This is a genomic window from Kibdelosporangium aridum (assembly GCF_900176515.1).
Classification (GTDB): domain Bacteria; phylum Actinomycetota; class Actinomycetes; order Mycobacteriales; family Pseudonocardiaceae; genus Kibdelosporangium; species Kibdelosporangium aridum.
This window is the reverse complement of sequence record NZ_FWXV01000002.1, coordinates 1,948,571-1,992,540: the sequence shown is the minus strand read 5'-3', so window position 1 is coordinate 1,992,540 and position 43,970 is coordinate 1,948,571. Positions and strand designations below refer to the sequence as shown.

The following is a 43,970-nucleotide window of genomic DNA, read 5'->3' as shown; positions in this document are numbered from 1 at the left end:
GGCCAGCTTGGCCAGGCGCTCCTGCAGCTTCTCGCGGTCGTAGTCCGAGTCGCTCTTCTCGATCTCAGCGCGGATCTGGTTGACCCGGCCCTGGATCTGCTCGGCGTCACCGGCACCCTCGACGATCGTGGTCTCGTCCTTGGTCACGACGACCTTGCGGGCCTTGCCCAGCAGCGAGATGTCGGCGTTGTCCAGCTTGAGGCCCACGTCCTCGCTGATGACCTGGCCGCCGGTCAGGGTGGCCATGTCCTGCAGCATCGCCTTGCGGCGGTCACCGAAGCCAGGAGCCTTGACCGCGACGGACTTGAAGGTGCCACGGATCTTGTTCACGACCAGGGTCGCCAGGGCCTCGCCCTCGACGTCCTCGGCGATGATCAGCAGCGGCTTACCGGCCTGCATGACCTTCTCCAGCAGCGGGAGCAGGTCCTTGACCGACGAGATCTTGGAGCCGAACAGCAGGATGTACGGGTCCTCAAGGACCGCTTCCTGACGCTCGGGGTCGGTCACGAAGTAACCGGAGATGAAGCCCTTGTCGAAGCGCATACCCTCGGTGAGCTCGAGCTCGAGGCCCAGGGTGTTGCTCTCCTCGACGGTGATGACGCCTTCCTTGCCGACCTTGTCCAGCGCCTCGGCGATCAGCTCGCCGATCGTGGTGTCAGCGGCGGAGATGGAGGCCGTGGCAGCGATCTGCTCCTTGGTCTCGATCTCCTTGGCGACCTTGTGCAGCTGCTCGGTCACGGCCTCGACAGCCTGCTCGATGCCGCGCTTGAGCGACAGCGGGTCGGCGCCGGCCGCGACGTTGCGCAGGCCCTCGCGAACGAGCGCCTGTGCCAGCACGGTGGCGGTGGTGGTTCCGTCGCCAGCGACGTCATCCGTCTTCTTGGCGACCTCTTTGACCAGCTCGGCCCCGATCTTCTCCCACGGGTCCTCGAGCTCGATCTCCTTGGCGATGGAGACGCCATCGTTGGTGATCGTCGGCGCGCCCCACTTCTTCTCGAGCACGACGTTACGGCCCCTCGGGCCGAGCGTCACCTTGACGGCGTCGGCGAGGGTGTTCAGGCCGCGCTCGAGTCCGCGGCGCGCGTCCTCGTCAAACGCGATCAGTTTGGCCATTGCGGTGTGTCCTCCGCCTGCTTGCTTACGTTGGGGGTCGTGAGGCAGTGCCCCACGACGAACACTGTGCTCAGCCAGGTGTGGCGCCCGCGACGGACGACCGAGGGTGACCCGGTCTCACCATCCCGACTAGCACTCAACTCTACCGAGTGCTAACACGTGTTTAGCACTCGACAGGGGAGAGTGCAAGAAACGCAGGTCAACCGGCAGATGGAATGACGGTGAGGTTGGACGGCAGCGTCCGGCGCGTCGACGGCGTGGTCGCCCGCGGCTTCGTCTGCGTGCCTGAGCCCTCGCCGACCGGGATCTGCGGAACGGTCGTGTTCTGCTGCGGGCCGCTGTTGCTGCCGTTGCTTGAGACCAACACGATGACCAGCACGACGGCCGCGATCGCGATCAGTCCGACCAGGACAGGAACCAGCCATCGCTTGCTGCCCTTGTCGGACGTGAACGCTGACGAGCCGACCGGTGTCGGCGGCCGCAACCGGACGAAGTCCCCTGGTCCCTGCTGCTGCGGTTGCTGCGGCGGCTGCTGGGGCTGTTGCTGCGGCGGCCGGTACTGCTGCGGCTGCGGAGGGGGTGGAGGCGCCGTGGCCGGGCGTGGGACCTCACGGCGAGGCGCGTGCTGGAGGGCCTGGCGGGCCGCGCCGATCAGCGCCTTGCAGTCGAGGTAGCGGACCTTCGGGTCCTTGGCCATGCCACGGCGGATCACCTCGTCGATCGCACCCGGCAACGCCACCAGGCCGGTCACCGCAGGCGGGTCGAGGTTCAGGTGGCCCTGGATGACCTCGGGCACCTTGCCCTGGAACGGCGGCCGCCCGGTCAGGCAGGCGAACAGCACGCAGGCCAGCGAGTACGCGTCCGTCCGCGCGTCAACGGGCTCACCGCGCAGGTGCTCAGGAGCGGCGTACGTCGGCGAGCCGAGGAAGTCGCCGCTGCGGGTGCGGTGACCCGTGGCGCCGCGCCTGGTCAGGCCGAAGTCGGCGAGATAGACGTGCTCGGTCGACGTCTCCCTGCTGGTCACCAGCACGTTGGCCGGTTTGACGTCGAGATGTACCAGGCCGCGGTCGTGCAGCGTGTCGAGTGCCTCGGCGACCTGGCCGAGCAACGAGAGCGTGCGCTCCGGCGAGATCGGGCCGTTCTTGATGATGCTGGCCAGGTCGGAGCCGTCGACCAGGCGCATGGCGATGTAGAGCAGCCCGTCGACCTCACCGAAGTCGTAGAGCGGCACGACGTTCGCGTGATCGATGGCGGAGGTGTTTCTGGCCTCGTCCACGAAGCGCTCACGGAACTCCGCGTCCTCACCCAGGTGCTCACCGATGACCTTGAGGGCCACCTTGCGGCCGAGGCGGACGTCGGTGGCCTTGTACATCACGCTCATGCCGCCACGGCCGAGCACACCGTCGATCCGGTAATGCCCTAGGCGACGCCCGGTGAGGTCCTCCGACACGCAGCGCAGCCTAACGCCCGCCTACGACGCCACGTGGACGTATCCGCCAATTGGCCAGCCCGGCGGTCAGGACAGCGCCGCGATCATCGCCTGTGGTTTCCGGGTCTGGGTCAGTACCTGACCCGGACCGGCGAAGTCCAGCAGCAACCCTTCACCGGTCCGCATCGACTGCGGCAGGCTCTGGCTGATCGCACGCAGGCGCGTCTGGGTGCCTTCGGTGTAAGCGACCACACACGCCGGGGTGACTGTGATCGCCGCGCCCGGCTCCAGATTGACCACGTCCAGCGCGCCGCACGAGCTGAGCACCACGGATCCCTGGCCGGACACGTGGTCGAGGAAGCCTTGCTCGGCGCCGAACATCGGCCGGAACGGCGCCCAGTTGGCGTCGAACTGGATCGTGCTCGACGCGGCCAGCGTGCTGCCCCGCGTCACGCACCAGCCGGTGATGCCCTCCAGCTCGAGCGTGTAGACCTCGCCGGGCAGTGAGGGCGCCACGTCAACCCAGCCGCCCTCGGGCGGCGCGGTGAACAGCGTCGGCTGGACCCGCTTGCTTCGTCCGCCGCCTCTCGGCCGCACATCGATCGCCACGCCGTAGCTCGCCGAGAGCAGTGCGTCGTAGTCGGCCTGGATCGCCTCGCCGGGCGCCAGCAACAGCCTGGCCACGCCGTACGCAGGGGTGTGTCGGGTCCGGACCTGCAACGTTCCCCTCCGTGTTCACGCGTACCGTCGCACCACAAGTCTTTCACGCCACGATGCCGTTGCTGTGCGCAACGAGGCAGGATGCACTCGTGCCGAACACAGCGACCAGACCTCGCAGCGTCGATTCCTACCGGGCGACCATCGCGGCGCTGGTGACCGACCTGCCGATCGAGCGACTTCCGGTGGCGGACTGCCTCGGACTGGTACTCGCCGAAGATGTGACGGCGCCCATCGCGTTGCCGCCGTTCGACAACTCCGCCATGGACGGATACGCCGTGCGGTCCGTCGACGTGGTTGGCGCGAGCGAGGACAACCCCGTTGAGCTGCCGGTGTCCGAGGACATCCCGGCTGGCCGGACCGACGTGGTCCCGCTGCTGCCCGGCACGGCGCACCGGATCATGACAGGCGCGCCCGTACCGCCCGGCGCGGACACGGTTGTCCAGGTTGAGCTGACGGACTCGGGCGTGGACAAGGTGCGCATCTTCACGCCCGTGGCCCTCGGCACGCACCTACGGCGCACGGGCGAGGACGTCCGTGAAGGCTCGACGGTCATGACGGCAGGGACCGTGCTGCGCCCGGCCCAACTCGGGTTCCTGGCCGCGCTCGGGTTGCCCGACCTGCCTGTCCGTAGGCGCCCGCGCGTGCTGATCCTGTCCACCGGCACCGAGCTGGTCGAGCCAGGAAGGCCGCTCGCAGCTGGGCAGATCTACGAGTCCAACAGCGTGCACATCGCCGCGGCCGTCGAGGAGATCGGCGGCGTCGCGCACGTCCTGCGGTCAGTGCCGGACGACGTCGAGGCGCTGTACAAGACGCTCGAGCCGCATCTGCACGACCATGACCTGCTGATCACCACCGGCGGCGTGAGCGCGGGTGCGTACGAGGTGGTCAAGGACGCTCTCGCGGGTGAGGGCGTGGAGTTCCTCAAGGTCGCCGTGCAGCCGGGCGGTCCGCAGGGATTCGGCTCATACATGGGTTTGCCCGTTGTCACATTGCCTGGCAACCCAGTGAGCGCGGCCCTGTCGTTCGAGCTGTTCGTACGGCCCGCGTTGCTGCGTGCGATGGGACGCCCGGACGTCGACCGCAAGCGGGTGACGGCGAAGGCCAGTGCGGCGATGACCTCGCCAGCCGGAAAGAAGCAGTACAGGCGGGGTTATCACGAGGCCGGGTCGGTCCAGGCCGTGCCGGTCGGCGGGCCGGGGTCGCACCTGCTGATGGCGTTCGCGCAGGCCAACTGCCTGATCGAGATCCCGGAGGACGTCACCGAGGTGCCCGAGGGCGGCGACGTACAACTCGTCATGCTCGTTCCGTGACGGATGCACACATAGAGCCATTGATCCCACCTTTACATCGGCCTAAACTGGGGAAATCGGGTAAACCACGTGGATGAACCCACCGGTGCCGGTGCATCGTCGGGGGGATGCATCGGCACCTGGTCCAACCAAGTCGGGCAGACTTGAGGCCACATATCACCCGTCGTGATCAAGAAAAGGCCGCAGTGACTTCTTCCCCGAACCGTCCCGTCGCCCACTTCGTCGAGCTTGCGCGCGGGATCGTGCCACCCATGAACCCGGCAGGCCGCCCATTCGTGCTGGCAGCCGCCGCGCTCACACTCGTGCTGCGCAAGGTCTGGCGGCCGCTCGGGGTCGTCGGCGCACTGCTGACCGGCTGGACGGCCTGGTTCTTCCGCGAGCCCAAGCGGGTCACGCCGACCCGGTCCGGCCTCGCCGTCGCCCCGGCTGACGGTACGGTCTCGCAAGTCTCCGAGGTCGTCGCGCCGCCGGAGCTCGGCCTCGGCGACACCCCGATGCTGCGGGTCAGCGTGTTCCTCTCGGTGTTCGACGTGCATGTCCAGCGCGTGCCCGCGGCAGGCGAGGTGGTCCGCAAGATCTACCACCCGGGTAAGTTCCTGTCCGCTGACCTGGACAAGGCCAGCGAGGAGAACGAGCGCAACACGGTGCAGCTGCGCACCGAGGACGGCCACACCCTGGTCGTCGTGCAGATCGCCGGTCTCGTGGCACGGCGGATCGTCTGCCACATCGACGAAGGCGACAAGGTCACGGCCGGAGCCACGTACGGCCTGATCCGGTTCGGCTCCCGAGTGGACACCTACGTGCCGCTCGGCAGCCGCGTGCTGGTCGAGCCTGGCCAGCGGACGATCGGTGGGGAGACCGTCCTCGCCGAACTGGGAGGCTGAGCCAGATGGCGGCACGGACCGCCCCCGGAGTGCGGCTACTGCCCAACGCCATCACGGTCCTCGCGATGTGCGCGGGCCTGTCGGCCGTGCAGTTCGCCTTGCACGGCAACTACGAAGCCGTGCTGGCGTCGATCTTCGCCGCGGCGATCCTCGACAGCCTGGACGGCCGGATCGCCCGGTTGCTCGACGCGACCAGCAAGATGGGTGCGGAGCTGGACTCGTTGTCGGACGCGATAGCGTTCGGCGTCGCGCCCGCACTTGTGTTGTACCAATGGAAACTCGGTGAGGCATCGACCCGCGTGGGGTGGATCTTCGCGTTGGTGTTCGCGGTGTGCATGATCCTTCGGCTGGCACGCTTCAACACCCTGTTGGACGACACGAACCAGCCGCCGTACGCCAAGGAGTTCTTCGTCGGCGTGCCCGCTCCCGCGGGTGGCATGCTCGCGCTGCTGCCGATGATCGTGTGGCTGGAGTTCGACCGCGCCGAAGGCTGGTGGACCAACCAGGGCGTCGTGATGATCTGGACCGTTGCCGTGGCTGCGTTGCTGATCAGCCGGATTCCCACGCTCTCGGTCAAGACGACGCGCGTTCCGCCGCGCATGGTCGTGCCGGTTCTCGTTGGCGTGACGATGCTCGCGGCCGCGGTGGTGACCTTCCCGATCGCGGCGCTCGGCATTTTCCTGATCGTCTACTTGCTGCACATCCCATACGCGGTGCACAGGAAGCACTGGCTGGCGAATCACCCTGAGGCTTGGGACGTTCCGCCGCAGGAGCGCCGGGCCATCCGGAGGAGCCAGGCTCGCCGGTTGGGGTTGCGTCCGCCGCTGCGTCGCCGCGTCGCCGGGATGGCGCGGCGGGTGCGCATCGTTGGCCGTCGGAGTGACGACGGCGACCAGTTACACGCCGGGTGGCAGTCGTACTTGCCGCCGGAGCAGCATCCGCACGTGATCGGCCCGCTGCCCAAGCGCCGGAGCTGGCGACGGATCGGACTGCGACGTCAGCAGCGTCCACCCCGCGAACGCGGTTAATTCAGTTGGCGGATTCGGCACCATCGAGACATGCGGTCATTTGAGGAGCTCGTAGCCGAGGCGGACGCCGAGCCGACTGAGGGCTGGGATTTCTCGTGGTTCGAAGGCCGGGCGACCGAAGCCCGGCCTTCGTGGCGATACCAGCAGTCCATGGGCGGGCGCATGGCCGAGGCGAGCGCGGCGCTGGACATTCAGACCGGTGGCGGCGAGGTTCTCGCGGGAATACCCAAACGCCCACCCCTTTGTGTCGCAACGGAAGCGTGGCCGCCGAACGTGGCCAAGGCGACGGCGTTGCTGCATCCGTTGGGCACGGTTGTTGTCGCTTCGCCCAATGAGGAGCCGTTGCCCTTTGCGGATGGCGCCTTTGATCTCGTGGTGAGCAGGCACCCGGTCAAGCCGCGCTTCGACGAGATCGCGCGGGTCCTCCAGCCTGGTGGCACGTACTTCGCCCAGCACGTGGGCCCAGCCAGCGTGTTCGAACTGGTCGAGTTCTTCCTCGGGCCACAGCCGAGGGACGACCGGCAGCCCGGCCGGGAGCGCGCCGAGGCTGAGGCGGCCGGGCTGGAGATCGTCGACCTGCGCACCGAGCGGCTGCGGATGGAGTTCTTCGACATCGGCGCGGTGGTGTACTTCCTGCGCAAGGTGATCTGGATGGTACCGGGCTTCACCTCCGCGCAGTACATGCCCAAGCTCAGGGAACTGCACGAGCGGCTGCCCTTCGTCGCGCACAGCAGCCGCACGCTGTTCGTCGCCCGTAAACCCTGAGAAATCCAGTGGTCGAGGCCACTGTCCCGCAGGGTTGTAAATACATAAGTGCGTGATACAACTATCTGTGTGGATCTGCGTACGACTGCCCCGGCTGCCGAACTGGCGGTGGCGATGGAGAGCGTGGTCCGGCTGGTGCGCACGCTCAGCCCGGCGACTGGCCTGTCGTTCACCGCCGCGGGAGTCCTGGCGGCGCTCGAGCGGTCGGGACCGCGTCGACTGACTGAGCTGGCCACCGCGGAAGGCGTGTCGCAGCCCGCGATGACCCAGTTGATCTCGCGCTTGCAGGACAGCGGGCTCGTCGAACGGGTCACCGATGAGCACGACCGACGGGTTGTCCAGGTCCACATCACCAAGACCGGGCGTGACCAGGTCGCGTACCGCAGGCAGATCCGGGCCGAGCGGCTGGCTGAGCTGCTCGACGAGCTCGATCCGGCACACTACGAGGCGTTGACCGCCGCGATTCCCGCGATCAACGCACTGAGGGAACTCGCGGGGATGCAGAAATGACCAGTGATACCAACCTTTTCCGGCAACCGAAGGCCGTGTTCGCTGTCGCTTTCGCGTGCGTGGTCTCGTTCATGGGCATCGGGTTGGTCGACCCGATCCTGCCCGCGATCTCGCAAGACCTGAACGCCACGCCGAGCCAGGTGACCCTGCTGTTCACCAGCTACCTGGTGATCACCGCGATCGCCATGCTGATCACCGGGTGGGTGTCCAGCCGGATCGGCGCGAAGAAGACGCTGATCACCGGGCTGGCGATCATCGTGGTGTTCAGCGCGCTGGCCGGGGCGTCCGACAGCATCGGTGGGATCGTCGGCTTCCGCGCCGGCTGGGGCGTGGGCAACGCCCTGTTCATCGCGACTTCGCTGGCCGTGATCGTGGCGTCGGCGACCGGCGGCTTCGTCGGCGCGATCATCCTGTACGAGACCGCGCTCGGTCTCGGCATCGCCGTGGGCCCGTTGGTCGGCGGATTGCTCGGTGAGGTCAGCTGGCGTGGGCCGTTCTTCGGCGTCGCGGTGTTGATGGCGATCGCGCTGCTGGCCACGATCGTCTTGCTCGACCCCACACCGAAGCCGGAACGGAGAACATCTCTGGTCGAGCCGCTGAAAGCGTTGCGGCACCGGGGTTTGCTGATCCTGTCGTTGACCGCGCTCTGCTACAACTGGACGTTCTTCACGATGCTGGGGTACGCGCCGTTCCCGATGAAACTCGGCGCGATCCAACTCGGGTTCGTGTTCTTCGGCTGGGGTCTGCTGGTCGCGATCTTCTCGGTGTTCGCGGCGCCCCGGTTGCAGCGGCGGTTCGGCATCGCCCGCACGCTCAGCATCAACCTCGCCCTGTTCGCGGTGGTGATGCTGGGTATCGCGATCTGGACCGACTCGACGACCGCGCTTGTCGTGCTGGTGATCGTGGCCGGTGTGTTCATCGGCATCAACAACACCGTGACCACGCAAGCCGTGATGAGCGTGTCACCGATCGAGCGACCGATCGCGTCGGCGGCGTACGGCTTCGTGCGGTTCATCGGCGGCGGCCTGGCCCCGTTCGTGGCGGGCAAGCTGGTCGAGGCCACGAACGTGCACGTGCCGTTCTACATCGGAGCGGCGGTGCTGGTGCTCGGTATCGGGATACTTTCGTTGGCACGTAAGGAACTCGCGCAGGCCGAGCAAGTGCAGGAGGCTGCTCCGGCCGCGCCGGTTCAGGGCAATGTCATCGTGGCCGCCATCAACGACTCGCCCACGGCCGACGCAGTCGTGGACGCCGCCGTCAACCTGGCCAAGGTGCACAACCGGACTGTCCACGTGGTGCACGTCCAAGAACAGGCCGTGACCGTCAGCGAGGACCCGCACGCCGCCGAGGCGGTGGTCCAGCGTCAAATCAGCCGGGTCAAGGGCGTGACCGGCGAAGTACTCCACGGCGCCTCGCGTCACGGCGACATCGGCCGGCTCGTCGCCGAGTACGCCGACCAGCACGGCGCCCGAGCGATCGTGGTCGGCGTGCCGACCCACGGCGGGCTGTCGGCGTTGGTCGAGGCCAGCGCCAGCCAGGAGCTCTGGCAACACGCCAAGGCCCACATCCTGATCGTGAACCCTGCCCTCAAGCAGGCGCCACAACCCGTAGGCTCGCATGCGTGACATCGCCCCAGATCACGCTGACCGCCAGGTTGACCCCGTCGGCCATCGACACCCGGCGGGGTGTCGTCCGGCTGCACCCGGAAGTCCTTGACGCCCTTGGCCTGCGGCAGTGGGACTCGGTCAAGCTGATCGGCGCGCGATCCAGCGTCGCCTTGGCCGCGGCGAGCGAAAACCTTCCCGGCGTTGCCCTGCTCGACGACATCACGCTGACGAACCTGGGCATCGTCGAAGGCTCTGAGGTCGTGGTCTCACCCGTGGCTGTGGCCGCCGCGCGGTCGATCACGGTGGCCGGTTCGCGGCTCGCCACGACCGCGGTCACCCCGCAGACCCTGCGTCTGGCCCTGATGGGCAAGGTGTTCACAGTCGGTGACGCCGTGTCGTTGCTGCCGCAGGACCTCGCCCCTCCGCCCGAGGCGGACGTGACCGCGGCACGTCAGCGGCTCTCCCAAGCCATTGGGATGACCTGGACCAACGAGCTGATCACCATCACCGCGTCGGATCCGGCTGGAGCCGTCGCGGTCGCGCCGTCCACAGTGGTCAGCTGGCGGGACGGCGCGCGGACCGCGGAGATCACTTCCGGCTCCACCCAAGGCACCGCGCAGAGCCAGATCATCGAGGACGCCGTGATTGTCGCCAAGGGAATCGACACAGCGGAGATCGACACTTCACCCGCCGAAGCCCCGCTGCCCGTCGCCGATCTGGTGGGCGCCGTCGATGCGGCTCGTAAGCTGACCGAATGGCTGGAGCTGGCCTTCCAGCGGCCGGAACTGCTCAAGAAGCTCGGTGCCGCACCACGCCTCGGCGCTTTGGTCAGCGGTCCGGAAGGCGTCGGCAAGGCGAGCGTCGTCCGGTCGGTCGCCAACGCGGTGGACGCTCGCATTGTCGAAGTCGCGGCGCCCTCGATCGCCGTTCTGGAAGCGAATGCCGCGGCTGCCAAGGTTCGCGCGGCGGTTGCCGAGGCCAAGAAGAGCACTCCGGCCGTGCTGTTGCTGACCGATGTGGACGCTCTGCTGCCCGCCAGCAATCCCCCGCCGGTCGCGACGATCGTGCTGGACTCGTTGCGTGCCGCGGTGAACACGCCGCGTCTGGCGATCGTCGCGACGACTGCGCACCCCGAGGCCATCGATCCACGGTTGCGGACGGTCGAGCTGCTCGACCGTGAACTCGCACTTCCCTTGCCGACCAGCAAAACGCGGGCCGACTTGCTGCGCGTGCTGATGCGGGACGCACCCATGGAGTCCGATGTGGACTTCGGTGTGATCGCGGATCGCACGCCCGGCTTCGTTGTCGCGGACTTGGTCGCGCTGCGGCGTGAGGCATCGGTCCGCGCGGCGCTCCGCCAGAAAGACGCCCCCGAGCCGAAGATCTCCGCCGAGGACATGGTCGGCGCGCTGGAGACGGTCCGGCCGACTTCGATGTCCTCTTCGGACAACCTGCAGACCGGCGGGTTGACGCTCGACGCCGTAGGCGACATGAGCGAGGTCAAGCAGTCGCTGACAGAAGCTGTGCTGTGGCCGCTGCAGTACCCTGATTCCTTTGCCCGCCTTGGCGTTCAGGCTCCGCGCGGCGTCCTGCTGTACGGCCCGCCAGGTTGCGGCAAGACGTTCCTGATCCGCGCGCTGGCCGGAACGGGTCGGCTGAACGTGATGTCCGTCAAGGGCGCCGAGCTGATGGACAAGTGGGTCGGCGAGTCCGAGCGAGCCGTGCGGGAGTTGTTCCGCCGCGCCGCGGAAGCCGCGCCAGCCATGATCTTCCTCGACGAGGTCGACGCATTGGCCCCGCGCCGTGGCCAGTCCAGCGACTCAGGCGTCGCCGACCGCGTAGTCGCCGCGCTGCTCACCGAACTGGACGGTGTGGAGCCGTTGCGGGACGTGATCGTTGTCGGCGCGACCAACCGCCCCGAGCTGATCGACCCAGCATTGCTGCGGCCAGGCCGATTGGAGCGGATCATCTACGTCCCGCCGCCCGACGGCGAAGCCCGGGCGGCGATCCTGCGCTCGTCGGCCCGCAACACGCCGCTGGCTGACGACGTTGATCTGGACGCACTGGGCGAGACGTTGGATCGCTACTCGGCAGCGGACTGCGCGGCCTTGATCCGCGAGGCCGCGTTGACCGCGATGCGGGAATCCCTTGAGGCCACAGTGGTCACGGCGGCGCACCTGGCCAAGGCGAGGGAGGCCGTCCGGCCTTCCCTCGACCCAGCCCAGTTGGCCTCGCTGGAGGCCTACGCGAAGTCGCGTTAGCGGACGGAGAGCTCGGTCGGCGTCGCGAAGACGTCGACCATGGCTCCGCCACGCAACACCGTCACGGGCAGCTCCGTGCCGATCGCGTCGGCGAAGAGCTGCTTCTGGATTCCTTGTGCGTCACTGACTTGCTTACGCCCCACGGTCAGCACGAGGTCGCCCGAGTGCAGTCCTGCCCTGTGCGCGGGGCTGCCCGTGACGACCTCGACGACCCGGAGGCCGGCCTTCTGCCCGGTCCGTGCGGCCACGTCGTCAGGCAGAGGCGCGGGCATGCTGACCAGACCGAGGTAGGCCCGGCGGACTCGGCCGTCGGAGATCAACGTTTGCACGATCCGCATGGTCGTCACGTTCACCGGCACCGCGAGACCGAGCCCGAACCCGGCGACCGCGGTGTTGATCCCGACGACCCGGCCGTCGGAGTCGGCGAGGGCGCCGCCCGAGTTGCCAGGGTTCAATGCCGCGTCGGTCTGGATCACGTCCTCGATCACCCGGCCCGCCTTGCCTTGCCGAACCGGAAGGGCCCGGCCGAGAGCGCTGACCACTCCCGCGGTCACCGAACCGTTGAGGCCGAGCGGGTTGCCGACCGCGACCACGAGCTGGCCGACCTCAAGCTCGTCGGCGTTGCCCAAAGTCGCCGGTGGCGGAATCTCGCCCCGCGCGCTCAACACCGCCAGGTCCGACAGCGGGTCGACCCCGACGACTTCGAAAGTCGCGTCACTACCGTCGGCGAACGTGGCCGTACCACGCCTCGCGGTCCCGACGACGTGTGCGTTTGTCAGCAGACGGCCGTTTTCGAACACGACGGCCGAGCCGCTGCCGTTGTCCAGCCGCACGCTTGCCACGTGCGGAGTCACCGATTTGGCAACGGAGCTAACCGTCTTGGAGTACTCGTCCACCGCCACCACCGCCCATTGCCGTGATTACACCGTTGCACCCTTAACAACGTTACCTGGGCGTGCGTGTTCCACGGACCTGCTGAGCAGGGGATTCTTACTTCGACTTCTCGTCGTACTCGCGCGTGACGATCACGATGATGCCGGGCGAGGCGTCCTTGATGCCGTCGAACCGGGGCTCGACACGCAGCCCGAACTGCTGCGCCAGCTCCTTGGCTTGAGCCTCCTCAGCCGTGCCCGGCCGGTAGTAGACCGTCGTGACGGGAACCTTGCCCTGGTGGGGTCCCGTGTCGACCACGTTCCAGCCACTGGCGCGGAAGTCACTCGCGGCACGCTCGGCCAAGCCCTCGATGAAGCTGTTGTTGTAGACCCGGACCGGCTCCGAGCGGTTCGGCGGCTGTGGCGGAGGTGCCGGAGGCGATACCGAACTGGTCGTGGTCGGCGGCGCGGGCGGCGGCACCGTGCTCGTGGCGCTCGTCGTCGGCGGGGCCGGCGGCGCGCTCGTCGGCGTCTCCGACGGCGGAGGCGGCGGTGGCTGCGATTCGGAGGACGGAGGCGGCGGGGCCGCTTGCTCCGAATCACCACCCCCGAGCAGTTGGATGAGTCCGATCACCAGTGCGATCAGGGCGAGCGCGAGCAGGCCCAGTCCGGCCAGGCGAGCCGGCCGGGTGGGTCCTGCCTGCTCGGGTGAGGTCATGTCTGTTCGACACCCAGCCTTCGTGCTCCACGGACCCGGACGCGACCGCTGCGGAGCCGCCGGAGGCGTTTCACCAGCAACGGATCGGCCATCAAGGCCTCGTGCTTCTCGATCAAGTCGTTGACCAACTGGTAGTAACGGGTGGGTGAGATCCCGAAGATCTCCCTGATCGCCTGGTCCTTCGCGCCGGCGTACTTCCACCACTGGCGCTCGAAGGCGAGGATCACCCGTTCCCGCTCGGTCAAGCCGTCGTGCGGCCCGCCCTCGGGGACCAGTGCCTCTGCGGCGTCCATCCGGCTCCTCGGTTCGCGGTCAGGATTCCCGTACCCGTCTGGGAAGAATCACACGCATGTGATTTCCGCCCCGTCATTACATCACGCCCCCGCTCTCGACTGTCGGTCATGTCACCCGGCGCGTCCGGATCGAGCAGTCGCCGCTGGATAGAGTGCCTGCCATGGCTGTACACCCGATCCGTGTCGTCGGTGACCCTGTTCTACACAACCCCACCGACAAAGTTGCCACATTCGACGCCGAACTTCAGCAGCTCGTCGAAGACATGTTCGAGACGATGGCGGCCGCGAACGGGGTGGGCCTCGCGGCCAACCAGATCGGCATCCCGCTGCGCCTGTTCGTCTACGACTGCCCGGACGACGAAGGCGTGCGGCACCGCGGTCTGGTGATCAACCCGGTACTGGAGACATCCGAACGTCCGGAGACCATGCCCGACCCGGACCATGACTTCGAGGGCTGCCTGTCCGTGCCGGGCGAGACGTACCCGACCGGCCGGGCGTCGTGGGCCCGCGTCACCGGCCAGGACGTCGACGGATCGGAGCTCACGGTCGAGGGCACGGGTTTCTTCGCCCGTTGCCTGCAGCATGAGACCGACCACTTGGACGGCCTGCTGTACCTGGACCGGTTGGTCGGCCGGTATGCCAAGCAGTCGAAGAAGATGCTCAAGCGCAACGGGTGGGGTGTGCCCGGCCTGTCATGGGACCCGGCTACCGAGCCTGACCCTTTCCAGGACTAGGCGTTACTGAACTCGAACCGCCGCAAAGATGGCTGGCTTTAGCGCTGTGCCTCGATCAGGTCGAGGTCGCGGACGCAGAAGCGGTGGTGCTCGAAGGTCTCGTTGAGCACGGTGCGGAGGCACTGCCGCACCGAGCGGCCCCGGGCGTATGGCGGCCAGACATCGTCGTCGGGCACCGGCGCTGGCGCTGCGAGCTGCACGGCGGTGACCTCGTCGAGCCAGGCCTCGAGCTCGGCGGCCTGTGCGTCACGCACGCTCACGATCTCGTCGAGGGCCGGATCGAGCGAGAGGTCAAGCCCGTGCGCTTCACGGTAGGGCTCGACGGTCGGCCCGATGCCCATCGGCGTGAACAGCTCCGTCGAGCCCAGGCAGCAGCGGCGGAACCACGAGTCGTGGACGAAGACCAGGTGGCGCATCGTCTGCACCGCCGACCACTCGTCGTTCACGCTGCGGCGCTCGATGCCGGGCGTACGGCGGATTCGCTCGATCGTGGCGGCCCAGCCGGCATGGAGCTGACGCGATGCCTCGCGCAGATCGGCAGGGTCCTCGGAACGGAGCAGCACCCGCACCGGATGACGCCGGTCGAGCTCTGCCTCCACGTACTCGCTGACCTCGACACCGTTCACCACGAGGTTGGTGACGAGCCCGTCGATCACGGCATCCTGCATGACCACGCCGATCAGGCGTGCCCCGGTCAGATCGCACTCGCGGAACTCCGCACCGTGCAGGTCTTCGTCGACATACCGCGTCATGGTCCGCATAGTAGGTCCGAGCACCGACAAACCAGCCTCCTCGGCTTGATTTGGCCTCTTCCAGGTCCTGACCGAGCGCGAAGAACGCGCCACCCAGTCCAAACAGCCCTCAAGGTTTGAGGGCTTCGAGGAGTTCCTGTGCGCCCTCGGTCGCGCTGTCCGCGGAGACGTCCGGGTTGCCGATCCGGGGATCCCAGTTGAGGTCGTAGAACAACTCTGTGACGCCCTGCTCGCCGAGCCACTCGGCGTCGGCACGGATCTGCGAGTACGACCCGGAAAGCCTGCCCACGCGCTCGCCAGGGCGCACTACGCCCCGAACGACGACACGTACCCCGGCCGGGTCCTTGCCTGCCTCGACGGCGGCCGCACGGACGATGTCGATCTGCGCCGAGATCTCGTCCAAATTGGTGGCGCTGCGGGACATCCAGCCGTCGGCGATGCGTCCGGCGCGGCGGAGGGCCGCGGGCACGGCACCGCCGAGGAGCACCGGTGGCCCGGGCTTCTGCACGGGCTTGGGGTCCATCCGTGACGGCGGCACGGTGTAGAACTCGCCGTCGAAGCTGCTCACCTCGTCCGCCCACAGGGTGCGTAGGACCTGCAGGTACTCCACGGTCCGAGCGCCTCGCCGCTCCATCGACGAGTCGGAGGCGGTGAACTCCTCCTGCAGCCAGCCCGCGCCAAGACCCAGGTCCACGCGCCCACCTGACAGCAAGTCCAGCGTCGAGAACTGCTTGGCCACGTACGCGGGCGACACGAACGGGAAGTTGATCAGTGCGACCCCGAGCCGGATGGTCGTGGTGCGAGCGGCCATGAACGCCATGGCCACCGTGGGGTCGAGGACGCTGCGGTAGACCGCGTCGAGTCCGTGTTCGGCCGGAACGAGCAGCCGGTGGAACGTCCACAACGACGAATAGCCCAGCTCCTGCGCTGACACGGCGAACCGGGCGAGGTTGTCAGGGGTGGCCCAGGCACCCGCCACCGGGGCGCCGAATCCGATCTTCATACAACGACCGTATTCTGCCGCCACGGCAGGTCGGGCAGGGAGGCCAACTCCTCATACGAAGTGCTCACGGCCAGCTCCTCGTATCGGCCGGCGATCAGGAACGACCGCAGCCGCTGGGCTTGCCGCGCGGTGAAGCAGTGGCCGGTCAGCAGGAACGGCAGCACCAGGCGCCAGTACGCGACCTGTGAGGCCCGGTGCCGGTGCGGCGCCCGCAGGACCACCCGGGCCTGACGTAACAAGTGCTCGTTCGGGGTCATATCGCCGCCGGCCAGCCAGCGCTTCTCCTCGGCGATCGCGCAGTACGCGCATTCGATTTCCCCGGTGGTGGCCTCACGCCCGCAGCCGGCGCAGTTCGACAGCCGCAACGCCCAGTCCAGACAGGTCCACGGATACGTGTGGCCGTCATCGGTCAGCACCGCCGATATCAGGTCCGACGGCGTCCCTGCCAGCGCGTTGAGCCAGTCAGCCGCCCAGTACCGGTCCACGAAGTCCTCGCACGCCGAACACTGTGGGTAACTACGGCCAGCGAATTCACCGCAGTCAGCGCATGGCTCGACCGCGTCGGGTCTGGCCAGCTGACGCAAGCCCGGTGCGGACGTCACAGCGAAACGGTACGCCAGTTGTCTTGGCAACGCGCGGTCATCGTGGTTATCGTCGAGAAGATTCACCAAACGTCGCGGGAGCTCGCGCCTAGGCGGGCTGAGAGGGCGGCTTGGTGTCCATTGAGGACCAGGCGCCGCCGACCGCATGAACCTGACCGGGTAATGCCGGCGTAGGGAAGGAAGGCGTTAATGACGGCGCTCGAAGACCGCACTGTCCAGCCGACCATCACAACCGGGCCGATCTCCGGCTCGCACAAGGAATACCGCGATATCGGCGACGGTATCAAGGTGCCCTTCCGCAGGGTGGAACTCACCAACGGCGAACACGTCGACCTCTACGACACCTCTGGCCCGTACACCGACGGCTCAGCGACCATCGACGTCCACAGTGGACTTCCCAGGATCCGGGAGAGCTGGGCACTCGAGCCGATCAACGGCGCGGTGACCCAATTGGCGTACGCCAAGGCCGGGATCATCACCAACGAGATGCGGTTCGTTGCCGCACGGGAAAAGATGGACCCGGAATTCGTCCGTTCGGAGGTTGCCATCGGCCGGGCGGTCATCCCGGTGAACCGCAACCACCCCGAGTCCGAGCCCGCGATCATCGGCAAACGGTTCCTCGTCAAGGTGAACGCCAACATCGGCAACTCCGCGGTGTCCTCGTCCATCGAGGACGAGGTGGACAAGATGGTCTGGGCCGCCCGGTGGGGTGCCGACACCATCATGGACCTGTCCACCGGCAAGCGGATCCACGAGACCCGCGAGTGGATCATGCGCAACTCCCCCGTGCCGATCGGCACAGTGCCCATCTACCAAGCGCTTGAGAAGGTCAACGGCGATCCGGCGAAGCTGAACTGGAGCGTCTACAAGGACACCGTCATCGAACAGTGCGAGCAGGGCGTGGACTACATGACTGTCCACGCTGGCGTGCTGCTGCGGTACGTCCCGCTGACCGCCAAACGTGTCACCGGCATCGTGTCGCGTGGCGGCTCGATCATGGCGGCGTGGTGCCTGGCGCACCACAAGGAAAGCTTCCTGTACACCAACTTCGAAGAGCTGTGCGACATCCTGCGTGCCTATGACGTGACTTTCTCACTGGGCGACGGGTTGCGACCCGGCTCGATCGCGGATGCCAATGACGAGGCGCAGTTCGCCGAACTGCGTACGCTCGGCGAGCTGACGCACATCGCGCGCGCCAAGGACGTCCAGGTGATGATCGAGGGCCCAGGGCACGTCCCGATGCACAAGATCATCGAGAACGTCAAGCTCGAAGAGGAATGGTGCGGCGAGGCGCCGTTCTACACCCTCGGTCCGCTCGCGACGGACATCGCGCCGGCGTACGACCACATCACCTCGGCCATCGGCGCGGCGCAGATCGGCTGGGCCGGGACCGCGATGCTCTGTTACGTCACCCCGAAGGAGCACCTCGGACTGCCCAACCGGGACGACGTGAAGGTCGGCGTGATCACGTACAAGATCGCGGCGCACTCGGCGGACCTCGCCAAGGGCCATCCGGGCGCTCAGGAGTGGGACGACGCGTTGTCCAAGGCCCGCTTCGAGTTCCGCTGGCACGACCAGTTCAACCTGTCCCTCGACCCGGACACGGCACGGTCCTACCACGACGAGACCCTGCCCGCGGAACCCGCGAAGACGGCGCACTTCTGCTCGATGTGCGGGCCGAAGTTCTGCTCGATGAAGATCACCCAGGACGTGCGCAAGTACGCCGAGGAACACAACCTGTCCACAGTGGACGCCATTGAGGCGGGGATGGACGAGATGTCGGAGGAGTTCCACAAGCATGGCGACAAGGTCTACCTCCCAGTGGTCGACTGACTCATGACGCCACCCACTGTCCTCACCATCGCCGGAAGCGATTCCGGCGGTGGTGCGGGCATTCAAGCCGATCTGCGGACCCTCTTCGCCTGTGGCGTGCACGGATTGACCGCGGTCACCGCGGTGACCGTGCAGAACTCCATAGGTGTCACCGGAATCGTGGAGATCCCGCCCGACGTGGTCGCCGCCCAGATCGAGGCGGTGGCCGTGGACATCGGGATCGGCGCGGCGAAGACCGGGATGCTGGCGAACGCCGAGATCATCCTGGCCATCGCGGGCGCCGCCGACCGGGTCGGGATCGGCCGTGGCGGCAGCACGCCGTTCGTGGTCGACCCGGTCTCCGCGTCGATGGGCGGTGACCAGTTGCTGCAGGACAACGCGCTGGACGCGTTGCGGGCCGAGTTGTTCCCGCGCGCCACCGTGATCACGCCGAACCTTGACGAAGTCCGCCTGCTGACAGGGATCGACGTGACCGACATAGCAACCCAGCGCGACGCCGCCAAGGCGTTGTTCGATTACGGCCCGGAATGGGTCGTAGTCAAAGCGGGCCACATGAAGAACGTCGACGACTGCGTCGATCTGCTCTACGACGGTTCGACGTTCCACGAGCTACCCGGGCCACGCTTCGACACCGGCAACACCCATGGCAGCGGCGACACGCTCGCCTCGGCCATTTCGTCGCAGCTGGCCAGAGGATCATCCGTGCCCGAAGCCGTCGCTTTCGGCAAGCGGTTCATCGTCCGGTCCGTACGGGACTCGTACCCGCTCGGCCAAGGCCACGGCCCGGTGTCACCTTTCTGGCGGTTGTCGCAGGAGGAGGTCTAGGCGCCGGGCCTGCACAGCACAGGGTTCTGCAGTTCGTCGCATGGCCGGTTGCCGTGCGAGCGAATGATGTCCTTGCCGACCTGGTTGGTCAGGTAGCGCAGGAAACTCGCGGCCAGCGAGTCCGCTTTGGGCTCCTGGTAGGTGTACGCGAACTCGGTCTCCCAGAACGGGTACGCGCCGTGCGTGGCCGCCTCCAGCGTTGCCTTCTGGCCGTCCATGCGCACCACCACCAGGTCGGTTCGCTTTGTGGCCGCGCCGAGTTCGGCGTACCCCAACGCTCCGCGGACCGAGGCCACACCGTTGAGCAGATCGTCGGTCCGGTCGCGTTCGCAGCGGATGATGCCCGGATCGCCGCCGCTGTCGCGGGTCCGGCAGTTGTCGGAGTTGGTCGCGGCTTCCCGTTTGCCCTGCAGGATCTGGTGCTGGAACGTCGTTCTGGTACCGGATCCGGGTTTGCGGCTGATCAACGTGACCGGCACGTCGTTGCCGCCGATCTCCCGCCAGTTCTGGACCTGCCCGTCGTACAACCGCCGGACTTGGTCGATGCTCAGGTCGCCGATGCCCGCGTCCTTGTTGACCACCAGGGTGAACAGCATGAACGCGACCGGCCTGGGTAACAGCTGCGGCTGCAGGTCCGCCTTGGCACCATCGGAGAACGCGAGCACCGGCGGCGACGCCTCGAGCTGGTCACCGGCTTCCTGCAGCGCAGAGAGACCGCCTGAACTGCCCTGGAAGTCGTAGGTGAAACTCGCGCCGGAGCACGTGTTCGCGTACATGTCACCGGCTTCCCGCATGACGGCTTCGATCGCGGTCGACCCGGTCAGCTTGACCGTCCCGGTGGCACAATCCAGCGGCACGTCCTCGTTGAACACTGTGACCAGGCCAAGCCCGAGGATCACCACAGTCATGAAGACCAGCAACGCCGTGGTCTGACGGGACATCCCGGTACCGGACGCCGTCATCTTGACGCGTCCGCCCTTGATCCCCGCCTCGATCCTGGGCTTGGGCGGCGGGCCGTCCTTGTCTCCCTTGACACGCTCAAGGACAGCCAAGACCTTGTAGTGGTCCGGGCGGTTCAGCGGCACTCGCGGCAGGGTGATGTACCCGATCGGCTCATCGGCCCCGTCGATCACGCCCCTCGCCAGCGCGTTGTTCTCGCCAGTGAAGTTGGTGTGCAGACTGCGCGGGTTGAGGTCGGTCACGACCATCCCGGCGACCGTCCGGCCGGGGAACAGGATCCGGACACCGACCTTGACGTCCGAGATGACCTGGTAGTCGTGCTCGTCGATGGTGGTCGCACCGGCGTTCTCGATCCGCACGAGCACGAACGACGGGTTCACCAAGGCGGCGGCGCCGCTTTCCGGCTTCATCCCGGCGAGTACCCCGGCGTACTTGGACCCGGCCTCCTCCATCGCCGTGGTGTCCATCTGCACGCGGTAGCCGAGCCGCTTGCGGCCGACGAAGAAGAATTCCCACAGAAATGCGAAACCCGGGACCGCGATACCGACAACCGACAGGACAAGTGCCCACAGGTCCAGATCCATCCGACGGCTCCCCCGCGTCCGGTACAGGAACGGTCAATCTAGATCGGCCGTACCGCTGGCCGGGGCACACTTCAGCAGGTGTTCACGCTCCCATCGCCAAGGAGTTATCCACCACCTGGCGCAACGGGGACTGCCCCGTTGACGCGTGTCCTTTACGCTTCAGCCCCGTGATCTCCCGGGAACAAGTGCGCACTCTGGTGACGCGCAAGGCCTTCCAGCGCTTCATCATCGGCGTGATCGTCTTCAACGCGATCACGCTCGGCTTCGAGACCTCGCCCGGCATCGTCGCCGAGTTCGGCAGCATCCTGCACTTCGCCGACCGGGCCGCGCTGGCGATCTTCGTCGTGGAGATCCTGCTGCGGATCTACGCGTTCGGCTGGGCGTTTTTCAAGGACTCGTGGAACATCTTCGACCTGGTCATCATCGGCATCGCGGTGGTGCCCGCGACCGGCGAGTTCTCCGTGCTGCGAGCGCTGCGGATTCTGCGAGTGCTGAGACTGATCTCGGTGGTGCCGTCGATGCGGCGCGTGGTGAGCGGCCTGCTGCTCGCGGTTCCGGGCATGGCGTCGATCGCGGCTTTGCTGGCGCTCGTGCTCTACGTCGCCGGGGTGATGGCCACGAAGCTGTTCCAGCACCTGCAGCCGCAGCACTTCGCTGACCTCGGTACGACGCTGTTCACGTTGTTCCAGATCATGACCGGCGAGGGCTGGCCGGACATCGCCAGGGAACTGATGCAGAAGGCACCGCTGGCGTGGATCTTCTTCGTCACGTACATCATCGTGTCCAGCTTCGCGGTGCTGAACATGTTCATCGCGGTGGTGGTCAACGGGATGGACCGCGGGATGACCGAGGAACTGGTCGAGGCCGAGGAGAAGCACGCGGCCGAACAGAAAGCCTCGGACGAGCTGCTGCTCACCGAGATCAGGGCGTTGCGCGCGGAGATCGCCGAGCTGCGGGCCGCACGTGACTGAATCGTTGCAACTCGATCTTGTCTGACAGCACCGAAGCGCTGCCCACCAGCGTCTACTCCTCGCTGAGCAGTTCTTCCAGCACAGGGATGGCGCTGATCAGCTGGGCCTGTTTGGCCTCCGGCAAGCGCTCGATCCGCCTGCGCAGTTCCTGCACGCGGGTCGAGCGCAGTCCGGAGACCATCCGCTCACCGTCCGGTGTGGCCTTGACCAGCCAGGCCCGCCGGTCAACCGGATCCGGTTCGCGCTGGACGTACTTGGCCTCGACGAGCGCGGCGACGATCCGCGACATGGTCGGCGCGGCAACGCCTTCCTTGTTCGCCAGATCGCCGAGCCGCATCTCACCGCAGCCGACCAATGTCGACAACGCGGAAATGGAGCCGTGTCCGAGCCCTGGAGCGCCACTGCGTCGCAGTGACCGAGACAGCCGTCCGATGGCGAGATACAGCCGAGCCGGCACGTCCTCAGCAGCCGAAGGCGTCACAGTGCCCTCCCTCGGTGAAAGGTGCATCGGACAATAATGACTGTTTGCCCTCTCGTCACCGAGGAGGGCTGGATGCCTGTGCCCAGAATCGTTGCGGTATACGCCCTGCCGACCGTGCCAATCTACCTGCGATAACACCGCTGCGCATGGCCGCGGCCATTTTTTCGGGATCGCTCGCACGGGTGACGGCGGTGGCGAGCATCACCGCGTCACAGCCCAGTTCCATGGCCAGCGCGGCATCCGACGCGGTGCCGATGCCCGCGTCAAGCACGACCGGAACCGACGCCCTGGCAACGATCAGTTCGATGTTGTGCGGATTTCTGATGCCCAGTCCCGTTCCGATCGGCGAGCCGAGCGGCATCACCGCTGCCGCACCGGCTTCCTCGAGCCGCAACGCGAGCACCGGATCGTCGTTGGTGTACGCCAGCGCCACGAAGCCATCCGCGACGAGTTGCCGCACGGCGTCAAGCAGCTCAACGGGATCCGGTAGTAACGTCCGATCATCGGCTACCACTTCGACCTTGACCCAGTTGGTGTCCAAGGCTTCCCGCGCGAGCCGTGCGGTCAGCACGGCTTCCGCGGCGGTCCGGCAGCCCGCGGTGTTCGGCAGCGGGTCGATTCCCAGTCGCCGCAAGGTCTCCAGTACGCCCGTACCGCCGCCGGCGTCGACGCGTCGCATGGCGACTGTCGTCAGCTCGGTGCCGGAGGCGACGAGAGCTCGTTCGAGGATGGCGAGGTTGGCCACGCCACCGGTTCCCATGATCAGCCGGGAGGAGTATTCCCGGCCGGCGAGGACAAACGGATCGTCCATGTCAGCCTCCTTGCACAGCGGTCAGCACTTCAATGTCCGCGCCTTCGCCGACCACGGTGTGCCGGTGGCGGGCGCGGGGCACGACTTCGCCGTTCACCGCGACGGCGATGCCGTTTTCTCCGATCTCCAGCAGCCGCAGGACATCCGCGACCGTCGCGCCGTCGGCCAGCTCACGTTCGACACCATTGACGCGCGCCTTCATCCTCGTGACTCCAATCTGGCCGCAAGAGCCGCTTCGGGGATCGGTTCACCGTTCAGCAAAGCCACCACCGTGTCCGCGGTGATCGGGGCGAGCAGTAGGCCATTGCGGTGATGCCCGCTGGCCACCAGCACGCCGGGCTCCAGCCAGTCGATCACCGGCAGGTTGTCCAGACTCGACGCTCGTACGCCAGCGGCACTTTCCACGAGGATGTACTCGGAGATACCGGGGACCACGCGTTCCGCGTCCAGCAACAGGTCGCGGACACCCTTCACGGCCACTTCCGTGTCGTACCCGGCTTCGTACTGCGTCGCGCCGAGCACGACTTCGCCCGTGTCGCGGGGAACGAGATACACCGGCCTCGATTCCACCAAGGCCCGGATCGTCCGGCCGAGCGGCAGCGCGCCGCGACCCGGCTTCAGCCGCAGGATCTCGCCCTTTACCGGCCGTATCAACGAGTTCAGCCGTGGGTGCAGATTCCTGCTCCACGCCCCGGCCGCGACGACGACCGCGTCGCAGTCCACAGTGGAGTCTTCGAGCTCGACGGCTCCCCGCCGGACGGCTTTCACTTCCGCATGGAGGAATTCCGCCTTGGACCTGAGCACCTCGAGCAGCTTGCGGTTGTCCACGGCCAGATCGCCGGGCACGGACAGTCCACTGCGGACCGAGGTGGACAGGGTCGGTTCCATTCTGCGGAGTTCCGGCCCGGTCAGCCGATCGACTTTGCGCCCGATGGAAGCCAGGTGCTCGGCCAGAATGACGAGTTGGTCGGCGTCGGCGGAGTCGAAGGCCGCGACCACCGTGCCTTCCCTCCGCAGGCCGACATCACCGAGTTCGGCCGCGAACTCCGGCCAGGCGCGTAGCGACGCCTCACCCAGCTCCAGCAACGGTTCTTCGCCCGGCCACGCCTCGGTTGTCGGCGCGAGCATGCCGCCCGCGACCCAGGACGCGCCCGAACACGGTTGCGGGTCAACCACAAGAGTCCGCCATCCGGAATTCATGGCACGCCACGCGACCGACAGGCCGATCACGCCTGCCCCGACGACTACGATCTTTCCTTTGACCACAACACGCTCCCTGCGCCGGCATGACCCGGATCAGGTTCGACGGTCGGAACTCCTCAAGTTCCCTCTCAGCCCGGTTTCGCCAGGCTCCCGTGCGGACCGGTCATCAGAATAGCGTAGAAATCAAGGTATGCCCGGACTCAGTGGGACAGACCTCAGGCGCAAGCTGGCTGAAGCACGGCTCTACCTGTGCACCGACATGCGCCACGACCTGGCGGACTTCGTGGACGCGGCGCTCGCGGGCGGCGTGGACATCGTGCAGCTGCGGGCGAAAACGCTCGAAGCACGGCAGGAGATCAAGGCTCTCGAACAGATCGCCGGTGTGTGCGCCAAGCACGGCGCGCTGCTGTCGGTCAACGACCGGGCGGACATCGCGGCCACGGTCGGCGCCGACGTGCTGCACCTCGGCCAGGACGACCTGCCGGTGAAGTACGCGCGCCGGATCGTCGGCGAGGAAATGATCATCGGCCGCTCGACGCATGACGTCGACCAGGCTCGCGCGGCCGCCATCGAGCAGGGCGTCGACTACTTCTGCACCGGCCCGTGCTGGCCGACCCCGACCAAGCCGGGCCGTCCCGCGCCCGGGCTGGACCTGGTACGACGAACCGCCGAGGAGAACCCGGCAAGGCCGTGGTTCGCCATCGGCGGTATCGACGCCGGCAGGATGCCGGAAGTGCTGGCGGCAGGCGCGTCCCGTGCGGTGGTCGTGCGCGCGATCACCGAGGCGGAAGACCCGCGCGCTGCCGCCAGCTTGTTGAAGTCACAGCTCAGCCAGTGAGCAGGCTCAGGCCGTACCTCGAGAGGATCTCGCCAAGCGGCTGGAAGTAGCACGTCGCGGTGTTGCCACCGGACACGACACCCTGGCCCTGTCCTGCGGGAGTGATGAAGCCGCCGCCGGAGTCGCCACCGGCGCAACGCACGTTCGTGGCGGTCAGACCGGTAACAGTGCCCTGCGAGTAGCGGACGGTCTGGTTCTTGGCGCCGACGGTGCCGCAGGTGTACCCGGTGGTCGAACCTGCCTTGCAGACCTGCGCGCCGGTCGCGGCCGAGGACGAACCCCGGACCGTCACGTTGCCGACCCGCGGCTCGAGCGTCACACCAGAGGTGCGCACCCACGCGTAGTCGTTGCCCGGGAAGGACGAACCGGCCCACGTGCCGTTGTTGGGCTGGGCGCTGCCTGTCTCCGTTTCACAGTGCCCGGCCGTGACGTAGCCGCCGCGCACAGTGAAACCGACCGAGCACCGGGAGCCGCCGATGTAGTAGGCGTCGCCGCCCTTGAGGAACATTTGCGGCGCCGCTTCTTCTTTCACCCGAACGTTGTAGCCCGCGAAGGCTTTCGCGGCTTCAGCGGTGCCTGGGAGGGCCGTTACGACTATCTCGTTCGTCACAGTGTCGGCGTACCAACCGGTCACCGTGGACGGTGCGCTGGCCTCGCGGGCGTTCAACTGTGCGACCGTTGAGTCCAACTGGGCCGCACTGTGCGCAACGATTTTGGCCGTCGCGCCCGTGGCCGTCACGGTCGCCAGTTTGCTCGCGTCGGTCACACCGACGACCAATTTCCTTGTGGCAGCGTCGAAGTAGGCGCCGCCGAAGCTCTCGCCCAACGCCGCACGCAGCGAATTCTCCGTCGCGGTCGCGGCGGACTGAGTAGCCATGAGCTCACTGGCGGCAGTCGCATCCAGTCCCAGATCGCGCTTCATGGCGGCGAGCAGACCGGGATTTTCGGCCTCGATCTGAAGAACTGACAAATCTGTTGCAGAAGTGCCACCCGAAGATGCCGCGGACGCGGGTAGACTGTGCATCACAGCCATGGCGGCGGCAATGAGGACGGCACCGGTTAACCGGGCCGTTTTCCTTGGGTTCATGTCGTCTCCTTGGGTGCAGGGACCCGTGAGCTGGATGCAGGGCCGGCTCACGGGCTTTCAAGGAATAGGTGACGGGGTGGTCGACTCACCCCGTCACCTGTTCGAGTGTTCATTCATCACTCTTCCGGGTCACCCTCCGCAAGCGAGCGTATGAATCGCGCTCGCGTTACACAATGGCCCGAACAGGGCGAAATTGTGTTCCAAATCACACCAAAGATGTACGCGCTGTAATCATGCCTGAACAGAGCGCTTTAGCGCGTGGCCGGTGGGGCACTCGGCGTATCGGTCTGAACCGGATCAGTAGTCGTAGTCGACGTTGAAGACGAGCTCGACGGGCTCGATCCCGACGCGGGCGGTGGCGTCGTCGTGGTCGTCGTCGGCGGTTGTGACGGCGTTTCGGTAACAGTGACCGTTGGTGGCGGCGGTACCTTTTGTGGTGAAGTTGATTTTTGCTGACCGTGATCTGGCCGCTGCAGAACGCCACCAATCGTGGTCTTAGCGTCACCGGAAAGAGGTTCACCACGTACCCATTCGATACCGGTGATCACAACCATGCCGAGTACGAATGCGGCGAGAGTGCCACCAGCGAGTAATTGCCAGCGCACGCGCCGTGTTTTCTTGTCCGGTGAGCCGTCCGAGTCGACTGGGGACTTAACAACTCGGCTACGAACTCGGTCAATCGATCTGGCGTACAGCTCGGTTGCGACGGTCGTCACGATCGCACCAATTGCGGCACCCAGTACCGTTCCGGCGACACCGAGTGTCGAGCCCAAGAGCGCAGCCGTGACAGCCGAGAGCGCCGCGACGGCGATCTGACTCGGGTGGAATCCGGTTTTCTTCTCCTCACTCATCGCAGGAAACCGCTTCTCTTGCTCCTCACTCATCACTCATCACTGTGTGGACGTACCCCAGGCGGAAAGGGTTGGCCCAACGTGAGCTCCGCCACCCCTTGAGTCCACATTGGACAACTACCGCCACCCGCCGGGACAAGGCAAGATTCGACCTGTGGAACTGGTGACTATCGACGACGTCAAAGCCGCTGCCGACCGGGTGCGGGAGTGGGTGGTGCGGACCCCGCTGCTGCCCGCGGCGTGGGCGGACCCGGAACGTCCACTGTGGATCAAGCCGGAGAACCTCCAGCCGGTCGGCGCGTTCAAGATCCGGGGTGCCTTCAACACGTTGGCACGTCTCGACGATCCCGTGCGGGCGCGCGGTGTCGTCGCGTATTCGAGCGGCAACCACGCGCAAGCTGTTGCGTATGCCGCGAGGGCCTACGGTGTTCCCGCGCACATCGTGATGCCCGAGGACACACCCACGGTGAAGGTCGAGAAGACCCGCTCGTACGGCGCCGAGGTGGTGCTCTGCCCGATCGGCAAACGCGAGGAATACGCGGATGCCCTGGTGGAGAAGACCGGCGCGGTGCTGGTGCCGCCGTTCGACCACCCCCACGTGATCGCCGGACAGGGCACGACAGGCCTGGAGATCGCGCACGATCTGCCGGACGTCGAGGTCGTGTTGATCCCGATCAGCGGGGGCGGCCTGGCATCCGGCATCGGTACGGCGATCCGGGCGATGTGCCCGAACGCACGTATCTATGGTGTCGAGCCCGAGTTGGCGGCGGACACGACCGAGGGCCTGGCCGCGGGACATCGCGTGAATTGGTCGGTCGAGGACCGTAACCGCACGATCGCCGACGGCCTGCGCTCACAGCCGTCCGAGCTGACGTTCGCGCACCTGCAGAAGGTCATCGACGGCATGATCACCGTGACCGAGGACGAGATGCGCGAGGCCATCCGCGTGCTCGCGCACAAGTCGCACCTGGTCGCCGAGCCCAGCGGCGCCACGACAGTCGCTGCCTACTTGAAGGGTGCGGCAGTGCCTGGCCGGACCGTGGCTGTGGTGTCCGGCGGCAACATCAATCCACAGATGCTTGCGGAGATCCTGACGGCTTGATGTGCGTCGGCGGGCCTTCGACGCCACAGTGCAGGCATTCACCCGGTGCCGGGGCCTCGTGCTCCGGCTCCGGCGGTCCGCTGAGCACGTCGTTGCGCACGCCCAGTGCCACCAAGCCGCCCGCGGCGGCGAGCACGGCACAGATCATCAGAGACGTCTGCCATGCGCTCGTGAGAGCCGCAGGGTCGGCATACGCCTCACCGTTCAGCCCTGCCACCGCAGGCAGCACGGCGACCGCCAGCAGACCGCCTGTTCGCGCGATCGCGTTGTTCACGCCTGACGCGACGCCTGCGTGCCGATCCTCAGCGGCCGCGAGCACGGTTGCCGTAACGGGCGCGACGACGGTCGTCAACCCAAGGCCGAAGATCACGACCGCCGGCAGCACCTCGGTCAGGTACGAGGCACCCGGCTCGATCCGCATCATCAGCAGCATTCCCGCCGCGATGACCAACGGCCCGACCACGAGCTGCAACCGTGGCCCGATCTTCTGCGCGATCCGGCCGGACAGCGACGACGTCAGCAACATGATGATCGTGATGGGCAGCCCGGCGATGCCCGCGGCGGTCGGCGAGTAGCCAAGCGACACCTGAAGCTGCAGGACCAGCAGCATCATCACGCCGCCGAGCGCGGTGTAGACGACGAATGTCAGCGCGTTCGAGAGTGTGAACGTGCGGTCACGGAACATGTCCGGCGGCACGAGCGGGTCCCGCGACTTCAGCTGGAGAACGACGAACGCGGTCAACCCGGCGACACCAAGGACCGCGGCGATCAGCACAACCGGATCGGGCCCGCGAACCGGTGCCTCGACCAGAGCGGCCGTGAGCCCGGCGAGCCCGACAGCACCGAGTACGGAGCTGATGATGTCCGGATGTCCCTGCATTTGCTCGTCCCGCGATTCGGGAACGTACTTTCGAGCCATCCAGACGCAGACAACGGCGATCGGCAGGTTGATCAGGAACGCGAGCCGCCACGACCACGCCTGCACGAGCAGACCACCCACAAGCGGCCCGATGGCGGCAGCGATTCCTCCCAAACCGGACCAAGCGCCGATCGCGCGGGCCCGGTCCGCACGGTCGAAAGAGGACTGAAGGATCGCGAGCGAGCCGGGAGTGAGCAGAGCGCCACCGATGCCCTGCAGAATCCGCGCGACCACAAGGAGCTCGGTGTTCGGCGCGATCCCGCAGAGCAGAGAGGCGACGCCGAACCACACGATGCCGAGGACGTAGACCTTGCGACGGCCATAGCGATCGCCGAACGACCCCGCGACGAGGATCAGGGAAGCGAGAGAGAGGAGGTAGCCGTCGAGAATCCACTGCAGACCCGCGACGGAAGCGTCGAGTTCCTTGCCGATCGTCGGCAACGCGACGTTGACGACGGTCCCATCGAGCATCGCCATGCCCGACGCCATGATCGTGGTGGCCAGAACCCCACGAGCGACTGGCGTCCCCCAGCGGATACTCACTGCGCGCCCGATTCGATCAATGCCTATACCTTTCGACCGTCAGAGCCTAGCCCCGAGTCGCCCTGACCCTAGTGGCGTGAGCTCGCCGCCGCCGGGTGTCACAAATCGCGCAGGAAAACTGTCAAGGCCGCACCAAGCACCATCATCAACCGCAACGCCCGCAGCACTATTCCGGGCTGGGTTCGTTCCGTGCTCCGAATCCACGCCCGGCGTCGCATGTGGATCATCGACGCCGGGACCGCCTGAACCAGCGAGTCACCCGTTTGGACGGTTGAGAGTCGCGACGAACTTGTACCGGTCACCGCGATACACCGACCGCACCCACTCGACCGGACGGCCATCCGTGCCGAAGGAGTGCCGCGACAGCAACAACATCGGCATACCGACGTCCGCCCCCAGCAGTTCCGCTTCCTGCGGACCGGCGAGACCGGTTTCAATGGTCTCCTCGGCGTGCCCCAACTCCACTCCGAAGCGTTCCCGCAACACTTGGTAAAGGGAGCCGCCGCTGGTGATGTAACGCCGCAGGCCGCGGAAGCGCCCCAACGGCAAGTGCGTGGTCTCCAGCGCCATCGGCTCGCCGTCGGCGAACCGCAGCCGGTGCAGTCGCAGGATTTTCGCGCCGGCACGGATTCCCAGTAGCCGGGCCAGTTCCGCTTCCACGGGGAGCTCGGAAACTTCAAGCAAACGTGAAGATGGTTCACGTCCCTGCGCCCGCATGTCTTCCGTATAGGACGAAAGGTGCAGTCGCTGCGCCACTTTGGGCTCAGCGGCAAAGGTCCCCTTGCCCTGTACCCGCAGCAGCCTGCCTTCCACCGTCAGCTCGGCCAGCGCCTGGCGCACAGTGGTGCGCGAGACGTCGAACTCCGCTGCGAGCGAGCGCTCGGTCGGGATCGGCGAGCCTGGCGGCAACGCGCTCAACAGATCCAGCAGATGCCGCTTCAAACCCCAGTACTTCGGCTCGCGCTGCAGGCGCGCAGCGGCCGCGGCGTCCGGCGTAGCGGCGGACGATGTCTCCAGCATGGCCTCCTCCTCAAGGCGTACCCCCACAGCATGCCCTGCCACCGGCTCAGATGCGATCAAACCCCACTGAGTTGCCCATTGGAGTGACAAACTGGCATCACATCGTCTCACGTGGCGGGCACAGTTGCCCGCCCATTACGATTGGTCTAGACCTACTACGGGAGGGACGATGACCGACGAAACGCCCGGCAGGCACATGAGTGCCGAGATCGCTCAGCAGCCGGAGGTGTTCGCAGCGGTCACCGGAAGCCGGCCGTTGATCGCCTCCGTCGGTGGAGCGATCGCCGAACGCAGGCCGCGCTTCGCGCTGCTCGCAGCCCGTGGTTCTTCCGACCACGCGGCGTTGTATGCGAAGTATTTGATAGAAGTCCTGCTCGAACTGCCCGCGGGACTGGTTTCGGCATCGACGACGACGTTGTACAACGCCAAGCCGGACCTGCACGACGTCCTGTACATATCGGTGAGCCAGAGCGGCGGCTCACCCGACTTGATCGAAGCCACGGCAGCCGCGCGTGACCGCGGCGCACTCACCGTGGCCGTCACGAACAACCCGGACTCCGAACTCGCTCGCGCGGCCGAGCTGTCCGTGGACGTTAACGCCGGCGTAGAAAAAGCGGTCGCGGCGACGAAGACATACACCGCGACCCTGCTGGCGCTGTACCTCTTGATCGACTCTGTCCAGGGTGGACAAGGCGAGAAAGCCGCTGCACTACCGGAACTCGCCGCACAAGCGCTGTCCACGATCGACTCTTCGGTAGAAGAAGCGGTCGCCCGATACCGCTTCGTGGAACGAATGGTGACAACCGGCCGAGGCTACTCATCGGCAACGGCAGCCGAAGGTGCCCTGAAACTAGCCGAAACCAGCTACCTCGCAGCCCGGGCATACAGCGGTGCGGACCTCTTGCACGGTCCAGTCGCCGCGATCGACTCCGACACCGGCGTCGTCGCGGTCACCAGCACAGGCAAGGGCGGCGAAGCAATGCGTGATGTCGTGGACACCGTGCGCCAACGCGGTGCCGACGTCCTCGCGGTCGGTTCGGCCGCGGCGGACGTCCCCGCCAGCTCACGGATCGTACTGCCGGAGACGGCAGAGGAAGTCGCACCAATCCTGGAAGTCCTTCCACTGCAACGACTCGCACTCGGCTTGTCGCTCGCACGCGGCGGCGACCCAGACAGCCCACGCGGCCTGTCCAAGGTCACCAAAACCCGCTAGCGAAAGTATCGGGGCGCGCCCAACCCAAACGAAGGCGCGCCCCGGTCCCAGCGAAGGCGCGCCAGAAGCACGGCGGAGGCGCCCTCAGCCGAAGCGAGGGGACCTGAAGAACAACGGAGGCGCACCCCTAACCAAAAGCGAAGGCGCGCCCCGGCCCAGATGGAGGCGCGCCCAAGCAACACTGGAAGCACGCCCCGGCCCAAGTGGAGGCGCGCCCGGAGCACGAAGAGGCGCGCCCTGAGCAGTAGTCGGCGCGATTTTGTGTGGAGTAGCGCCGCAAATAAGCTTGTCGGCGGGGCAGGGCCGCAGGTCCTGCCCGCTTTCCCTGACCTTTGCGGCGCAGAGGCTCCACACCAAATCGCGCCGACCAGTCACAGCAGCGCGCCGAAAGCAACCACAGCGCGCGCCGAAGGTGACCCAAGAGCGCGCCGAAGTAGGCACACCGCGCGCCGCAGCAACCCCAGAGCGCACCGAACCAACCCAAGAGCCCCAAAGCAAAGGCCCCGAAACCAGGGGCCTCAAAACCTCACAACGGCTGACCAGCCGCCTCCCGATGCGGACGAAGCGGCACCTCCGCCTCCACCGTCGCCACGTCGTAAACCAGCTTCCCCTCAACCCAAACCTTGCTCGGCCTCAACTCGTCATCCCACAGAACGAGATCCGCCACCGCACCCGGCTCAATCCGGCCAAGCGCCGACTCGCCGATCGTCTCCGCCGGAACAATCGTCGCAGCCCGGAAAGCCGTAACCGGATCGACGCCGATCGAGATGATGTTGCGGATCGCGCGGTCCAGCGTCAACGCACTTCCCGCAATGGTTCCCTCCGCCGAACGCGGCACACCATCGTCCGACAGCAGCACGTCCGCGCCGCCGAGCCGGTACACGCCAGGCGGCATTCCCGCTGCCGCTACGGCATCCGTCACCAGCGCGACACGGTCACCCGCAGCCTTGAACACCAGGCGACAAGCGTCCGCGCCGACGTGCGCGAGGTCCGCGATCAGGCCAAGGGTGTAGCGCTCGTCGACCAGCGCCACGCCCGGCACACCCGGCTCCCGGTGGCCAAGGCCGCGCTGGGCGTTGAACAAGTGCGTGATCATGTGCGCGCCGAGGTCCGCGGCTTTGCTCGTCTCCGCACCCGTCGCGTCCGTGTGACCGACGGCGACCAGAACACCCGCCTCGGTAAGCCTTTTGACCGCGTCGAAGCCACCGGGCAATTCGGGCGCTAGCGTGACCATGCGCAGCGCGTCGCGCAGTTCGAGTACCGCGTCGACCCGTTCGGGGGTCGGCGGGACCATCAAGGAGGGGTCGTGCACACCCGGCCGTTTGGGCGACAGGAATGGGCCTTCCAGGTGTACGCCAAGCGATTGCGCACCGGCACCGTTCACAGTGGACACTGCACTGAGCAGTACCCGCGCCTGCTCGAGCAGCGCGGTCAGGTCCGCGGTGATCAAGGTGGGCAGAAACCTGGTGACACCCGTCGACGGCAGGTTGCGCACGATCCGGCGCAGCCCTTCCTCGTCGATCTCGGCGAAGTCGGCGCCGAACGCGCCGTTCACCTGTATGTCGACCAGACCGGGGGTGAGCAGGCCGTTCGCCGCCTCGCCGTCCGCGGATTCGGTGACTTGGGCGATCCGGCCGTCCTCGATGCGGACGGACACCGGGCCAGTGAAGCCGCGGCCGATCAGGGCCTTCTGTGCGGCGAGGACAGTACTCAAACTTCCCCTCCAATTGGTCCAGACCAGTGCTAGCGTATCGGCGAACAGTCCATCGAGTCTAGTTAACAATTGACAAGATTCCGAGTCACAACGTGAGAAACCCGCTTCGCCGAGGGGGTAAGACGAAGCGGGCAGAGTGGATACTACTCCGAATGGAGCAGCAGTGAGCTACGTGGTCGGCGTGGACGCAGGTGGCACCGGCAGCAGGGCACTGGCCGTTGATTTGGACGGCTTCCGACTCGGCCGGGGCGCCTCGGGTGGCGCGAACCCCAACTCGCATCCGTATGACGTGGCCGCCGCGCGGATCGCCGAGGCGATCACGCTGGCCATCCGTGACCTCGACCCGGCGGACTGCAAGGCCTGCGTCGTCGGCATGGCCGGGTCGTCCAAGCTCACCGACCCGCAAGTCGCCGCTGTGTTCCATGACACATGGGGCGCGCTCGGGCTCGGCTGCGAGATCCGCGTGATCACCGACCAGGAGGCGGCGTTCGCGTCGATGACCTCCGAGCCGTCCGGCACCATCCTGGTCGCGGGCACCGGGTCGATCGCGTCACGCATCGAGAACCACCGGATGTCCCGGGTGGTCGGCGGGATCGGGTGGCTGCTCGGCGACGAGGGCTCCGCGTACTGGATGGGCCGCGAGGCAGTTCGCGCCGTGTTGAAGCTGCTGGAAACCCACGTACCCGACGGACCGCTGGCGCAGGCCGTGCTCATCGAGGCAATCGGCACGGTCGGCGACGATCACCAGTTGTTGTGGCAGCGGTTGATCACCGCCGCGAACGCCGAACAGCCGATCCGGCTCGCCCGGTTCGCACCTCTCGTGTCCGCTGCTTACGCCTCGGGCGATCCCGTCGCCGTCGACATCGTGACGCGGACTGTGGACGTGCTCGCCGGGATGGTCGCAGACACTCGCTCGCCGGGTGAGCAGAGCCCGATCGTGTTGATCGGCAGCGTGGTCGGGCCGGAGAGCCCGGTCGGCGTGCTGTTGCGAGAGCGCCTCGGCGACCTGCCGATCTACTTCTCGACCGAGGGCGCGACCGGCGCTGTCTGGCTGGCCGCCGTCGATGTGTTGGGACCGTCGGCGCCGCGTCCGTCCGAGCTCGTTCGCGGGTGACGCAAACCCGGGTGGTCCTTGGGGAGTGAGCGGAACAGCACGACTCCGCTCACCGCGACCGTGGCCGCGACCAGCGGCCACGACATGACGAACGTGACCACGCTCAACGCGACGACTTCGCCTGCCCACCACAGCAGACCCCAGATGATCACCCGGGTGGTGTACTGCAGCAGCACCCACACCCAGCTCGCCCGTGAATACGCTTTCAGCAGGTCAGGATCCTGGCGCCACTTGGTCTTCTGGCCGATCACGACACCGACGACCACCCCGAGCAGCGGCCAGCGGACCACAATGCTGGCGGCCCAGAGCAGCGCGCTCGCGCCGTTGGACAACAGCCTGAGCAGGAAGAAGTCTTGGGCTCTGCCGGTGTGGAAGGCGATCAGGGCGGCCGCGGCCACGAGTGCGACGCTGACCACGAGATTCGTGATCTTCCCGCCCTTGATCAGGCGATACGTTCCGACGAGCACGCTGACGCCGAGCGCCGCGACCGCGCCGATGCCGATCGACTGGTCCGCCGCCAGCCACCCGATGACGAAGGCCAACGGCGGAATGCTCGCGTCGAGCGCGCCCCGGCGTCCGCCGAGCACGTCACCGAGCGACTCCCGCTTTGTCACCCTTCCAGCCTGCCTTAGGCATGCCTAATTTTGTAGCGCCCGAAGGAGCTCTTCGGAGAGTCGGTGCGCGATTCGTGCACCATCGGCGGGGGTGAGTGTGAGCCACGCCTCACGGATGACGTTCATGTAGCGGCCGGCGTCGGTGTCGAACCACCCGATGCCCGGCAGCCGATTCACCCGCCCCTGCCGGTCCCGCACCGTGATTCCGAACTGCCCGGCTCTGAGCACAGGCCGCTGCATCACGGCCTGTAGCCGCTGCATGTTCATCCGGTGCTCGGGATCGGGCCGCCGGTGGCTGCCGCCGCTGAGCGCGTCGAGCGGAAGCGTCATCGGCTGCCCGGGGCCGGCCTTGACATGCGGCAGAACGTCCACAATGGACGCGGCGAGCGCGGTCTCGCGTATGGGCGTGAAGGTGATCTTGAGGTCCCGCTGCATGACGAGCATGGCCTGCCTGCCGGTGGCCACGACCATGGCCTTCAGGGACTTCTGGTCCCGCATGTCCAGCATGGCGACGTTGTCGATGCAGATCGTCGGGCGCGCGAGGAGCGTCAACGCGTCCTCAAGCTCCGGCTCGGCGCGCCGTCGCCGAGCCAGGCCGCGGTTCTCCAGGTCGGAGTACACCGCGGCCTTGATCCGCATGCGTTCCTCAATGGTCTCGCCGTGTGAGCGGACCTCAAGCGGAAACGGGATGGACCCAAGCCGCAGGTCCTCCCACAACGCGTCGAGCGCGGGCAGCGACAGCTCCCGAATCATCCGCCGATCACCGGCGGCGCGGTCAGCTGATCAGTGCCGAAAGTCGCATCAGGGTCAGGCTCAACGAGGTACGACGGCCGCTGGTGCTCTTCATCCTCGCCACCTTCACCCCGTCCAGCGCCACCACCCATACCGCCCGCACCCATGCCACCACGTCCAGCACCAGCGGCCCCACGGCCACCACCCATGCCAGCCCCAGGCGGCGGAGCGCCGGCACCAGGCCCCTGAGCTCCGGCAGCGGTCCCAGACCCCAAGGGACCAAACCCACCACCAGGCCTAGGCGCACCACCAGGCCCGAAACCACCGCCGAAAGCACCACCGAATCCCCCGCCACCACCGGCAGCAGTCGGACCACTGGAGAACGGGCTGGGGTTACCACCGAAGTTGGTCGAGGGCGGAGTGCCAGGGTTGTAGCCCGAGGTCCCGGTGCCGATCGGCATGCCCGGGATGTTCACGTTCGGCGGCGTGTTCTGATCGTTGTTGCCATTCGGGTTGTTCGGGTCGTTGGGCCCGAACCCGTTGCCGCTGTTGAAGCCGGGGATCGCACCGCCCCCGCCTGCACCACCACCGCCGCCGCCAGCGAACTGGCCACGACTGCCCGTCCCACCCGTGCCAGGCCGGAATCCCGAGCCTCCCGGCATACCTGGACCGTCCGGCGGCGGCTCTTTCGTACCGGTTCCACCGACCTGAGGTGGTGGCTCGAAAGGCGGGATGGCGGCAGCGGCAGCGGCCAACTGCGCGTCCCGCTGCGCGACGACCTGGATCGCCTGCTCGTGGGCTTGCTGCTGCTTCTGGTGCTGCGCATACATCGCGCCCGGTAGCTGGATCAAATCGACGATTCCGCCCTTGGCGGCATCCTTGATCATCTGCTCTGGGTTGAAGCTCACCGGCTCCGGCATCGAGTGCTTGGCTGTTCCGACTGCCTCACTCTGCTGCCCCAGCGCAGTGCTGGCCTTGTTGAAGCTCTCCCCGGTCTTTCGGCTCCACTCAGCCACCTTGCGCAACTGCTCGCGCATGGCGTTGGCGGCCTGCCCCTTCCAGCCTTCCTCCGAGCCAAAGACTGCGGCCAGCAGGTCCGTGCCAGTCTCCTGAAGTCCCGCGCCAAAGGCCTTCCACATCTCGCTGTAGCCATTCGCGTCCCCGGGTTCGCCCTTGTCGACCCAGTCCTTCAATACCCGGTGTTCGATTCCCGGGTACGAGGTGTTCGACTGTGGAACTGGGCGCTCGCCACCCATGTCGCCTCCCCTACGGCAACTTCTGATCGATGGTCTTGGCTATCTCGAGCACCTTCGGGCACACCGAGTTGTCGTTACCGTCACCAGCCGTCCCCAACACGATGACGGTGGTCGAATCCGGCAAGCCGATGGCGATCGGGCACGTACCGAAGACGGGAACCGGTGGCAACTGTTTCGCCTGGTGCTTGTCGAGCTGGACGCTTTGCCCCTCGAGTTCGCTCAAAGGGGCCTTGCCGAACCCGGTCGAGTAGCTCTCGCCTGGCTTCGAGGTCTTCCATTGGCACATCTTGAGACCACCAGGAAGATCCTTTGGCCCGACCTGGGTCAGTCCGAAGCTCGAAACTTCGGTTGAGGACAACAACGCACACGGATCGTTACTGGCCTGCGTCGACGTTGACTTCGGCGGCTGCACGGTGCTGGACGTCTGGCGAGGGCTGGCCGAAGTTTCGCCTGTCGCTGCCAGTGGCGAGCCGCCCGTGCTCGGCGAGCACCCCGCCAAACCGGCCACGACCGCACACGCCGCCGCGGCTAGAACCAGGCGCTTCACAGTCCGCCCCCCGATTTTTCGACGTTTCCCTTGCTGGCACTGTCAGAACTCGAGTAATGCTGGATGCTCTTCGTGACCGCGGATTTCAGTTCCTCGATCTCCGCCGCGAACTTCTGCAGCAACTGGCCGCTTTCGCGAGAGACGCCTTGATTGAAAGTCGAGATATCCGTCGCGTAGCCACCACCGAGGCGCATGCCATTGCCGATGGCAGTCATGGCGCCGGTTGCCTGGAGTTCCGCCACCTGGTCCTGCACCTTGGTGAGTTGCTTCACTACTTCCTGCGCTACGTCGGGACGGACTGCGAACGCGCCAGCCTCGGCAGCCAACGCCATGTCCCCGAGGGTCTCGAAGAGGCCACCCAGCCAGCCGCCGCCCGTGTTGTCCTTGCGGCCTTCTTCCAGGGCGCGCTGGTAGGCGTCCTGGTAAGCCGGGTCGTTCGGATCCGGCTTAGGCGTCCCGTCTGGCATCGTGTCCCCCGGTTAGGCGATTCCTCTCCAACTCCGCATCGTAACTGTGATGTCGGGACGACGTGATCGGTTCCGGCATACACCTGCAGTCGTAATGGGACAGTGACTCTCACTGTGGGCGAGCTGGCTGCAGCGAGTGGTGTTCGCCACGGACTTCGCTGGTCAAAGCCGTCGACACCTGGACAAACCGGCCTCCCGCGATGTACGGGAAATCACTCACCGTGACTCCGATGTTGCCAGTCGCAACCGACGGTGGCGTAGGTAGCCGTCCATTAGGCATCCTGGCCTTTGGTTGGGGGCGGCAACGACCTTCGGGAGGGATGGGCGTGGGCTGGGGTAGCTGGGTCGCGATCGGGGACAGCTTCACTGAGGGGTTGAGCGACGTCGACGAGTCTGGCGGGTTTCGGGGGTGGGCGGACCGCCTTGCCGAGTTGTTGGCGGAGCGGGACCCGAACTTCCGGTACGCCAACCTCGCCATTCGCGGCAAGATGATGACCGAGATCATCGACGAGCAGGTGCCGTTGGCCATCGCGGCCAAGCCTGAGCTCGTCACCATCTGCGCGGGCGGCAATGACCTGATCGTGCCGGGCAGCGATGTGGACGAGCTGGCGGGCCAGCTTGAGCAAGCCATTGTGGACGTTCAGGCTGCCGGCACTGAGGTGCTGATCTTCGCTGGTCCGGACCCCAAGGCGATGCCGATGGTGCGCCGGGTTCGCGCGAAGGTCGCCATCTACAACGAGCACCTGCACGCCATCGCCGACCGGCATGGTGTGCGGATCGTGGATCTGTGGGCGATGCACGTGCTCAGTGACGCGCGGGCGTGGAGCGACGACCGGCTGCACTTCTCCTCCGAGGGGCATCGGCGGATCGCGTTGCGCACGGCCGAGGTGCTCGGTGTGCCGACCGACGAGGACTGGCGTGAGCCGTGGCCACCGCAGGAGCGGATCACGTCATGGTTCAAGCTGCGCAAGGCCGATCTGGACTGGACACGGGTACACCTGATGCCGTGGGTCAAACGGCACATCAAGGGCGAGTCCATGGGGGACGGTGTGACGCCGAAGCGCCCGGAACTGCGCCCACTTGGCGACATTCCCGTCAACGATTGACGGTGCCCGGCCGGCACTCCCCCTCGGCGTGCCGGCCGCCCCCGGTGTGGCGCCGCGGGTAGCCTGCCAGCTCGGCAATCAACATCACTAACTGTGCGCTAAACGCCGTCGATCAAATCCCGCATTTGTTCCGCCCGGTGCTCGTTGACCTGCGCGTACAGTTCCAAGGATCGCCGCCATTGTTGCTGTGCGGCGGAAACTGCGCCTTGCGCGGACAGCACGCGGCCGAGCACTTCCCGGCTGAACGCCTCGGTGAAGACCGCGTCCGAGTGCTCGACCGCGGTGCGGGCGTGCCGCTCCGCTGCCGCGTCGTCGCCCATTTCCACGTGCAGCAAGGCGAGTCGAGCGTGCGTGGGCACGGAAAGCTCGGGTTCTCCTACTTCCCGGTAGTGCTCAAGGGCCTTGGCCAACTCCGCCAGCGCTTCTTCTCCACTGTGGACAGTTGCGAGTGCTTCGTGTCCCACTGCGGCAAGGCGGGAGTCGCCGAGCCGACCGGCGATCTCGATGACCCGCATGGCGTCCGAAACTGTTTCCGCCGAATAACCCAAAGCGCACCGGGCATGCCGTAACCACGCCTCACCCTCAAGATCACCAGCGGAAACCGCGATCGACAGTCCCTTATGGACCAGGGACGGCCGCGTCGGCCGGGCCGTCCAGAAGTCGTGCGCCATCCGGGCGAGTCGCCATGCGTCGCCAGGGGCAGCAAGGTCCAACAGGGCCAACAGGGTCGGCCACTCCCGCTCGAACCACGCCAGCGCCTGGCCGACATCGCCGAAGTCGTGATTGTCCGTTTTCCCGGCGGGATACGCCATCGGCCCGAAGAACCGCCGAGCGGCGTCAGCGGCACCGAGGTAGTAAGACACGAGCCGGTCGAGCGCGGCCGCACGCTCGTCGCCGACCGGAGCGAGCTCCTTGGCGTGCAAGCGAATGAGGTCGTGCATGACGAACACGTCCTGACTGGTCTCGGTCACCAGGAACGCGTCGGCGAGCGCCCGCAGGTTTCGCCGGGCCGCGGCGACGTCGAGCGACTGCAGCGCGGCCATCGCGCCGGGACCGATCGACGGCCCGGGGAACATGCCGAGCAACCGGAACGCGTCCGGCTCGGCCAGCCGCCGGTACGTCAGCTCGAAACCGGCCCGCACACTGGTATCGGAGTGTTCCGCGGCCAACGCGGCCAACCTGGTGCGTTCGTCACCGAGTTCGGCGATCAGCTCGTCGGCGATCCATTCCTGGCGCGCGGCAAGCCGTGCGCCGACGATGCGCAACGCCTGCGGCCAGCCGCCGCACAACTCGACGAGCTGGTCAAGCCGGGCCTGCTCGATCCGCCCGGCACCGACGATCGAGTCGATCACCCGCACCGAGTCGGCCACCGGAAGCGGTCCTAGATCGAGCAGCCAGGCACCGCTGCGGGCCACCATCCCTTCAAGACGAACGCGGCTGGTGATCAACACAAGCGCCCGCGATCCGCCCGGCAGCAGAAGCCTGACCTGCGCGGAATCCCGTGCGTCATCAAGCATTACGAGCACGCGCCGGTGTGCGAGCAGCGAACGGTAAAGCGCCGCGCGGTCATCGGTGTCCGTGGGCACCTCGTTCGCCGGTACGCCAAGGGTCAGCAGGAACTGGCCGAGCACCTCGCCAGGGTCGAGCGGCGGGTGCTCAGGGTGAAAACCGCGCAGCCCAGCGAAAAGCTGGCCGTCGGGGAACTCGTGGTCGACCATCCGGCCCCATAACGCCGCCAGTGCGGTCTTCCCAATCCCGGCGGGCCCGGAGATCACACCGATCGGTGTCGCCTCGCCGTGGTCCTCGGCGAGCAGTTGGTCGAGCCACACCAGTTCCTCGTCGCGCCCCTGGAATCCGACTGGCGCGGGCGGCAACTGCGCGGGCACGACCACACCGACCTTCGGCGGCACGAGCGGAGCGGGCGCGGGCAGCAGCAAAGTCGAGTCGTCGTTGAGCACGCGCTCGTGCAGTTCCCGCAGTGCCGGGCCTGGATCGATACCGAGGTCCTCGGCTGCCCGGCGCGCGAACCGTTGGTACGCCTCAAGAGCGTCCGCCCGACGGCCGGTCCGGTACAGCGCCAGCATCAGGTGCGCGATCATCTGCTCCCGGAACGGATACGCCTCGGCGAAGGTGGCCAGCTCGCCGATCAGCTCGGCGTGCCTGCCCAGTTCGAGATCGGCTTCGATTCGCGCCTCCAGCACGGCGAACCGCAGATCTTCCAGCTCCGGCGCGCTGATCCGCGGCGACACGTCGGCGAGAACCGGTCCACGCCACAGGCTCAGCGCTTCCCGCAGCATCTCCGCACGCCGCACCGGATGTTCGTGCCGCGCCCTGTTCAGCAGCCACGTCGCCTGGCTGACGTCGATCAGGTCCTCGTCGACAATCAGTTGGTAGCCGGGCAACTGCGTGTCGATCCAGACCGATCCAGTGGGATCGACCAGCCGTAACTGTCTGCGCAACCGCGATACGTAGTTCTGCACGATGGTCCGCGCGGTCAGTGGCGGATCATCGCCCCACAACCCGTCGAGGATGTCCTCTACCGGGACAACCTCGTTGGGGCGTAACAAAAGCATGGCAAGCAGACCGCGCACGCCCGGCCCGCCCAGCGCCACCGGTTCCCCGTTGACCACTGCCTGCACCGGTCCGAGCACACCGAACCGGATGACGGCATGGTCGTCTTCACCAGTCTCCCCCGTACGCACTTCGTCCTCCCCCGTCCCTTACTGCCGGTGACCAAGGTACGTCGAAGAAGGGGGGATAAGTAAAGGTTTACCGCGCAATCGGCGGAAAGCACCAGGCAGAAGTCGACCCCTTGCCGCCCGGTCCCGATCCGGTTGGCAAGGGGTCACACTCACACGGCCTGGTCACGTGTTTCGCCGACCCCACCCCGAGTGGAAGACCGACTGGCTCGTGACCGCATCCGGCTGAGCGAGATCAGTACGCACTAACCGTAACAGAGCGCATGTGATCCATCACACCCGGGGCCCACGGGCCAATGGGGTGAATTCGCGGCTGGCGATGAAGGTCGGCCGCGGCGCGGGCGCCGCGAACGGCTCCTGCAAAGTGTTCTCCACACTGTTGAACACCACGAAGATGTTCGACCGCGGGAACGGCGTGATGTTGTTGCCGGAGCCGTGCATGATGTTCGCGTCGAACCACAGCGCCGAGCCCGCCTCGCCGGTGAACTGGTCGATGCCGTGCTTGGCGGCGAGCGCGGTGATGTTCTCCCTGCTGGGGACGCCGATCTCCTGTTCCTTCAACGACTCCTTGTAGTGGTTGGCCGGTGTCTGGCCAATGCAGGGCACGAATGTCCGGTGCGATCCGGGCATCACCATCAGGCCGCCGTTGAACGGGTAGTTGTCGGTCAGCGCGAGCGACATGCTCACCGCACGCGGTGCCGGCATGCCGTCCTCCGCGTGCCACGTCTCGAAGTCCGAGTGCCAGTAGAACCCTTTGCCCTTGAAGCCGGGCATGAAGTTCACCCGGCTCTGGTGCACGTAGACCTCCGAGCCGAGCAGCTGACGGGCCCGGTCGAGGATCCGCGGATCCCGGATCAGCTCGGCGATCAGCTGGCTGATCTTGTGCACCTCGAAGATCGACCTGATCTCCTGGGACTCCTTCTCGATGACCACGCGCTCGTCCGCGCGCAGCCGCGTGTCGCCGGTCAGCCGGACGAGTTCCTGCCAGTACGTCCGGACTTCCTGCTTGCTGAGCACGCCCTCGTCGACCGAGTACCCCTTGGCGTCGTGCGAAGCCAGCGTCGCGGCGTCGACCGGCCCCGGCGCGTTCGCCCAGACCGTCGGATCGGTCCGCTCGATCAGGCCGGGCTCACCGATCACTCGGGTCGGGTAGCGGTCCGCAGCTCGGGTGCTGGTGACTGTCATGTCGCTCCTTCCGCGATCAGGGGGTAGACACCGTTCTCGTCATGGACTTCACGGCCGGTGACGGGTGGGTTGAAGACGCATACCGTGCGCATCAGCGTTCTCGGCCGTAGCTGGTGCCGTTCGTGCCCGTCGAGCAGGTACATCGAGCCAGGCGCGAGCTGGTAGACCACGCCGGTTTCCTTGTCCTCCAACTCACCTTCGCCTTCGACGACGAAGACGGCCTCGACATGGTTGGCGTACCAGAAGTCGTTGACTGTGTTCGGGTACAGCGTGGTCTCGTGCACCGAGAACCCGACCTGCTCACCGGCGAGGACCAGCCTTTTGCTGCGCCAGTTCGGTGTCTGCACGTCCCGTTCGGTGTCGGTGACCTCGTGCGTGGTACGGACGATCAAGCCAGGACTCCCTTCACCGAAGCCGCCAGAATGGACAGTCCGGCCTCCAGCTCGTCATCACTGATGGTGAGCGGTGGCATCAGCTTCACGACCTCACCGTCCGGTCCGGACGTCTCCATCAGCAGGCCTGCTTCGAAGGCGTTCTTGCACACCTGGTCGGCGAGTTCGGCGTCCGCGAACTGCAAACCCCTTGCCAGTCCTCGGCCTTTGGCACGCATCTGAACGTCCGGGTAGGACTCGACGAGCCCGGTCAGCGCCCGGCCGACCTGCTCGCCCTTGGCCAGCGTGCTCTTCTCGAGCTT

Annotated in this window: 44 protein-coding genes and 1 riboswitch (1 of these 45 cut by a window edge); of the genes, 16 read left to right on the top strand and 28 right to left on the bottom strand. The window is 66.7% G+C overall.

The genetic code is table 11. The annotated features are described in order from the left end of the window. From groL to B9C43_RS19030, 3 genes are all read right to left on the bottom strand, one after another. Positions 1 to 1,113 (bottom strand): chaperonin GroEL (gene groL, locus B9C43_RS19040; RefSeq protein ID WP_084427959.1); only part of this gene is annotated, 1,113 nt, incomplete at its 3' end. A gap of 199 nt (positions 1,114 to 1,312) precedes the next feature. Then, on the bottom strand, positions 1,313 to 2,563 hold the full coding sequence (locus B9C43_RS19035) for a serine/threonine-protein kinase (RefSeq protein WP_084427957.1): 1,251 nt from the start codon (positions 2,561 to 2,563) through the stop codon (positions 1,313 to 1,315). 66 nt (positions 2,564 to 2,629) lie between these two features. After that, positions 2,630 to 3,262 (bottom strand): AIM24 family protein, encoded by a 633-nt coding sequence (locus B9C43_RS19030; RefSeq protein WP_084427955.1) that lies wholly within the window; start codon positions 3,260 to 3,262, stop codon positions 2,630 to 2,632. Between the two features lie 89 nt (positions 3,263 to 3,351). Between B9C43_RS19030 and moeA the strand changes: the two genes are divergently transcribed. The 7 genes from moeA (at position 3,352) to B9C43_RS18995 (ending at position 11,627) form a co-directional block, all read left to right on the top strand. Further along, a complete protein-coding gene (gene moeA / locus B9C43_RS19025) occupies positions 3,352 to 4,572 on the top strand; it encodes a molybdopterin molybdotransferase MoeA (RefSeq protein WP_235038686.1) in 1,221 nt (406 codons plus the stop codon). Between the two features lie 107 nt (positions 4,573 to 4,679). Continuing rightward, positions 4,680 to 5,456, top strand: coding sequence for a phosphatidylserine decarboxylase (locus B9C43_RS19020; protein ID WP_084427952.1), 777 nt, complete (start codon positions 4,680 to 4,682; stop codon positions 5,454 to 5,456). A gap of 5 nt (positions 5,457 to 5,461) precedes the next feature. Then, positions 5,462 to 6,484: a CDP-diacylglycerol--serine O-phosphatidyltransferase gene (pssA, locus tag B9C43_RS19015; RefSeq protein ID WP_033390978.1), complete on the top strand. Its 1,023-nt coding sequence runs from the start codon at positions 5,462 to 5,464 to the stop codon at positions 6,482 to 6,484. 30 nt (positions 6,485 to 6,514) lie between these two features. After that, positions 6,515 to 7,249, top strand: a complete 735-nt coding sequence (locus B9C43_RS19010) for a class I SAM-dependent methyltransferase (RefSeq protein WP_084427950.1) — start codon at positions 6,515 to 6,517, stop codon at positions 7,247 to 7,249. Between the two features lie 69 nt (positions 7,250 to 7,318). Next, positions 7,319 to 7,759 (top strand): MarR family winged helix-turn-helix transcriptional regulator, encoded by a 441-nt coding sequence (locus B9C43_RS19005; RefSeq protein WP_235038684.1) that lies wholly within the window; start codon positions 7,319 to 7,321, stop codon positions 7,757 to 7,759. Continuing rightward, positions 7,756 to 9,384: an MFS transporter gene (locus B9C43_RS19000; RefSeq protein WP_084427948.1), complete on the top strand. Its 1,629-nt coding sequence runs from the start codon at positions 7,756 to 7,758 to the stop codon at positions 9,382 to 9,384. Before B9C43_RS19005 ends, B9C43_RS19000 begins: the two co-directional genes overlap by 4 nt. Next, positions 9,381 to 11,627, top strand: a complete 2,247-nt coding sequence (locus B9C43_RS18995; protein WP_084427946.1) for an AAA family ATPase — start codon at positions 9,381 to 9,383, stop codon at positions 11,625 to 11,627. The genes B9C43_RS19000 and B9C43_RS18995 overlap by 4 nt, the downstream gene beginning before the upstream one ends. Here the strand turns inward: B9C43_RS18995 and B9C43_RS18990 are convergent. The 3 genes from B9C43_RS18990 to B9C43_RS18980 all read right to left on the bottom strand — a co-directional run bounded on the left by B9C43_RS18990 (position 11,624) and on the right by B9C43_RS18980 (position 13,510). Beyond that, a complete protein-coding gene (locus tag B9C43_RS18990; protein ID WP_084427944.1) occupies positions 11,624 to 12,532 on the bottom strand; it encodes a S1C family serine protease in 909 nt (302 codons plus the stop codon). The genes B9C43_RS18995 and B9C43_RS18990 overlap by 4 nt on opposite strands. 85 nt (positions 12,533 to 12,617) lie before the next feature. After that, the gene (locus B9C43_RS18985) at positions 12,618 to 13,217 is read right to left on the bottom strand and encodes a LytR C-terminal domain-containing protein (RefSeq protein ID WP_084427942.1); all 600 of its coding nucleotides are present in this window, start codon (positions 13,215 to 13,217) and stop codon (positions 12,618 to 12,620) included. Continuing rightward, positions 13,214 to 13,510, bottom strand: coding sequence for a DUF3263 domain-containing protein (locus B9C43_RS18980; RefSeq protein WP_033390986.1), 297 nt, complete (start codon positions 13,508 to 13,510; stop codon positions 13,214 to 13,216). Before B9C43_RS18980 ends, B9C43_RS18985 begins: the two co-directional genes overlap by 4 nt. Positions 13,511 to 13,671: 161 nt before the next feature. Here B9C43_RS18980 and B9C43_RS18975 point away from each other — a divergent pair, with 161 nt between their 5' ends. Then, positions 13,672 to 14,244 (top strand): peptide deformylase, encoded by a 573-nt coding sequence (locus B9C43_RS18975; RefSeq protein WP_033390987.1) that lies wholly within the window; start codon positions 13,672 to 13,674, stop codon positions 14,242 to 14,244. A 38-nt stretch (positions 14,245 to 14,282) separates the two neighbouring features. Here B9C43_RS18975 and B9C43_RS18970 read toward each other — a convergent pair whose 3' ends face one another. The 3 genes from B9C43_RS18970 to B9C43_RS18960 form a co-directional block, all read right to left on the bottom strand. Further along, on the bottom strand, positions 14,283 to 14,996 hold the full coding sequence (locus B9C43_RS18970) for a DinB family protein (protein WP_200825570.1): 714 nt from the start codon (positions 14,994 to 14,996) through the stop codon (positions 14,283 to 14,285). A gap of 109 nt (positions 14,997 to 15,105) precedes the next feature. Next, the gene (locus B9C43_RS18965; RefSeq protein WP_084427937.1) at positions 15,106 to 15,999 is read right to left on the bottom strand and encodes a TIGR03619 family F420-dependent LLM class oxidoreductase; all 894 of its coding nucleotides are present in this window, start codon (positions 15,997 to 15,999) and stop codon (positions 15,106 to 15,108) included. Further along, entirely contained in the window at positions 15,996 to 16,601 is a 606-nt protein-coding gene (locus B9C43_RS18960; protein ID WP_063751174.1) for a hypothetical protein, read from the bottom strand. Before B9C43_RS18960 ends, B9C43_RS18965 begins: the two co-directional genes overlap by 4 nt. Before the next feature lie 189 nt (positions 16,602 to 16,790). On the opposite strand from B9C43_RS18960, the gene thiC reads away from it, so the two are divergent. Together thiC and thiD are read left to right on the top strand one after the other, a co-directional pair. Further along, entirely contained in the window at positions 16,791 to 18,434 is a 1,644-nt protein-coding gene (thiC, locus tag B9C43_RS18955; protein ID WP_084427935.1) for a phosphomethylpyrimidine synthase ThiC, read from the top strand. Positions 18,435 to 18,437: 3 nt separating this feature from the next. Next, positions 18,438 to 19,259, top strand: coding sequence for a bifunctional hydroxymethylpyrimidine kinase/phosphomethylpyrimidine kinase (gene thiD, locus B9C43_RS18950; protein WP_084427933.1), 822 nt, complete (start codon positions 18,438 to 18,440; stop codon positions 19,257 to 19,259). Here thiD and B9C43_RS18945 read toward each other — a convergent pair. Continuing rightward, positions 19,256 to 20,803, bottom strand: a complete 1,548-nt coding sequence (locus tag B9C43_RS18945; RefSeq protein WP_084427931.1) for a PstS family phosphate ABC transporter substrate-binding protein — start codon at positions 20,801 to 20,803, stop codon at positions 19,256 to 19,258. The two genes, thiD and B9C43_RS18945, sit on opposite strands and share 4 nt — an antisense overlap. 167 nt (positions 20,804 to 20,970) lie before the next feature. On the opposite strand from B9C43_RS18945, the gene B9C43_RS18940 reads away from it, so the two are divergent. After that, a complete protein-coding gene (locus B9C43_RS18940; RefSeq protein WP_143446402.1) occupies positions 20,971 to 21,774 on the top strand; it encodes an ion transporter in 804 nt (267 codons plus the stop codon). 52 nt (positions 21,775 to 21,826) lie between these two features. Here the strand turns inward: B9C43_RS18940 and B9C43_RS18935 are convergent, their stop codons facing one another. From B9C43_RS18935 to thiO, 4 genes are all read right to left on the bottom strand, one after another. Beyond that, on the bottom strand, positions 21,827 to 22,282 hold the full coding sequence (locus tag B9C43_RS18935) for a MarR family winged helix-turn-helix transcriptional regulator (protein ID WP_380145689.1): 456 nt from the start codon (positions 22,280 to 22,282) through the stop codon (positions 21,827 to 21,829). A 28-nt stretch (positions 22,283 to 22,310) separates the two neighbouring features. Continuing rightward, a complete protein-coding gene (thiG, locus tag B9C43_RS18930; RefSeq protein WP_033390993.1) occupies positions 22,311 to 23,066 on the bottom strand; it encodes a thiazole synthase in 756 nt (251 codons plus the stop codon). Position 23,067: 1 nt separating this feature from the next. Further along, positions 23,068 to 23,268: a sulfur carrier protein ThiS gene (gene thiS / locus B9C43_RS18925; protein WP_033390994.1), complete on the bottom strand. Its 201-nt coding sequence runs from the start codon at positions 23,266 to 23,268 to the stop codon at positions 23,068 to 23,070. Continuing rightward, positions 23,265 to 24,332 (bottom strand): glycine oxidase ThiO, encoded by a 1,068-nt coding sequence (thiO, locus tag B9C43_RS18920; RefSeq protein ID WP_084427927.1) that lies wholly within the window; start codon positions 24,330 to 24,332, stop codon positions 23,265 to 23,267. Before thiO ends, thiS begins: the two co-directional genes overlap by 4 nt. Next, a riboswitch (TPP riboswitch) is annotated at positions 24,323 to 24,433 on the bottom strand. It overlaps the preceding gene by 10 nt. A gap of 26 nt (positions 24,434 to 24,459) precedes the next feature. On the opposite strand from thiO, the gene thiE reads away from it, so the two are divergent. Further along, positions 24,460 to 25,107: a thiamine phosphate synthase gene (thiE, locus tag B9C43_RS18915; RefSeq protein ID WP_084427925.1), complete on the top strand. Its 648-nt coding sequence runs from the start codon at positions 24,460 to 24,462 to the stop codon at positions 25,105 to 25,107. Here thiE and B9C43_RS18910 read toward each other — a convergent pair. Further along, entirely contained in the window at positions 25,097 to 26,029 is a 933-nt protein-coding gene (locus B9C43_RS18910; RefSeq protein ID WP_235038683.1) for a S1 family peptidase, read from the bottom strand. The two genes, thiE and B9C43_RS18910, sit on opposite strands and share 11 nt — an antisense overlap. A gap of 416 nt (positions 26,030 to 26,445) precedes the next feature. Continuing rightward, positions 26,446 to 27,078, bottom strand: coding sequence for a hypothetical protein (locus tag B9C43_RS55660; protein ID WP_143446401.1), 633 nt, complete (start codon positions 27,076 to 27,078; stop codon positions 26,446 to 26,448). A 121-nt stretch (positions 27,079 to 27,199) separates the two neighbouring features. Here B9C43_RS55660 and B9C43_RS18905 point away from each other — a divergent pair, with 121 nt between their 5' ends. After that, complete coding sequence (locus tag B9C43_RS18905) at positions 27,200 to 28,147, top strand: threonine ammonia-lyase (protein WP_033391002.1); 948 nt, start codon at positions 27,200 to 27,202, stop codon at positions 28,145 to 28,147. On the opposite strand, the gene B9C43_RS18900 is transcribed toward B9C43_RS18905, so the two are convergent. Then, complete coding sequence (locus B9C43_RS18900) at positions 28,110 to 29,555, bottom strand: MFS transporter (protein ID WP_084427921.1); 1,446 nt, start codon at positions 29,553 to 29,555, stop codon at positions 28,110 to 28,112. The genes B9C43_RS18905 and B9C43_RS18900 overlap by 38 nt on opposite strands. A 309-nt stretch (positions 29,556 to 29,864) precedes the next feature. Further along, positions 29,865 to 30,629, bottom strand: coding sequence for a GntR family transcriptional regulator (locus tag B9C43_RS18895; RefSeq protein WP_037272894.1), 765 nt, complete (start codon positions 30,627 to 30,629; stop codon positions 29,865 to 29,867). A gap of 169 nt (positions 30,630 to 30,798) precedes the next feature. Between B9C43_RS18895 and B9C43_RS18890 the strand changes: the two genes are divergently transcribed. Further along, positions 30,799 to 31,842 (top strand): SIS domain-containing protein, encoded by a 1,044-nt coding sequence (locus B9C43_RS18890; protein ID WP_084427919.1) that lies wholly within the window; start codon positions 30,799 to 30,801, stop codon positions 31,840 to 31,842. Positions 31,843 to 32,368: 526 nt separating this feature from the next. Here B9C43_RS18890 and nagA read toward each other — a convergent pair. After that, entirely contained in the window at positions 32,369 to 33,556 is a 1,188-nt protein-coding gene (nagA, locus tag B9C43_RS18885) for an N-acetylglucosamine-6-phosphate deacetylase (protein WP_051897238.1), read from the bottom strand. A 163-nt stretch (positions 33,557 to 33,719) separates the two neighbouring features. Between nagA and B9C43_RS18880 the strand changes: the two genes are divergently transcribed. Further along, a complete protein-coding gene (locus B9C43_RS18880; protein WP_084427917.1) occupies positions 33,720 to 34,670 on the top strand; it encodes an N-acetylglucosamine kinase in 951 nt (316 codons plus the stop codon). Here B9C43_RS18880 and B9C43_RS18875 read toward each other — a convergent pair. From B9C43_RS18875 to B9C43_RS18855, 5 genes are read right to left on the bottom strand one after another with little or no spacing between them, the layout of a single operon-like run. Beyond that, the gene (locus B9C43_RS18875) at positions 34,571 to 35,284 is read right to left on the bottom strand and encodes a DUF3159 domain-containing protein (protein ID WP_084427915.1); all 714 of its coding nucleotides are present in this window, start codon (positions 35,282 to 35,284) and stop codon (positions 34,571 to 34,573) included. The two genes, B9C43_RS18880 and B9C43_RS18875, sit on opposite strands and share 100 nt — an antisense overlap. Before the next feature lie 24 nt (positions 35,285 to 35,308). Further along, the gene (locus B9C43_RS18870; protein ID WP_084427913.1) at positions 35,309 to 36,037 is read right to left on the bottom strand and encodes an ESX secretion-associated protein EspG; all 729 of its coding nucleotides are present in this window, start codon (positions 36,035 to 36,037) and stop codon (positions 35,309 to 35,311) included. Further along, a complete protein-coding gene (locus tag B9C43_RS56735) occupies positions 36,034 to 37,272 on the bottom strand; it encodes a hypothetical protein (protein ID WP_160096569.1) in 1,239 nt (412 codons plus the stop codon). The genes B9C43_RS18870 and B9C43_RS56735 overlap by 4 nt, the downstream gene beginning before the upstream one ends. 10 nt (positions 37,273 to 37,282) lie before the next feature. After that, positions 37,283 to 37,780, bottom strand: a complete 498-nt coding sequence (locus B9C43_RS18860; RefSeq protein WP_235038715.1) for a DUF3558 family protein — start codon at positions 37,778 to 37,780, stop codon at positions 37,283 to 37,285. 35 nt (positions 37,781 to 37,815) lie between these two features. Further along, positions 37,816 to 38,286 carry a hypothetical protein gene (locus tag B9C43_RS18855; protein WP_084427907.1) on the bottom strand — a complete coding sequence of 157 codons (471 nt, stop codon included), beginning with the start codon at positions 38,284 to 38,286 and terminating at the stop codon, positions 37,816 to 37,818. A gap of 320 nt (positions 38,287 to 38,606) precedes the next feature. Here B9C43_RS18855 and B9C43_RS18850 point away from each other — a divergent pair, with 320 nt between their 5' ends. Then, positions 38,607 to 39,392: an SGNH/GDSL hydrolase family protein gene (locus tag B9C43_RS18850; protein WP_084427905.1), complete on the top strand. Its 786-nt coding sequence runs from the start codon at positions 38,607 to 38,609 to the stop codon at positions 39,390 to 39,392. Between the two features lie 98 nt (positions 39,393 to 39,490). Here B9C43_RS18850 and B9C43_RS18845 read toward each other — a convergent pair whose 3' ends face one another. From B9C43_RS18845 to ectB, 4 genes are all read right to left on the bottom strand, one after another. Then, positions 39,491 to 42,094 (bottom strand): AfsR/SARP family transcriptional regulator, encoded by a 2,604-nt coding sequence (locus tag B9C43_RS18845; protein ID WP_084427903.1) that lies wholly within the window; start codon positions 42,092 to 42,094, stop codon positions 39,491 to 39,493. 270 nt (positions 42,095 to 42,364) lie between these two features. Beyond that, positions 42,365 to 43,276, bottom strand: a complete 912-nt coding sequence (thpD, locus tag B9C43_RS18840; protein ID WP_033391015.1) for an ectoine hydroxylase — start codon at positions 43,274 to 43,276, stop codon at positions 42,365 to 42,367. After that, positions 43,273 to 43,668 carry an ectoine synthase gene (locus tag B9C43_RS18835; protein ID WP_084427901.1) on the bottom strand — a complete coding sequence of 132 codons (396 nt, stop codon included), beginning with the start codon at positions 43,666 to 43,668 and terminating at the stop codon, positions 43,273 to 43,275. Before B9C43_RS18835 ends, thpD begins: the two co-directional genes overlap by 4 nt. Beyond that, positions 43,665 to 43,970, bottom strand: the 3' end of a protein-coding gene (gene ectB / locus B9C43_RS18830) for a diaminobutyrate--2-oxoglutarate transaminase (RefSeq protein ID WP_084427900.1). The gene runs 945 nt beyond the window's last position; the window shows 306 of its 1,251 coding nt (coding positions 946–1,251); the start codon falls outside the window, past its right edge; the stop codon is at positions 43,665 to 43,667. Before ectB ends, B9C43_RS18835 begins: the two co-directional genes overlap by 4 nt.

Coding starts and splice junctions, on each gene's coding strand:
- B9C43_RS18870 (WP_084427913.1), bottom strand. CDS start 36,037: ATGATTCGGGAGCTGTCGCTGCCCGCGCTCGACGCGTTGTGGGAGGAC.
- B9C43_RS18980 (WP_033390986.1), bottom strand. CDS start 13,510: ATGGACGCCGCAGAGGCACTGGTCCCCGAGGGCGGGCCGCACGACGGC.
- B9C43_RS18910 (WP_235038683.1), bottom strand. CDS start 26,029: ATGAAGCGCGATCTGGGACTGGATGCGACTGCCGCCAGTGAGCTCATG.
- B9C43_RS18900 (WP_084427921.1), bottom strand. CDS start 29,555: ATGGCGTCGGGCATGGCGATGCTCGATGGGACCGTCGTCAACGTCGCG.
- B9C43_RS18850 (WP_084427905.1), top strand. CDS start 38,607: ATGGGCGTGGGCTGGGGTAGCTGGGTCGCGATCGGGGACAGCTTCACT.
- B9C43_RS18890 (WP_084427919.1), top strand. CDS start 30,799: ATGACCGACGAAACGCCCGGCAGGCACATGAGTGCCGAGATCGCTCAG.
- B9C43_RS18895 (WP_037272894.1), bottom strand. CDS start 30,629: ATGCTGGAGACATCGTCCGCCGCTACGCCGGACGCCGCGGCCGCTGCG.
- B9C43_RS18975 (WP_033390987.1), top strand. CDS start 13,672: ATGGCTGTACACCCGATCCGTGTCGTCGGTGACCCTGTTCTACACAAC.
- B9C43_RS56735 (WP_160096569.1), bottom strand. CDS start 37,272: ATGGGTGGCGAGCGCCCAGTTCCACAGTCGAACACCTCGTACCCGGGA.
- pssA (WP_033390978.1), top strand. CDS start 5,462: ATGGCGGCACGGACCGCCCCCGGAGTGCGGCTACTGCCCAACGCCATC.
- thpD (WP_033391015.1), bottom strand. CDS start 43,276: ATGACAGTCACCAGCACCCGAGCTGCGGACCGCTACCCGACCCGAGTG.
- thiC (WP_084427935.1), top strand. CDS start 16,791: ATGACGGCGCTCGAAGACCGCACTGTCCAGCCGACCATCACAACCGGG.
- thiS (WP_033390994.1), bottom strand. CDS start 23,268: ATGAAGGCGCGCGTCAATGGTGTCGAACGTGAGCTGGCCGACGGCGCG.
- B9C43_RS18965 (WP_084427937.1), bottom strand. CDS start 15,999: ATGAAGATCGGATTCGGCGCCCCGGTGGCGGGTGCCTGGGCCACCCCT.
- B9C43_RS55660 (WP_143446401.1), bottom strand. CDS start 27,078: ATGAGTGAGGAGCAAGAGAAGCGGTTTCCTGCGATGAGTGAGGAGAAG.
- B9C43_RS18970 (WP_200825570.1), bottom strand. CDS start 14,996: ATGACGCGGTATGTCGACGAAGACCTGCACGGTGCGGAGTTCCGCGAG.
- B9C43_RS18985 (WP_084427942.1), bottom strand. CDS start 13,217: ATGACCTCACCCGAGCAGGCAGGACCCACCCGGCCGGCTCGCCTGGCC.
- B9C43_RS19010 (WP_084427950.1), top strand. CDS start 6,515: ATGCGGTCATTTGAGGAGCTCGTAGCCGAGGCGGACGCCGAGCCGACT.
- B9C43_RS18945 (WP_084427931.1), bottom strand. CDS start 20,803: ATGGATCTGGACCTGTGGGCACTTGTCCTGTCGGTTGTCGGTATCGCG.
- B9C43_RS19000 (WP_084427948.1), top strand. CDS start 7,756: ATGACCAGTGATACCAACCTTTTCCGGCAACCGAAGGCCGTGTTCGCT.
- thiD (WP_084427933.1), top strand. CDS start 18,438: ATGACGCCACCCACTGTCCTCACCATCGCCGGAAGCGATTCCGGCGGT.
- B9C43_RS18855 (WP_084427907.1), bottom strand. CDS start 38,286: ATGCCAGACGGGACGCCTAAGCCGGATCCGAACGACCCGGCTTACCAG.
- thiE (WP_084427925.1), top strand. CDS start 24,460: ATGCCCGGACTCAGTGGGACAGACCTCAGGCGCAAGCTGGCTGAAGCA.
- B9C43_RS19020 (WP_084427952.1), top strand. CDS start 4,680: ATGCATCGGCACCTGGTCCAACCAAGTCGGGCAGACTTGAGGCCACAT.
- thiG (WP_033390993.1), bottom strand. CDS start 23,066: ATGGACGATCCGTTTGTCCTCGCCGGCCGGGAATACTCCTCCCGGCTG.
- B9C43_RS18935 (WP_380145689.1), bottom strand. CDS start 22,282: ATGCACCTTTCACCGAGGGAGGGCACTGTGACGCCTTCGGCTGCTGAG.